Genomic DNA, 56,760 nt, shown 5'->3' with positions numbered 1-56,760 from the left:
CCCGGCTCCAGCACCATGACCCATGCGCCTAACTCCTGCCCTTGGACAACTGGCTGGAGTCCTCCTCCCGGAGGAGGGCTGGGAGGTGCTGTCGAACTGACTGGAGCCCCTTCTCGGAGGGGGCTCGGGGAGCCCAACATTCCCCGAAGGGCAACTTGCGCCTAGCGCAAGTTGCCGGTGTGGCCGAGGGAGTAGCGGCCCGGCAGCGGCCAGACGGTCAGGCCGTGCGGCTCGGCACCCACCTTGACCTGGGCGACTTCCCCGTTGGTGGTGTCGAAGCGGTAGACGACGTCGTCGTAGCGCCCGGCCAGCCACAGCCAGCGGCCGTCGGCGCTGACGTTGCCCATGTCGGGGCTGCCGCCGCCGGGCACCGCCCAGCGGGCGACCACCTGGTCGGTGGCGAAGTCGATCACCGTCACGCCGCCATCGCCGCGCTTGGGGCCGTGGATCTTGTGCGAACCGCGGTTCGCGACGTACAGGCGCTTGCCGTCACGGCTCGGGTACAGGCCGTGTGCGCCGAGGCTGGTCGGGATGAAGCCGGTCTGCTTGAAGGCGTCGCCGTCGATGATGTGGACACCGTCGGCGTGCATGTCGGCGATGTAGAAGCGCTTGCCGTCGGGCGAGATCCGGATGTCCTGCGGCATGCCCTTGCTCGCGGTACACAGCTCTGTGGGGCCGGGCTCCCAGACCTTGCCCGGCGCCGTTCGCGGCGCGGTGGGCGTCTCCTTGAAGCGGGTGGTCGGCATCTGCAGCTTCAGGTAGCCCATCACCTCGCGTTTGGCGAGGTCGATCTTCACCAGGGTGCCGCTGAACTCGCAGGTGAAGATGGCGTAGCGACCATCGATGGAGAAGTCGGCGTGGTTGACGCCGGGACAGCCGGGCACATCGATCGAGTATTGCATCGCCATGGTCTGCGGATCACGGAAGTCGAGCCGCTTGCGCGCCTCGGCCACCACGATCGCCGACTTGCCGTCGGGCGTGGCGTACATGTTGTACGGATCATCGACGGGCACCGCCTTGCCGGGCTTGCCGGTGCGCGCGTCGATCGGGGTCAGGCTGCCGTCGGTGCGGCCCTCGGCGTTGTTGGTCACCCAGAGCGTGCGCAAATCCCACGACGGCACGATGTGCTGCGGGCTGACGCCAACCTTGAACTTCTCGACCACCTTCATCTCGCGCGGGTCGATCACGTAGACATCGTCCGAGCGCAGGTTGGGCACGTAGATGCGCTCGGGGTCCCCCGCGACCTCGGGCTTCATCTTGCCGGCCGCCGTCTCGCTGTAGAGATTGCGTACATCCGGCACCGGCGGCATGCCGGGCACGGTCTGCACCGCGGTGGCGGGCGCCGAGGCCGCCGTCTGGGCCGCCGCGCCGCCCGCATGGTGGGCCAGCAGGCCACCTAACCCCAACAACGCCGCCGCGGCGGGCAGCAGCGCGCGCGTGAACCTGCGCTTGATCGTCATCGAACCGTCCAACAAGGAAAAGGAGTCAGGAATGGGCAGAAGAAGCGTGCCTGGGGCAATTGGCTGACGCGGCGGCTATCGCGCCTGTTCGACCCGGTGGCGAATCGCCTGGACCGTAGTGTCCACGATGAGCGCGAGGCCGGCTTGCCCCATCGCAAGCGTGGCCCGCCTGGGATCGCCTTGCACGCCCGCGCGTTCGGCCGGCGTGAGGGCACGGCCGAGCAGATCCTGCCGAACCAGCGCGGGCGCGGTGGCCAGCGTCAAGGCGGTGTCGGCCAGGCCGGCGTGGGTGCCGATCTCGTCCTTGGCGTAACCCTTGGACTCGAGAAACTGCACAAACGCGGTCTGCGTGACGCGGTAGTACTCGGTCAGCGCGTACGTGCGGCAGGCGGGCCAGGGCGAGCGCTTGCGCTCACGCTCGAGCTTCGCCGCCACGCGCTCCAGGCTCGCCTGGTAACCGCCGTGGTCGCCCAGCAGCACCACATCGCGGAATCCGTGGTGGCACAGGCTCTGCGCGGCCGAGACGAGAAGCGCCTCGAACACCGACTCCGGAATGGAGATCGTCCCGCTGTAGCGCATGTGCGCCGCCGGCGGCTCGATGCTGCCTTCGGGCACATAGGCCAGAACCGGCGCAACCACCGCCTGGCCGAGTCGCTCGGCGATCTGCGTGGCCAGCACCTGCGCGCGCTGGTTGTGCTTGCCCAATGCCAGGTGCGGGCCGCTCTGCTCGGTGGCGCCGATGGGCAGCAGCACGGTCGTGGCGCCACCGGCGATGCGTGCACGCAGTTCCGGCGAAGTCAGCTCGTCCAGCGCGACGGTCGCCGCCGATGCGGCGGGAGCCGCGGCCGCCGCGGCCAGCAGCAGCCCGCATGACCACCGGCGAAGACGGATCTCAGTCGTCGTCGCCACCCAGCACCGTACCCAGCAAGCCGCCGGCAGCGAAGCCGCCGAGCACCGAACCCTCTTCGCGAGAGCCGCCCGTCTGCGGCGCGGCCGCGAACACGCGGCTGGCCAGGCGCGAGAACGGCAGGCTCTGCAGCCAGATCGTGCCCGGGCCGGTCATCTTGGCGAAGAACAGGCCCTCGCCGCCGAACAGCGCCGTCTTGATCTTGCCGACGTACTGGATCTCGAAGTTCACGTTGGGCGTGTAGGCCACGACGCAGCCGGTGTCCACCATCAGCGTCTGGCCAGGGGCCAGCTCACGGCGCACCACGGTGCCGCCGGCGTGGACGAAGGCCAGGCCGTCGCCCTCGAGCTTCTGCATGATGAAGCCCTCGCCGCCGAAGAAGCCCACCGACAGCTTTTGCTGGAAGTGCAGGCCGATCGACACGCCGCGCGCGGCGCACAGGAAGGCATCCTTCTGGCAGATCAGCGTGCCGCCGAGCTGGCGCAGCTCCATCGGGATGATCTTGCCCGGATACGGCGCGGCGAAGGCCACGCGCTGCTTGCCCGAGCCCTGGTTGGTGTAGACCGTCGTGAAGAGCGACTCGCCGGTGATCAGCCGCTTGCCCGCGCCCAGCAGCTTGCCGAAGAAGCCGCCGCCCTGGGAAGAACCGTCGCCGAAGATGGTGTCCATGCCGATGGCGCTGTCCATGAAGAACAGGCTGCCGGCCTCGCCCACCGCCGCTTCGCCGGGGTCGAGCTCGACCTCCACGAACTGCATCTCCGAGCCCTTGATCTCATAGTCGACCACATCCATAGACATTTGGTACCCCCACGCCCCCTTCCGGGGGCTGCCCCCCGAGGGGGCTCGCGCAGCGGACCGGCAAAGCCGGATCCGCGCACGCCCATGAATTGGAGCGGCGCTAGGCGCGCTCCGCCGGAAACCTCACTTCAAGGCTTTGAAGCGCATGCGGTGCGGGCGGGCGCCCTCTTCACCCAGGCGCCGCTTCTTGTCCTGCTCGTACTCCTGGTAATTGCCTTCGAAGAAGTACCACTGGGACTCGTCTTCGACGGCCAGGATATGGGTGCAGATGCGGTCGAGGAACCAGCGGTCATGGCTGATGACCATGGCACTGCCGGCGAACTCGAGCAGGGCTTCTTCCAGCGCGCGCAGGGTTTCGACGTCGAGGTCGTTCGACGGTTCGTCGAGCATCAGCACGTTGCCGCCCTGGGCCAGGGTCTTGGCCAGGTGCAGGCGGCCGCGCTCGCCGCCGGACAGCGAGCCCACGAGCTTCTGCTGGTCGTTGCCCTTGAAGTTGAAGCGGCCGATGTAGGCGCGGCTGGGCATCACGAACTTGCCGACGATGATGTTGTCCAGGCCGCCCGAGACGTCCTGCCAGACCGTCTTGTCATTGGCCAGGCTGGCGCGGCTCTGGTCGACGAAGGCCAGCTTGGCGGTCTTGCCGACCTTGACCTCGCCCGAATCCGGCTTCTCGGTGCCCTGGATCATGCGGAACAGCGTCGACTTGCCCGCGCCGTTGGGGCCGATGATGCCCACGATGGCGCCGGCCGGCACCTTGAAGCTCAGGTTGTCGATCAGCACCCGGTCGCCGAAGCTCTTGGTGACGTTGACGAACTCGAGCACCTCGTTGCCCAGGCGCTCGGCCACCGGGATGAAGATCTCGTTGGTCTCGTTGCGCTTCTGGTAGTCGACGTCGGACAGCTCCTCGAAGCGGGCCAGGCGGGCCTTGCTCTTGGCCTGGCGCCCCTTGGCGTTCTTGCGCACCCACTCCAGCTCCTGCTTCATGGCCTTGGTGCGGGCGTCCTCGGTCTTCTGCTCCAGCTCCAGGCGCTTTTCCTTCGCGTCCAGCCAGTCGGTGTAGTTGCCCTTGCAGGGGTAGCCCAGGCCGCGGTCGAGCTCGAGGATCCACTCGGCCGCGTTGTCGAGGAAGTAGCGATCGTGGGTGATGGCCACCACGGTGCCGGGAAAGCGCTTGAGGAACTGCTCCAGCCACTCGACGGACTCGGCGTCCAGGTGGTTGGTGGGCTCGTCCAGCAGCAGCATGTCGGGCTTGGACAGCAGCAGGCGGCACAGCGCGACACGGCGCTTCTCGCCACCGGAGAGCTGGCCGATCACCGCATCCCACGGCGGCAGGCGCAGCGCATCGGCGGCGATGTCGAGCTGGTGCTCGGTGTTCTCGCTGCCGGCGGCGGCGATGACGGCCTCGAGCTCGGCCTGCTCGGCGGCCAGCTTGTCGAAATCGGCGTCAGGCTCGGCGTATTCGGCATAGACCTCGTCCAGCCGCTTCTTGGCCGCCAGCACGCCGCCTATGCCCTCCTCGACCGCCTCTCGCACGGTCTGGTCCGGATTCATCTGCGGCTCCTGCGGCAGATAACCGATCTTGATGCCCGGCATCGGCGTGGCTTCGCCTTCGATCTCCTTGTCGATGCCGGCCATGATCTTCAGCAAGGTCGACTTGCCCGAGCCGTTCAGGCCCAGCACACCGATCTTGGCGCCGGGGAAGAAGGACAGGGAGATGTCCTTCAGGATCTGCCGCTTCGGCGGCACGATCTTGCCGACGCGGTTCATGGTGAAGACGTACTGGGCCATGCTGGATGCTTCTCAAGGGGAGACGGAGCGGGCCGGTTCGCAGGCCGCTCCAGTGCCGCCCGGGCGGGCGATGCCGCCGGGGGAAACCTTGATTATCGCGCGAGGCCGCGGCCCTGCTTTTCGTCACGAAGTTCTCGCCCTGCCCGGCCATCGGGCTTCATAAGGACTTCGCTTGTGCCGAAACAGGGCACGAGCGGCAGTGCCCGGCGCTGCCCGACAGGGAGAACAACACATGTCAGATACCGAGGTCCTCGCGGCACCTGCGGCCGCCCCGGCGCCGGCGCGCGCGCCGTCGGCGACGGTGCTGCTGGTCGACGACGAGCCTTCGATCCTGAGCGCCCTGCGCCGCCTGTTCCGGCCTCAGGGCTGGCGCACCCTCACCGCCGAGGGAGGCGAAGCCGGGCTGGAACTGGCCCGCCAGGAATCCGTCGACCTGGTCATCTCGGACATGCGCATGCCCGGCATCGACGGCGCGCAATTCCTGCAGAGGATGCGTGAGCTGCAACCCGACGCGGTGCGCATCCTCCTGACCGGCTACGCCGACATCTCGTCCACCATCGCGGCCATCAACGGCGGCCAGATCCACCGCTACATCGCCAAGCCCTGGGACGACAACGACATCATCCTGGTCGTGCGCGAGGCGCTGGCCCGGCGCGGCCTGGAGCTGCGCAACCGCGAGCTCGTCGAGCTGACGGCCCGCCAGAACGAGGAGCTGCGCGACCTGAACGCGAAGCTCGAGGAGCGGGTGCGCCAGCGCACCGCCGAGATCGCCCAGATCAACGACATGCTGGAGCTCGCCTACAGCGAGCTGAAATCCAACTTCATGCTGTCGATGCGGATCTTTGCCGGCCTGATGGACCTGCGGCATCCCAGCCTTTCCGGCCAGTCGCGCCGTGTCTCCGACTGGGCCCAGCGGGTGTGCGAGCAGCTCGGGCTGGACGAGCGCCAGCGGCATGACGTCTACGTCGCCGGGCTGCTGCACGGCATCGGCAAGCTGGGCCTGCCCGACGGCATGCTGGGCAAGCCGATCTCGATCATGAGCAGCGAGGAGTCGGCCCGCTATCGCAAGCACACGCTGAACGCGGAAGCGGCGCTGATGCCGCTGGCGCAACTGCTGCCGGTTGCCAAGCTGATCCGCTCCCAGCACGAGCGGCTCGATGGCAATGGCTTCCCGGACGGCCTGGAGGGCGAAGAGATTCCCTTCGGCGCCCGTGTGCTGGCCCCGATCGTCGACTACGACAGCCTGGTGGCCGGCTTCCTGGCCGAACGCCGCTTCAGCCCTGAAGACGCCGCCGCCAGCATCCGGCGCGGGGCCGGCAGCCGCTACGACGAGCGCGTCGTGGCCGCCTTCCTCGAGGTGCTCAAGACGCCGCTGCCCGACCACGCCCAGGACCGAGAGATCCCGGCCCTGGACCTCGTGCCCGGCATGGTCCTGTCGCGCGACCTGGTCAGCGCCCAGGGCACCCTGCTGCTGGCTGCCGGTTACGCCTTCGACGCCCGCGTGGTGCGCCAGGTGCGCGAGTACGCCCAGCGCGAGGGCGTGAAGCTGTCGCTGTACGTGAAGAAAGACCCTCAGCCCGCGCGCTGAGGACCGAAAAGGGAGCCCCTGACATGCATCGAATCCTCTTGATCGACGACGAGCCCGGCGTGCTGGCCGCGCTCACCCGGCTGTTGCGTCACACGCCTCTGGTCGTCTCCGGCCAGGAATCCTTCGTCAAGGTCGAGGCCTTCGTCTCGGCGCGCGACGCCCTGGCCCATGCCTCGGAGCACGTCTTCGACCTGGTCGTCTGCGACTACCGCATGCCCGAGATGAACGGCGTGGAGGTGCTCAAGCGCCTGCGCGAGATCCAGCCGGATGGCGCGCGGGTGATCCTGTCCGGCTACACCGACCTGAACGGCCTGATCGGCGCCATCAACGAGGCCCGCATCGACCGCTTCGTCGCCAAGCCCTGGAACGACTTCGAGCTCGTCAGTGCGCTGGGTCAGATCCTGGAGATCCGCGCCCTGCGGCTGGAGAACGAATCGCTCGCCGACGAGGCCCGGTGCGAGCGCGGCCAGCTCAGTGCCGCCGATCTCGAGCTGCAGCGCCTGGAGCGGCTGGAGCCCGGCATCACCCGCGTCGAGTGGGGCCCGGATGGCTCGATCGTGATGGACGACGCCGGCCTTTGGCCCGGCACGCTGGCCTGAAGGCTCGACCGCCGTGAAACGCGACCTTCCTATGGATGCTCCTGGAGGGCCCAGCGCCGCGATGGCGATGTGCCAGGCGATGCTGAGCGCGATGCCGTTGCCGGCCTTCCTGCACCAGGGCGGCCGCATCGTCGGCGCCAACGAGGCGCTGGCGCGCCTGGTGGGCCATGACGATGCGACGCTGCTGACGATGCTGCCGGGGGAACTGGCGAGCGACGACCTGTCCGACCAGATGACGATGTACGGCCAGGCCTGCCTGCTGCTGGACCCGCAGCCCGCGGCCAGCGAGATGGTGCTGCGCACCGCATCGGGGGACCAGCGCTTCGTGGAGCTCACCGCGCGCCGCATCGAGATCGACGGCAAGCCGACCGTGCTGTCCACCTGCCAGGACCTGAGCGACATCCGCCACGTGCAGACCAGCCTGCTCAACACGAGCCAGGTCCTCAACCAGATTCTCGACAGCGACCCGGTGGCCACCTTCGTGATCGACCAGGAACACCGCATCACCCACTGGAACCGGGCCTGCGAGCAGATGACCGGCCGCGACTTCTGGGACATGCAGGGCGTGGCCCAGAAGGGCACCCTGTTCTACCCGACCGAGCGGCCGCTGCTGTGCGACCTGATCGTCGACGGCACCGACCTGCAGGCGCTCGAGCGCCTGTATCCCGGCAAGGTCCGGCCGTCGCGGCTGGTCGAGGGCGCCTTCGAGACCGAGGATTACTACCCCAGCTTCGGCGGCGGGCGCTGGCTGTTCTGCACCGCCGCGCCGTTGCGCAACGCCCGGGGCGAGGTGGTGGGGGCGATAGAGACGCTGCAGGACGTGAGCCGGCGCCGCGCGACCGAGGAAGAGCTGATGCACCACCGCAACCAGCTCGAACTGCTGATCAGCGACCGCACCGCCGAGCTGAACTCCACCCATCGCGACCTGGCGGCGTTCATGGAGAACGCCTCGGTGGGCATCCTGTACTCGGCTTCCCAGAAGGTGGTGCGGCACAACAAGCAGTTCGCGGCGATGTTCCTGACCGGCGGGGACAGCGCCGTCGGCCGCTGCACCATCGACTTCTTCTGCTCCTCCCAGGACCACGACGAGCTGGGGCGCCTGGCCTATCCCCTGCTCGCCAAGGGCCGGGCCTTCCAGCACGAGATGATGCTGCGGCGAGAAGACGGCCAGCAGCTGTGGGTGCAGATGATCGCCTACGTGGCCAACCCCCACGACCCCACTTCGGGCGCCTGGTGGATCCTGCAGGACCGCAGCGAGGTGCGCCGCGCGCAGGAGGCGCTCGAATCCAACTACGAGCGCATGAAGGAAACCAACCGCATGCTGGAAGAGGCGCAGAACCAGTTGCTGCAAGCCGAGAAGATGGCCTCCATCGGCCAGTTGGCGGCCGGCGTCGCGCACGAGATCAACAACCCCGTCGGCTTCGTCAACTCCAACCTCAATTCGCTCAAGCACTACGTCGAGGACCTGCTCAGCCTGATCGCCTTCTACGAAGCCGAGGAGCCCGGACTGGCCGAAGGGGTGCGTGCGGAGCTGACTCGCCTGAAGCAGGAACGCGACCTGGAGTACCTGCGCGAGGACGTGCCGGTGCTGCTGCGCGAGAGCGCCGACGGCCTGACCCGCGTCAAGCGCATCGTGCAGGACCTGAAGGATTTCTCCCGCGTGGACAACGCCGACTGGCAGGAGGCGGACCTCAACGCCGGCCTGGAGTCGACGCTCAACGTCGTCTACAACGAAGTGAAGTACAAGGCCGACGTGCGCAAGAACTACGGGCGTCTGCCGCCGGTGCGCTGCCTGGCCGCGCAGCTGAACCAGGTGTTCATGAACCTCATCGTCAACGCCGCGCATGCGATCGAAGGCCATGGCGTCATAGCGCTGTCCACCGGCCACTGCGGCCACTGGGTGTGGGTGGAGGTGTCCGACAGCGGCTGCGGCATGTCGGCCGAAGTGCAGCGCCGCATCTTCGAGCCGTTCTACACGACGAAGCCCGTGGGCAAAGGCACGGGCCTGGGGCTTTCACTGTCCTTTTCGATCGTGCAGAAGCACCAGGGCATGATCAAGGTGCGGTCGGAGCCCGGGCAAGGCAGCACCTTCCGCGTCTGGATTCCGCTGGTGGGCGAGGACACCGATCCACCCCCGCATCCGGAGGACTTGGCCTTGCCTCTTGGGCAGACCGCGGCGAAGGCATAGACTCGAAGCGAGACCCGACGCCCGAGACCGGCCTGCAGAGCCGCCGGCGCCGCCTCATCACACAACACAGTCAGGGAAGGCCGTGTCAGAGCAAGTCGAGCACACCGTGGGTGCGGGCCCCGGGCTTCATGTCGCCGATCGCGACCGCCGGCAGGCCATGGCGCAGGCCCTGGCAGGCGCGGTCCGCCGGGGCGAGCTGAGCCTGCACTACCAACCCCAGGTCGACCTGCGCAACGGCACCATGTACGGCGTGGAGGCGCTGCTGCGCTGGCATTCGCCCGAGTTCGGAGCCGTGTGGCCCGCCGAGTTCATCCCCGTGGCCGAGCAGCATGAGCTGATCGTCGAGATCGGTGACTGGGTCCTGCGGCGCGCCTGCGAGCAGGCGGCGGCCTGGCGACGCGCGGGCGTGGGTCACCTGCGGGTGAGCGTCAACGTCTCGGCCCACCAGCTGGCCCAGGGCGACCTGGCACGGCGGGTGCAGGAGGCGCTGCTGGACGCCGGCACGCCGCCGCAACTGCTGGGCATCGAGGTGACGGAGACGATGCTGGTGCTCGACGCCGCCCGCGCCGCGCGCGAGCTGCATGCGCTGCGGGCGATCGGCGTGCAGATTTCGCTCGACGACTTCGGCACCGGCTATTCCAACCTCAGCTTGCTGCGCGCGCTGCCGATCGATGTGATCAAGATCGACCGCTCCTACGTCGACGACGTGACGGCGGCTCCCAACCAGGTCTCGATCACCCGCGCCGTGATCCGCATGGCGCACAGCCTGCAGATGAAGGTGCTGGCCGAAGGCGTCGAGACCGAAGGCCAGCTCGCGTTGCTCGTGTCGGGCGGCTGCGATGCGATGCAGGGCCATTGCTTCAGCCCTGCGCTCGAGGCCGAGGCCATCGCCGAGCTCTGGCATGCGCGGCCGGTTTTCGATGCGCCCTGCCTGCAGCGCGGCGGTCCCCGGCAGCGCACGGTGCTGCTCGTCGATGACGAGGAGAGCATCCTCGCGTCGCTGCGCCGGCTGTTGCGGCGCGACGGCTACCGCATACTCACCGCGACCAGCGCGGCCGAGGGGCTGCTGCAGCTCGCCGGGAACGAAGTCGACGTGATCGTGTCGGACCAGCGCATGCCGCACATGACGGGCGTCGAGTTCCTGCGCCGTGCCAAGCAGTTGTACCCCGACACCGTGCGCATCGTGCTGTCGGGCTACACCGAGCTCGAATCCATCACCGCGGCGATCAATGAAGGCGCCATCTACAAGTTCCTCACCAAGCCCTGGGAGGACCAGCTGCTGCGGGCCAACATCGACGAGGCCTTCCGCCAGAAGGCCATGGCCGACGAGAACCGCCGCCTGTCCCGGCAGCTGCACGACGCCAACGAGGAACTGGCCGGTCTGAACGAACGCCTGACGGAAGCCCTGGCGACCGAACACGAGCGGACCCAGCTGGTCGAGACCGGCCTCGGCGGGGCCGTCGACATGCTGATCAAACTTCCCGGGGCATTGCTGGGAGTCGACGAGTTCGGTTGCGTCTCCTTCGTCAACCGGGAGGCCGAGGCGCTGTGGCCAGCGCGCCCCCCATTGCTCGGCCAGGACGCCTCGTCGGCCCTGCCGCCGGCCCTTGCCCCGCTGCTGGCCGAGCCCGAAGACTGCGGGCGCACCTTCGAGAACGACGGCGTCTCGTACCACTGCCGGATCCGGGTCCTGCGCGACGGTCCGTCGTGTGGGCGGCTTCTGCTGATCACGCCGCTGGCATCCCTCCAGGAGCCGGGTTCATGAACGACAAGACCCAGCGCACCGCCGAGGCGGGCTTGCGCGTCGAAACGCCTCGGCCTCCCGGCCCTGGCGAGCCGGGTCGCATCGAATGGCTGTTTCGAGATGCCGCACGGGAGCGCCGCATCCACCCCCTGATGCGCCTCGTCCAGGACTATCGGCGCAGCGCGGCCGGGAAGCCACCGTGCTGAGTGCACTGGCCCGCCAGGTGCGCAACCTGCCGGCGCTGCCGCAGGCCGTGCTCGAAGCGCGCCAGTTGCTGGACAGCGAAGACGTGGCCTTCGAACCCCTGGCCGATGCGATCTCTCACGACAGCGCCCTCGCGGCGGACCTGCTGAGGCTGGCCAACAGCTCGCTCTACGGCCTGGCCGGCCGCGTGCGCACGGTTCGCGACGCCGTCAGCGTGCTGGGCCTGCGCAACCTTGACATGCTCCTGACCGCCGCGGCGCTGCGCGGCGCGCTGCAGCCGGCGGGCGGCTGCCCCTTCGACGCGCTCTCCCATTGGCGCCATGGCGTGGCCACCGGCCTTTGCGCCTTCCACCTGGCCGCCGAGCGCAAGCAACAACGCGATGCCGCCTTCACCGCCGGCCTGCTGCACGATCTGGGACGACTGGCCATGGCCTGCGTGGCGCCCGGAAAGATGCAGGAACTGCTGTCCCGGCAAGCAGCCGAGGATGCGCCGGCTCTCGGCCTGGAACAACACCTGTGGGGCACGGATCACGCCGGCTTCGGCGCCATCGTGGCGCAGCACTGGCACTTCGGCGCGGACATCGTCGAGGCCATCCGCCATCACCATGCCCCCCCCGAGCGACCGGTCACGCCGCTGGTCGATATCGTCCACGTGGCCGACGCGATGGTCCACGCGCTGGACATCAATGCGCTGCCCGCCGAGCGCGTTCCCGCGATCCATCCCCTCGCCTGGAACCGCCTGGCGCTTTCTGACGAAGCCTGCCTGCGCGTCTTCGGGCAGACGGAAGCCGGCCTCGAAGAGCTGTGCCAGGCGCTCGGCCTGTAGACCCGTCCCGCATCGATCGATCTCGGGGCATTCGCCAGGCGAATCACGCTTGCGAAGTCGCAGCGCGAAGAGATATGAGTGACCACCCGCCTGGGTTGCCCCTTCCCTAGGAAGAAGGGTCGACAGCACCCGGGCGGTACAACAGCATGCGATTCCTTTCGGGCCTGCCGCCGCCCCGGCCCCTCGCCTCCGCTGCCCTCACGGCACCGGACCTCTGCCTTCTTCTTGCAGATCGAGGAATCCTCATGCCCCGCTTCACTCCCCGTTTCTCGCACACGCTGATCGCTTCGGCCCTGGTCGTCCTGTCGGGCGCCAGCTGGGCCGGCGGCCGGCCGGACCTGGTGCTGGCTCAACTGCAAGACGCGCAGCACGAGCGCCTGGCGGATCAGCTGCTGGTCCAGTTCAAGCCCGGTGTCGCCGCCATGCTGCGCCAGACCGCACTCGATCGCGTCGGTGGCAAGCTCGCCCAGCACCTGCACGGAGACCTTCATCGCGTCACCTTGCCCGCCGGCACGGATCTCGCCGCCGCCATCCGCGCGCTGCATGGCCATGCCGCCGTCGACTTCGCCGAGCCGAACTGGGTCGTGCGCCACACCAAAGTCTCCGATGACACCTACTACACCAGCGGCCAGTTGTGGGGCATGTATGGCGACACCTCACCGCTTCAGCAGAACCAGTACGGCAGCCAGGCCGGCGAAGCGTGGGACAAGGGCCACTTCAGCTGCAAGGGCGTGCTGGTCGGCATCATCGACGAGGGGGTGCAATACACCCACCCGGACCTGAAGGCCAACCACTGGACCAATCCCAGCGAGATCGACGGCAACGGTGTCGACGACGATGGCAACGGCTATGTCGACGACACCCACGGCTGGGACTTCGCCAACGACGACAAGTCTGTCTACGACGGCACCTTCGATTCCCACGGCACCCACGTGTCGGGGACGGTCGGTGGCAAGGGGGGCAACGGCGCGGGCGTGGCCGGCGTCTGCTGGAAGGTCAAGATGGTCCATGCCAAGTTCCTGGACCACGGGACGGGCAGCACGGCCGATGCCATCCTGGCGGTCAAGTACATCACCGACCTGAAGACCCGGCACAACCTGAACCTGGTGGCGACGAACAACTCCTGGGGCGGTGGCGGCTATTCGCAAGGCTTGAAAGACGCCATCGATGATTCGGGCAACAAGAACATCCTCTTCGTCGCCGCCGCGGGCAACGGCTCCAGCAACATCGACATCACCCCGCACTATCCGGCCAGCTACACCAGCGCCAACATCGTTGCCGTGGCCGCGCTGAACAGCAACGGCACGCTGGCCAGCTACTCGAACTGGGGACCGACGTCGGTCGACCTCTGCGCGCCGGGATCGGGGATCTACTCCACCTATCCGACGAATTCCTACGCGGCACTCAACGGCACGTCGATGGCAGCACCCCACGTGACGGGCGGCATCGCCCTGTACGCCAAGAATCATCCGGGCCTGACGGCTGCTCAGTTGAAGACCGCCATCCTCGGCACGACCACCGCCACGACCTCGTGCAATGGCAAGACCGTGTCCAACGGACGTCTGAACGTCAGCACGTTCTGATCTCGCGCTGAACGCTCTCTGGAACGAAGGGCCGGGCGACCGGCCCTTTGTCAATTTTCATCACGTCGGGGCCAGAGCGCTTTGCCGTTCCTCGGGCGTCCCCTCGTGGTGGCCCGATGCGCAGCATCGCAGGGGCGCGTAACTACTCCCCTAGGCCAAAGGGTCGACAGCTTTCATCCCCATCCCGAGCATCGAGGCTCCCCCAGTACGGCAGCTGTTTGCCGCACGAATCCAACAGGAGCCTGTCCATGCCTCGTTCTTCCCGTCGTTTCCCGCGCGTGCTGGCGGCGCTGGCCCTCGGCGTGCTTTGCGGCACCGCCGTGGCCGGTGGCCGCCCGGACCTCGTCCTGACCGAACTGCAGCAACCGCACCGCCACTACGTCAAGGGTGAGTTGCTGGTGCAGTTCGAGCCGGGCGTGGCCGAAGCTGCTCACGCGCAGGCGCTGGCGCAGGTCGGCGGGCGCTTCGTCGAGCGCGTCAGCGGCGACCTGCAGCGCATCAAGCTGCCGGATGGCGCCAACCTGACCGAGGCGATCCGCACGCTTCACGCCGCCGCCGGCGTCGACTTCGCCGAGCCCAACTGGCTCTACTACGCCGACGAAGTGTCGGACGATCCGTACTACACCAGCGGCCAGCTCTGGGGCATGTACGGCGACAGCTCGCCGGTGAAGCAGAACCAGTACGGCAGCCAGGCCGCCGAGGCCTGGGACAAGGGCCACACCGATTGCGGCAAGACGATGGTCGCGGTCATCGACGAGGGCGCGCAATACAAGCACCCCGACCTGCGCCGCAACTTCTGGGTCAACCCGGCCGAGATCCCCGACAACGGCATCGACGACGACGGCAACGGCTTCGTCGACGACACCCGCGGCTGGGACTTCGCCCGCGACGACAAGACCACCTACGACGGCCCGGGCGACGACCATGGCACTCACGTGTCGGGCACCATCGGCGCGCGTGGTGGCAACACCAAGGGCGTGGCCGGCATGTGCTGGAAGCTCAACATCATCAACGTCAAGTTCCTGGGCAACCGCTCCGGCTCGACGGCCAATGCGATCAAGTCGATCGACTACGTCACCGACCTGAAGACCCGGCACAACCTCGACCTGGTCGCCATCAACGCGTCCTGGGGCGGCGGCGGGTATTCGCAAGGCCTGAAGAAGTCGATCGAGCTGGCCGGCAAGGCGGGCATCGTGTTCGTGGCGGCGGCCGGCAACAACGGCGGCAACAACGACACCAACCCGCACTACCCGTCGAGCTACGACAGCCCGTCCATCATCTCGGTGGCGGCCATCGGCTCGGGCGGGGCACTGGCCAGCTTCTCCAACTATGGCGTCGAGTCGGTCGACCTGGGCGCGCCCGGGGTGGCTGTCTACTCCACCGTTCCCAACGAGACGGGCACCGGCTACGCCGCCTACAGCGGCACGTCGATGGCCACGCCGCACGTGGCCGGCGCCATCGCGCTGTACGCCTCGTCGCACCCTGGTGTGCGCAAGGCGTCGGAGCTCAAGGATGCGATCCTGTCGACGGTCGTCCCGACCGCGTCCCTGAACGGCAAGACGGTCACCGGCGGGCGCCTGGACGCCAGCAGCTTCTGAGCCGTCGCCTAAGGGCATGACGAAGGGGCCGGCTCGCCGGCCCCTTTTCTATTGCCCGCGACCTGCAGGGCTGTTCCGGCGATCGCCGCCCGCGGCGCCGGTTACAATGCGCCCATCCCCGCCGAGGTCCAGCCTCGGCGGCGGCTTGTCAGTCCTGACAGGGTGCCCGTCCCGCCATGCGGATGGCCGCCTTCCTACCCGGCCGGGCCCCTGGCTGGTGCCCCGACAGCGATCGCGGGCGGCGGGCCTGCCTACGCTCCCATGAGCCTCGATGACCTTCGAATCCCTCGGCTTGGCCGAACCTATCGTTCGCGCCGTGCGTGAACAAGGCTATACGCACCCCACCCCCATCCAGTCGCAAGCCATCCCGGCCGTGCTCAACGGCGGCGACCTGATGGCCGGCGCCCAGACCGGCACCGGCAAGACCGCCGGCTTCACCCTGCCCCTGCTGCACCGCCTGGCGGCGCAAGGCGTCAAGCGCGATGCCAAGGGCCGCATCGCCATCCGCGCCCTCATCCTCACCCCGACGCGTGAACTCGCCGCCCAGGTCGAGGAAAGCGTGCGCACCTACGGCAAGTTCCTGCCGCTGCAATCGATGGTGATGTTCGGCGGCGTCGGCATGCAGCCGCAGATCGACCGCCTGCGCAAGGGCGTCGACATCCTCGTCGCCACGCCGGGCCGCCTGCTGGATCATCACCAGCAAGGCACGCTCGACCTTTCGCACGTGCAGATCTTCGTCCTCGACGAAGCCGATCGCATGCTCGACATGGGCTTCGTCCATGACATCAAGAAGGTGCTCGCCATCCTGCCGCAGCAGAAGCAGAGCCTGCTCTTCTCCGCCACCTTCAGCGACGAGATCAAGGCCCTGGCCGATCGCCTGCTGAACCAGCCGGCGCTGATCGAGGTGGCGCGCCGCAACGCCACGGCGGACACCATCGCGCAGAAGGTGCACCCCGTCGGCCGCGACGGCAAGAAGGACCTGCTCGCCCACCTGATCCGCCAGGGCAATTGGCACCAGGTGCTGGTCTTCACGCGGATGAAGCACGGCGCCAACCGCCTGGCCGAGTTCCTGAACAAGTCCGAGATCAGTGCGATGGCCATCCACGGCAACAAGAGCCAGGGCGCACGTACCAAGGCGCTGGCCGAGTTCAAGAGCGGCGACCTGCAGGTGCTCGTGGCCACCGACATCGCGGCCCGCGGCATCGACATCGACCAGTTGCCGCACGTCGTCAACTACGAGCTGCCCAACGTGCCGGAGGACTACGTCCACCGCATCGGCCGCACCGGCCGCGCCGGCGCGCAGGGCGAGGCGATCTCGCTGGTCTGCCCTGACGAGGACCTGTTCCTGCGCGACATCGAGAAGCTGATCAAGCGCCAGATCCCGCGTGAGGCGGTGGCCGGCTTCGATGTCCCGGCGGGCGAGCGCGCCGAGCCCATCGTGCTGGGCCGCATGACGATAGGCGTGGGCGGCACGCGACGCGGCGGTGGTGGTGGCGGCGGCGGCGGCGGTCATCGCGGCGGCCGCGGTGACCGGCCGGCGGCCCACGAAGGCCGTGGCGGCGAGCCGCGCCGCGACGGTCGGCACGCAGGTGCCGCGCCGAGCAAGTCGAGCGCCCCGCAGGGCCGCGCAGGCGGCACTGTGCATGGTGGCCACAAGCCGGGCAACCAGGCCAGCCACACGGCGGGGCACAAGCCAGGCCATGCGCCCAGCCATTCGTCCGGCCAGGCCCAGCGTTCGGCCGGCTCGGGGGGCAGCAACAGCAGCGGGAAGTCTCCAGCCTCTCCTGCTCGCCTGTTCCGCGGCAAGGACTGACTGCGGCCGCTGCGCCGCCTGAGGGCGGCGGTCCGCCATGTCACCGGTCGCCTGGAGGCGGCCGGCAGCGCCTGACCCCTGCGGGACTCCGGCCAAGCTTGCCGGCCACGGGGCGGAATGGGACACTGACTCATGAACCGCCCCACCGTCATCGATCCCCAGTCCCTCACCTGGCTCGAGCTGGGTGAGGCCCAGCGATTGCTCATCGACCAGTTCCCCCGGCTGGCCCTCGGCCTGGACCTCGATGGCCGCATCCAGTGGGTCAACCCCGCCGGCGCCGAGGCCCTCGGGTACGAGCGCGCTGAACTGCGCGGTCAGGCCCTCATCGGCAGCCTGCTGGCGCGCGAGGAGGTCGAAGCCCGCGCCGCCATGCTCGGCAACGAGCTGCGCACTCGCATCCCGGCCGATGCCCGTGTCTTCAGCGCTCGCCTGCAGCGAGGCCTCGCCGACGAATACGGCTGGCTGCTGCGAACCAAGGGTGGCGAGGCCCGCAGCGTCACGCTGTCACTCGGCACGCTGCGCGACGCCAACGGCGTCGTGACCGGCCTGATTGCCGTCGAGCAATCGGGCCCGGCCCGTGCCGATGCGCCTGTCCCGATGACGCACCACGACAGCCTGACCGGCCTGCCCAGCCGCGCCGTGCTGCAGGACCGTGCCGAGATGGCCATCCAGCGCGCCGCGCGGGCCGGCACCCAACTGGGCGTGCTGCTGATCGAGCTCGACAACTTCGCCGCCCTGTGCGAAAGCCAGGGCCAGACCGTCGGCGACGACCTGCTGCGGGCGACGGCCGGTCGCCTGCACTTCGAACTGCGCAAGACCGACAGCGCAGTACGACTGGACAACGGCCAGTTCGCTGCCCTGCTGATCGACCTGCACCACGAGGGTGAAGCGGAGATGGTGGCACGCAAGATCGCCGCTGCCCTGGCCGGGCCCGTCAACACCGGCATCGAGGTGCTGCGCCCGCGCTGCCGCGTCGGCGTGGCCGTCTACCCGCAGCACGGTGACCAGCTGCTGACGCTGCTGCAGGCCGCCGAGCAGGCGCTGACCACGGCTCGGCAAGCCGAGGCCGAGGTCGTGATGGCGGCCACTTCCGCGCCGACGTCGACCTGACTTGAACCGCGGAGCCTTCACAGGCCCCGCGGCTCAAGACGCCTTCGGATGGGCGTCGGTCTAGAAGTGGATGCCGCGCATCATCTGCTGCATCGCGATCGCCTCGGGTGACAGCTGCTGCTTGCCGCCCTTGCCGCCCTGCGCGGCGTCCGAGTCCGGGAACATGCGGAAGCTGGTGTTCATCGCGATCTGCGCCACGCGTGGCAGCAGCGCATGCAGCACCTGGCCCGTGATGCCCAGCCGCGTGGCCACGCGCACCGGCTTGTAGACGCAGGCCTGGGCGATCATGTCGGCCGCCTCCTCGGGCGACAGCGTCGGCACGTTGTTGTAGATCTTGGTCGGCGCGATCATCGGCGTGCGCACCAGCGGCATGTTGATGGTGGTGAAGGTCACGCCCTGGTCCGCGTATTCGCTGGCGGCGCAACGCGTCCAGGCATCCAGCGCGGCCTTGCTGGCCACGTAGGCCGAGAAGCGCGGCGCATTGGTCAGCACGCCGATCGAGCTGATGTTCACCACGTGCCCGTGGCGCTTCTTCACCATGCCGGGCAACAGGCCCATCGTCACCCGCAGGCAGCCGAAGTAGTTCAGCTGCATCGTCCGCTCGTAGTCGTGGAAACGGTCGTAGCTGTTCTCGATGGCGCGGCGGATGGAGCGGCCCGCGTTGTTGATGAGGAAGTCGACGCCACCGAAGGTCTCCTGGATCCAGGCCACCATCTCGCCGCAGCTCTGCTCGTTGGCGATGTCGGCCGAGTAGGTGTGGACCTGCGCCGCCTTGCCCGCCTTGGCGCGGATCTCGGCCTCGGCCTCCTTGAGCTTGACCTCGTCGCGAGCGCAGATGAGCGTGATGGCGCCGGCCTCGGCGAACTTGATGGCTGCCGCCAGGCCGATGCCCGAGGACCCGCCGGTGACCAGCACCACCTTGCCGCCCACCGTCCCACGCAATGAGCGGTCGATCAGCAGGTCGGGATCCAGGTGGCGCTCCCAGTAGTCCCACAGCCGCCAGGCGTAGTCGTCGAGCTTGGGGCACTCGATGCCCGAGCCCTTGAGTGCCGCCAGCGTTTCGCGGCAATCGAAGCGCGTGGGGTAGTTGACGAAGGTGAGCATGTCCTCGGGCAGGCCGAGGTCCTTCATGATCGCGTTGCGCACCCGGCGAACTGGCGCCACCGCCATCAGCCCCTTCTTCACGCTCTTGGGGATGAAGCCCAGCAGCGCCGCATTGACGAACAGATTCATCTTCGGCGCGTGGGCGGCCTTGGAGAAGATGTCCAGCACGTCGCCCACGCGGTAGCCCACCGGATCCACCAGGTGGAAGCACCGGCCCTTGAGCTCGGCCTTCGAGTGACTGATGTGGTCCAGCGCATCGACGATGAAATCCACCGGCACGATGTTGACGCGGCCGCCCTCCAGGCCCACGGCCGGCATCCACGGCGGCAGCAGCTGCCGCATGCGCTGGATCAGCTTGAAGAAGTAGTAGGGGCCGTCGATCTTGTCCATCTCGCCGGTGCGCGAGTCGCCGACCACCATCGCGGGCCGGTACACCGTCCAGGGAACCTTGCTCTCCTTGCGCACGATCTTCTCGGACTCGTGCTTGGTCATGAAGTACGGGTGGTCGAGCCCTTCGGCCTCTTCGAACATGTCCTCGCGGAACACGCCTTCGTACAGGCCCGCGGCGGCGATCGAACTCACGTGGTGCAGGTGCCCTGCATCGATCGCCTTGGCGAACTCGACCACGTTGCGCGTGCCTTCGACGTTCACGCGGACCTGGCTTTCCTCGTCGGCCGAGAGGTCGTACACCGCGGCCAGGTGGTAGACGGCGTCGATCTGGCCCTTGAGCTGCTTGATGTTGTCGGACGAGACTCCGAGCTTCTTCTCGGTCAGGTCGCCGCTCACTGCAATCGCGCGGTTCTTGCCGACACCCCAGTGCTCGAGCAGGCCAGCGATCTTTTCTTCGCTGCCCGGGCGGACCAGGAAGTACACGGTCGAGCCACGGCGCGCGAGCAGCTTCTTGACGAGCCGCTTGCCGATGAAACCGGTGGCGCCGGTGACGAAGTACTGCATGGGAGCCTCCTCGTGAATGTTGAACAGGGGATGTACGGGCTGGCGGCGATTGTGGCGCCCGCCGGCGAGCCGGCCCTTCGGCGCTAACCCGAGATAGGCACGTCCATCTAGCGCTTTAGGATGCCGCCTCGAAAACCGCTGCCTACACTGACTTCATCGTCGCCAACCCTGAACGAGGAAAGAGGTTCCACATGGTCAAGAAGCTGAAGAAGATGGCTGAACAGAAGTCCAGCTCCGCCGCGGGCCTGCTCGACAGCCAGCTGGCCGGCGCCGTCAAGGCCTCCGCCCAGCAGATCTGGCTGGCCGGCATGGGCGCCTTCGCCAAGGCCCAGGAGGAAGGCACCAAGGTCTTCGAGTCGCTGGTCAAGGAAGGCGTCAGCCTGCAGCGCAAGACCCAGGCCGTGGCCGAAGAGCGCATCGGCGAAGTGACCGGCAAGATGAGCGCCATGGCCGGCGAAGTGACCAACAAGGCGGGCGCCTCCTGGGACAAGCTGGAATCGATCTTCGAGGCCCGCACCGCCAAGGCGATGAGCAGGCTCGGCGTGCCTACCGCCAAGGACGTGGCCGCGCTGACGGCCCGCGTCGACGCGCTGGCCAGCGCCGTCGCCAAACTGGGCGGCAAGGTCGAAGCACCGGCCAAGGCGCCCCGTGCGGCCAAGGCGAGCACCAATGGCGCCGCCAAGCCCGCGGCCAAGAAGGCCGCTCCCGCGAAGAAGGCCGCCGCGCCGCGCAAGGCCGCGGCTCGCAAGGCCGGGGCCAAGTCGGCCGAAGCCAGCGCCGGCTGATCGCTCCCCCGGCCTGACCGACCGCAGCCTTGGCGTCGCGCTCACCGCCTGCCGCTGCGCGATCCGCCCCGCGGATCGCGCTGGCGCTTGCTGGCGGCGGGCCGCTCGGCGCAGTGCACGAGATAGGCGCGCTGTGCGCGCTGGAAGAGGCGCTGCCGGGTCTGGATTTCACCGCCCTGAACGCCTACGTCGGCGTCTCGGCCGGCGCCTTCGTCGCGGCGGGCCTCGCCAACGGAATGACGCCGCGACAGATGTGCGCGGCCTTCATCGATGGCGGCGGGACAGACGACCTGATCGATCCGAGCCTGTTCACGCAGCCTGCGTGGCGCGAGTACCGGCGGCGCCTGCGCCGCGTCCCCTCGCTGCTGGGACGCCTCGGTTGGCAGCTGCTGGGTGGCGAGCTGCCGCTCGTCAACGCACTGGCCGAACTCGGGGGCGCCCTGCCCACCGGCCTGTTCGACAACCAGGCGATGCAGGCGCACCTGCAGCAGGTGTTCTCCGCGCCGGGCCGCCACGACGACTTCCGCCGGCTGCGTCGCCCACTGGTGGTGGTGGCCACGGACCTGGACACCGGCGAGGCTGCGCCTTTCGGCCTGCCAGGCTGGGACGACACGCCGATCTCCCGCGCCGTCATCGCCAGTGCGGCGCTGCCGGGGCTGTACCCGCCGGTGACCATCGGCGGGCGCCACTACGTCGACGGCGCGCTGAAGAAGACGATGCACGCTTCGGTGCTGCTCGACCAAGGGCAGGACCTGCTCATCTGCCTGAACCCGCTGGTGCCCTTCGATGCTTCGATGCGGCTGGCCGAGCCGGCCGAGGGGGATCGACGCGGACCCAGGCCCACGTCACACGAGGGCCGCATCCCGCACCTGGCCGCGGCCGGCCTGCCCGCGGTGATGAGCCAGACCTTCCGCACCCTCATCCATTCGCGGCTGGAGCTGGGCATGCGGGGCTATGCGGCGACGCATCCCGAGTGCGACATCTTGCTGCTCGAGCCCGACCATCACGACCCCGCGCTGTACCGCGCGGGCACCTTCAGTTATTCCAGACGGCGCGAGCTCGCGGAGCACGCCTACCAGCAGACGCGTCGCCTGCTGCGTGCGCGGTGTGCCGAACTGGCGCCGATCTTCGCGGAACACGCCGTGCCGCTGGACCTCGACCTGCTGTTCCGCGAGCGGCGTCTGCTGCCCAAGCTGGCCTTGCGCCGCTCGGGCAACGACCTGGCGGAACGAACCCACCAGGTGCTGGATCAGCTCGAGGCCCGCATTCGCGCGCTCGATCCCGCGCTGGTCGATCGGCGGGCCTACCCGAGATAGCGGCGTTCCAGGTGCGCCCGGAAGTGCGCCGGGTTCAACGCCTCACCGCTGGCGCGAATCGCCAGCTCGTCAGTGGTCCAGCGGCTGCCCTGTCGCCAGATGTGCTGGTCGAGCCAGGAGAACACCCCGGCCAGGTCGCCCTCGCCCAGGCGCTGGTCCAGATCCGGCATGGTTCGCCGCATGGCCGCGAACCACTGGGCCGCGTACATCGCCCCCAGCGTGTAGCAAGGGAAGTAGCCGATGAGGCCCTCCGCCCAATGCACATCCTGCATCGGGCCGTCGGTGTAGTTGCCTCGCGTGTCCACGCCCAGCAGGTCCATCATCGCGGCATCCCACAGGGCCGGGATGTCCTCGGCCTCGATCTCGCCTTCCATCAGCGCCCGCTCGATGTCGAAGCGCAACAGCACGTGGGCGGGATAGGTCACCTCGTCCGCATCGACGCGGATGAAGCCGGGCTTCACGCGCGTCAGCAGGTGGTTGAGGTTGGTGGGCATGAAGGCGGCCTGGTCGCCGAAGGCCTCCACCAGCAGTGGCGACATCAGCGCGGCGAAGCCGGGATGCCCGCCGAGCTGCATCTCGAAGGACAGGCTCTGGCTTTCGTGGATGGCCATGGAGCGGGCCTCTGCCACCGGCTGGCCGAGCAGCGGGCGCGGCAGGTTCTGCTCGTAGCGGCCGTGGCCGGTTTCGTGCACCGTGCCCATGAGACTCTGCAGGAAGTCGTCCTCGCGAAAGCGGGTCGTCAGGCGGACGTCCTCCGGCACGCCGCCCGAGAAAGGGTGCGCGCTGACATCCAGTCGCCCGGCCGTGAAATCGAACTGCAGCAGCTGCATCACCTTCTCGCACAGGCGCCGCTGGGCCGCCAGGTCGAAGGGGCCGTGCGGCTGCAGGACCACCTCGCGCGACTGCTTGTCCACCACGCGGCGGATGAGGCCGGGCAACCACTCGCGCAGCGGATCGAAGACCGCGCGCACCTTGGCCGTCGTCATGCCCGGCTCGTACTGGTCCATCAAGGCGTCATACGGGGACAGCCCCGAGCGATCGGCCAGGCGCAGCGCGCACTCCCGCGTGGCGGCCACCACCTCCTTCAAGTTGGGCAGGAAGCCGGTCCAGTCGTTGGCCGGGCGCTGGCTGCGCCAGGCGTGTTCGCAGCGCGAGGCCGCCAGCGTGCGGCGCTCGACCAGGGCTTCGGGCAATGCGGTGTTGGCCAGCCAGACCCGGCGCATCTCGCGAAGGTTGGCCACCTGCGAATCATCGAGCGGTTCGCCCAGCGCGGCTTCGAGCTCGCCGCCCAGCGCGGGATCCGTGCGCAGACGGTGCAGCAGGGCCGCCATCTCGGCCAGCGCCTGCGAGCGCGCCTCGTTGCCCCGCGGCGGCATGTTGGCCGCCTGATCCCAATGGGCCATCTGTTGCAGGTGCCCGAACCGGTGGATGCGGAGAAAGCGCCGGGTCAGCGCGTCGTATTGCGGGGCGGAGGCTGGCATGGGTACTGCTGCGCGCCACCCGGGCAGGCGGCGGTTGGAATGGGTCGTGCCCGATTGTGGAGGCGTTCCGGGCCGATACCGGGGCGGGCATCCTCCCTCTCATGGGGGATGTACGCCGCAGGGGCTACGCGTTCAAGTGCGCGGGGAACCACCACATGAGTGCCGCCGTCATGGTGAGGTAGCGGGCGAACTTGCCCACCGCCATGTAACCCACGCAGGGCCAGAAGGGCAGCTTCAGCCAGCCGGCCACCGCGCACAGCGGGTCTCCGACCACCGGCAGCCAGCTCAGCAGGCAGCCCCTGGCGCCGAAGCGCTCCAGCCACTGCAGCGCCCTGGCCTCGTGCGGCCGGCGGTGGCGGATGCGCTCGTAGGCCCGCTCGGCGCCGAAGCCCATCCACCAGGTGATGGCGCCGCCGAGGGTGTTGCCGACGGTCGCCACCAGGACCGCCGGCCAGAACAGATCGGCATCGAGCGACACCAGGGCGATCACCGCGAACTCCGATCCGAGCGGCAACAGGGTGGCCGACACGACCGCGATGATGAAGACTGCCGGGAGCCCGACCTGAGGCAGCGCGAGGGCGGCCATCAGTGCGTTGATCCATGACACCATCGCTTCTTCCATCGCGGCGCATTATGAAAGCCCCGGTGGTTGTTTCGAACCCACGGCGGGCACATCGGCCCGACGCATCCTGATGGAGTCGCCATGCCGCATGCCCCCGCGCTGAACCTTCGGCCCGCCCGCCTGCCCTGGCCGCTCGCCATCGCGGTGTCGCTGGCGCTGGGCCTGGCCGGGGCGCGCGCGGCTGCGCAGGGCTGCGCACAGCTCGTCGCCTCGGGGAACCCCGAGTACCCGCCCTACCTGTGGCGAGATCCCGACAACGAGGGCCGGCTGATCGGCGCCAATGCGGAGCTGATGCAATGGCTGTCGAAGGAGATCGGCGTGCCCATCGACGTGCAGTACAGCGGGCCCTGGGGCCGGGTGCAGGAAGAGACCCGCCTGGGCCACCTGGACCTGATCGCCGGCGCCTTCTTCACGCTGCCGCGCACCGAGTACATGGACTACTTCCATCCCGCGTTCCACGAGACCCGTTCCGTGATCTGGACGCGCGGCAACAACAACGCGCTGAAGTTCCGTCGCTGGTCCGACCTGGTCGGCCTGCAGGGCGTGACGGTGATCAACAACAGCTTCGGCGAGGAGTTCGACCGCTACGCGAAGGACAAGCTGCACATCAACCAGGTCGCCAGCCTGGAGCAGGCGATCCAGATCGTCCAGAACAGCCGGGCCGACTACCTCGTCTACGAGGACAGTCCCGGCCAGGCGTTCCTCGCGCGGCGGAACATCGCCGACGTGAAGATGCTGGGCGACCCGGTCGCGCGCGAGAACCTGTACCTCACGATCTCGCACCGATCTGCGTGCAACACGCCCGAGATGCGCGGGCGCATCGCCCGGGCGCTGTACAAGCTCAGCCGCGACAAAGCCATGATGACCGGCTTCGTGGAGCGGGCGCTGCAGCTGTGGCGCAAGCAGACGGCCAAATCCTGAGCGCCGCGCAGCGGCCTGCACGTATTCGTGGGGCAGTGGAGAGGGCGTCCGGCCCGGTAGAATCCTGCCTCCTTTTTGAGCAGCCCATGTCGTCCCCGCCCCTGCTTCGCCCGCTGCGCATCGGCCCCCACGAGCTGTCGAACAACCTCGTCGTCGCGCCTATGGCCGGGGTCACCGATCGCCCGTTCCGCCAGCTGTGCAAACGGCTGGGCGCCGGCTACGCGGTCAGCGAGATGGTGACCTCGCGCAAGGACCTGTGGCAGTCGCTGAAGACCTCGCGCCGTGCCAATCACGCGGGGGAGCCGGGCCCGATCGCCGTGCAGATCGCCGGCACCGACGCGGCGATGATGGCCGAGGCCGCGGCCTACAACATCGATCGCGGCGCGCAGATCATCGACATCAACATGGGTTGCCCGGCCAAGAAGGTGTGCAACAAGTGGGCCGGCTCGGCGCTGATGCGCGACGAAGCCGGCGCGCTGGCCATCATCGAGGCGGTCGTGGAGGCCTGCCTGCCCCACGGCGTCCCGGTGACGCTGAAGATGCGCACCGGCTGGTGCGCCGCCGAGCGCAACGCCCTGTCGCTGGCGCGGGCGGCCGAGGACGCCGGCATCGCGCTGGTGACCGTGCACGGCCGCACGCGCGAGCAAGGCTACGGCGGCCAGGCCGAGCACGAGACCGTGGCCGCGATCAAGCGTGCGCTGAGGATCCCGGTCATCGCCAATGGCGACGTCGATTCGCCCGAGCGTGCCGAAGAGGTGCTGCGCGCCACGGGCGCCGACGCGGTGATGATCGGCCGCGCCGCCCAGGGCCGGCCCTGGATCTTCGACGACATCGCCCACTACCTGCAGCACGGCGTCCACCGCGAGCTGCCGGCCACGCGCGAAGTGCAAGGCTGGCTCACCGATCACCTGGCCGACCACTACACGCTGTACGGCGAGGAAAGCGGCGTGCGCAGCGCCCGCAAGCACATCGGCTGGGCCGTGCGTGCCCTGCCCGGCGGCGAGGCCTTCCGCGCCGTCATGAACACCCTGGACGACGCCGCGGCGCAACTGCGCGCGGTGACGACCTTCTTCGACCACCTGGCCGATCACCACGAGCGCCTGCCCGTGGACCGGCCGGTGGCGGCCAACCAGGACCGCATTGCCCTGCTCGCCTGATGCGGCGCCTTCGACACCACAGGCCCGCCGCCGGCGGGCTTTTCATTCACAAATGAGCAAGAAGAACATCGAGGACTGCGTCAGGGACACCCTGAACCAGTACTTCAAGGACCTGGACGGCGAAGAGCCGCATTCGCTGCACGACATGGTCATGCTGACCGTGGAAAAGCCGCTGCTCGACGTCGTCCTGCGGCAGGCCGACGGCAACCAGAGCAAGGCCGCCGAGTGGCTCGGCATCAACCGCAACACGCTGCGCCGCAAGCTCGTCGAACACAAACTGATTTAGTCCCCACGCGTGGATTGGGCCCCCACGCCCCCTTCCGGGGGCTGCCCCCCCCGTGGGGCTCGCGCAGCGGACCGGCAAGCCGGATCCGCGCACGCCCTGACAAGGGGCCTACGCTACGCGCGGCCCGCCGAACATTGCCACTTCAACACACGTCACCATGTCTGAACTCACCGCCCTGCTCTCGGTCTCCGACAAGACCGGCATCGTCGACTTCGCCCGCGCGCTGCACGCGCAAGGGATCAAGCTGCTGTCGACGGGCGGCACCGCGAAGCTGCTCGCCGAAAGCGCCCTGCCGGTGACCGAGGTGTCCGAGATCACCGGCTTCCCGGAGATGCTCGACGGCCGCGTGAAGACGCTGCACCCGCGCGTGCACGGCGGCCTGCTGGCGCGGCGTGACGTGCCGGCACACATGGCAGCGCTGAAGGAGCACGGCATAGGCACCATCGACCTGCTCATCATCAACCTCTATCCCTTCGCGCAGGCCACTGCCAAGGCCGACTGCACGCTGGAAGACGCGATCGAGAACATCGACATCGGCGGGCCGGCCATGCTGCGCGCGGCGGCCAAGAACTGGCAGGACGTGGGCGTGGTGATCGACCCCGCGGACTACCCGCAGGTGCTGTCCGAGCTGCAATCAGGCGGCCTCGAGAAGGCCACCAAGTTCATGCTGGCCAAGAAGGTGTTCGCCCACACCGCCGCCTACGACGGCATGATCACCAACTACCTCACGGCGCTCGAGCCGGGTGCACAGGACAAGACCGCCGAGGTGCCGGCCAGGGCCGAATATCCGCAGGTCTTCAACCTGCAGCTGCACAAGGTGCAGGGCATGCGCTACGGCGAGAACCCGCACCAGTCCGCCGCGTTCTACCGCGAGGCCCGGCCCGCCGAAGGCACGCTGGCGCAGTGGACGCAGATCCAGGGCAAGGAGCTCAGCTTCAACAACATCGCTGACGCCGACGCCGCCTGGGAGTGCGTGAAGGCTTTCGACCAGCCGGCCTGCGTGATCGTCAAGCACGCCAACCCCTGCGGCGTCGCCGTCGGTGCGACGCTGCTCGAGGCCTACGAGAAGGCTTTCAAGACCGACCCCACCTCGGCCTTCGGCGGCATCATCGCCTTCAACCGCCCGTTGGAGGCCGACGTCGTCGAGGCCATCAACAGCCGCAAGCATTTCGTCGAGGTGGCGATCGCACCAGTCGTCACGCCGGCCGCCCGCGCGGCCTACGCCAGCAAGACCAACGTTCGGGTGCTCGAGGTACCGATCTCCAAGACCTCGAACCCGCTCGATTTCAAGCGCGTGGGCGGCGGCATGCTGCTGCAATCGGCGGACAACATCGACATCGTCGGTGAACTCAAGGTCGTCACGCAACGCCAGCCCACGCCGCAGCAGCTGGCCGACCTGCGCTTCGCCTGGACGGTGGCCCGCTTCGTCAAGAGCAACGCGATCGTCTTCTGCAAGGACGGCATGACCATGGGCGTGGGCGCCGGCCAGATGAGCCGCCTCGACTCGGCCCGCATCGCCAGCATCAAGGCCGGCCACGCGGGCCTGAGCCTGCAGGACACCGCCGTGGCCAGCGACGCCTTCTTCCCCTTCCGCGACGGCCTGGACGTGGTGGTGGATGCGGGCGCGAGCTGCGTCATCCACCCGGGCGGCTCGATGCGGGACGAAGAGGTCATCGCCGCCGCCGACGAGCGCGGCATCGCCATGGTGCTCACCGGCACGCGTCACTTCAGGCATTGAATCTTCCACGGCCCTGCCGGGGCCCTGCCCCGCGAGGGGCTCAATGCAAGGCTGCGAGGAACTGCTTCAGTTCGGGCGTCTGCGGCGCACCGAAAAGCTGCTCCGGTGCCCCCATCTCGTGGATGCGACCGGCGTGCATGAAGACGACGCGGTCGCTGACCTTGCGGGCGAAGTTCATCTCGTGCGTGACCATCAGCAGCGTCATGCCCTCGTCGGCGAGCGACTCGATGACCTTGAGCACCTCGCCGACCAGCTCCGGGTCCAGCGCCGAGGTGATCTCGTCGCACAGCATCACGCTGGGCTCCATCGCCAGGGCGCGGGCGATCGCCACCCGCTGCTGCTGCCCGCCTGAAAGCTGGTCGGGCCAGGCCTCGAACTTGTCGGCCAGGCTGACGCGCTCGAGCAGACGCCGCGCATCAGCCTCGGCCGCCAACCCATCGCGCTTCTTGACCAGCTGAGGCGCCAGCATCACGTTGCGGCCCACGCTCAGGTGCGGAAAGAGGTTGAAGCTCTGGAAGATCATGCCCACGTGCTGGCGCAGCGCGCGCATGGCCTTGGCATCGCCGTGGCGCAGGGGCTGGCCGTCGACCTGCAGGCTGCCCTCCTGGAAATCCTCCAGGCCGTTGATGCAGCGCAGGAGCGTGCTCTTGCCCGAGCCGCTCTTGCCGATGACGCAGATCACCTCGCCGCGCCTGACCTTCAGGTCTATGCCCTTGAGCACCTCGTTCGTGCCGTAGCGCTTGCGCAGGCCGGTGATGTCGACGATGGGGTCAGTGTTGTTGTCCACGGCGGAGCTTTCTTTCCAGGCGCCGGCTCCAGGCCGAGATCGGCCAGCACAGCGCGAAATACGTCAGGGCCACGCAGGCATAGGTGCTGAAGGGTTGGAAGGTGGCGTTGGTGATCATGGTGCCGGCCTTGGTCAACTCGATGAAGCCGATCACCGAGGCCAGGGCCGTGCCCTTGATCACCTGGACCAGGAAGCCCACCGTCGGCGGGATGGCGATGCGCACGGCCTGCGGCCCGATGACGTGGCGCAGCTTCTCGCCGAAGCTCAGCGCCAGGCTGTCGGCCGCCTCCCACTGGCCGCGGGGGATCGCGCTGACGCAGCCGTGCCAGATCTCGCTCAGGTAGGCGCTCGTGTAGAGCGTGAGCGCGACGGCGGCGGCCAGCCAGGCCGGAACGTCGATGCCCAGCAGGCCCAGCCCGAAGTAGGCCAGGAAGAGTTGCATCAGCAAGGGTGTGCCTTGCAGCAACTGCGCGTACCCGCGTGTGAGCACTTCTGCGCCGCGCCAGCGCGCCAGGCGGGCCAGCAGCAGGCCGAGTCCGACCAGGCCGCCGCCGGCGAAGGCGACCAGCGACAGCAGCACCGTCCAGCGGGCGGCCAGCAGCAGGTTGCGGAAGATGTCCCAGAGCGTGAAGTCGACCATGTCAATGCCCGCCACGCGGCATGCGGCCGAAGAGCCAGCGCGGCCCGGCCCAGTACAGCAGGTGACGCACTCCCAGCGACAGCGCGAGGTACATCGCCGTGGCGACGATGAAGGCCTCGAACGCGCGGAAGTTGCGGCTCTGGATCAGGTTGGCCTGGTAGCTCAGCTCCTGCGCCGCGATCTGGCCGCACACCGCCGAGCCCAGCATCACGATGACGATCTGGCTCACCATCGCCGGCCACACGCGCGCCAGCGAAGGCGGCAGCACCACGCGCAAGAAGACCTGCAACTCGGTCAGCGCGAGGCTGCGTGCCGCCTCCAGCTGGCCGCGCGGCGTGCTCTCGATGCCCGCGCGAACGATCTCGGCGGCGTAGGCGCCCAGGTTCACGACCATCGCGAGGATCGAAGCCACCTCAGGCGACAGGCGCACGCCCAGGCTCGGCAGCCCGAAGAAGATGAAGAACAGCTGCACGATGAAGGGCGTGTTGCGGATCATCTCCACGTACGCCCCGACGAGCCAGCGCAAGGCGGCCGGGCCCCACGCGCGAGCCCAGGCGCAAGCCACGCCGACGGCCAGGCCCAGCAGCGTGGCCACCGCGGTCAGCCCGAGCGTGAAGGCCGCGCCGCGCAGCAGCAGCGGCCAGTCCTGCAGGACGGCGGAGAAGTCGAGCGCGATCATCGAGATCGGCGGTCAGTTCGGCAGGTCGCCCGACGGACGGCCCAGCCACTTCTGCGACAGCTTCTCGAGCTCGCCGGCCGCCTTGGCCGCGGCGATGACCTCGTTGACCCTGGCGCGCAGCTTGTCCTGGCCCTTGGCCACGCCGATGAAGTTGGGCGAGTCCTTCAGCACGAACTTCAGCTCGGTCCCCAGCTGGGGCTGACGCTGCATCAAGGTGGCCGCGACCGAGGCGCCGGTCGCCACCACCTGCACCTGGCCCGAGGCGAAGGCCGAGATGGTGGCGTTGTTGTCCTCGAAGCGCTTGATGTCGGCGCTCGGCGGCGCGATCTTGCCGAGCTCGATGTCCTCGATGGCGCCGCGCGTGACGCCCACCGTCTTGCCGGCCAGGTCAGCCGCCGTCTTCACCGCCACGCCCTTGGCGGCGAACACCGCCTGGTAGAAGGGCGAGTAGGCGGCGCTGAAGTCGATCACCTTCTCGCGCTCGGGGTTCTTGCCCAGGGTCGAGATCACCAGGTCGGCCTTGCGCGTCTGCAGGTAGGCGATGCGATTGGCGCTGGTCACCGGCACCAGCTCGGCCTTCACGCCGAGCTTGGCGGCGATGAGGTTGGCCATGTCGATGTCCAGCCCCTGCGGCTTCAAGTCGACGCCGACGAAGCCGTAGGGCGGGAAGTCGGTCGGGATGGCGATGGTGATCTGCTTCTTCGCCATCACCGCGTCGAGCGCGTCCTGGGCAAAGGCCTGCGGGCCGATGGCGACAGAAGCGAGGGCGACGGCGAAGCTGCGTGCGAGGAAGAAGCGGCGGATCGGCATGGTCATTTCTCCAAGGAGCGCCGGCGGGGGGCGCGGGTCGAGGCCTGGGGGCGGGCAGCGGCGGGAGCCACCAGTTCGGTGAAGAGACGGCGCGGCCGGCTCGCCGGCTCGCTGGGCGCGGCCGGGCGCGGCGACGCCAACGCCGAGCGCAGCTGCGCCAGCGCGTCGTGGGCCGGGCTGGGCGAGCCCAGGTGCTGCACGACCACGGCGATGTGCTCGCGCACCAGTCGCGTGGCCAGCGGGATGTCGCCGGCCTCCAGCGCCTGGACGATGCGGGCGTGGTCGTCGCAGGAGCGCGAGGCGTCGTGGGTCGACTGGAACAGCGTGGCGATGAGCGTGGTGCGCGCCGTCAGGTCACGCAGGATCTCCGCCAGCAGCGCATTGCCGGCGCACTCGGCGAGGCAGACGTGGAAGTCGCCGAGCAGGTAGCTGCGCTGGCCCGCGTCGCCGGCGCGGATGGCTTCGCGCTCGGCCTTCACGTGGCGCTTGAGCCGGGTGATGCTGGCACGCGACGGCGGACCCACCAGGTTCTGCACCAGGCCGGTCTCGATGGCGATGCGTGCCTCGAAGGCCTCCCTCGCCTCTTCCGCCGAAGGTTGGACCACGAACCATCCGCGGCGCGAATTGACCTCCACCATGCCGCGCGCCGACAGCCGCGCGAGAGCCTCGCGCACCAGCGTGCGGCTGACGCCGAACAGATCGGCCAGTGACTGCTCGCCCAGGCGTTGGCCCGGCAGCAGGCGGCCGGCCAGGATCGCATCGACGATGCGGGCCGCGATCTCGTCCGGACTGTGGCGGATGCCCTCGGGCTGTGCCATGGATGGTGCCGTTGTGCTTGCTGGAGGTGCGATCCGCCCCATTGGCGTGCAGGCTCTCCATACCAAACTTGTATGCAAGCCAGGAACGCAAGCGTTGTGCCAGCCCGGCGCCCGGCGCGAGCCCGGGTCCGTCCGCCAGCGCCGTCAGCGGCTGTGGGAGGTCAGGCGGGACAGGGGCGAGGCCGTGCTCGCGCCAGCCGTTGAAGTCCGCGCGGGATCGGCCTGCGCCTCCTCGACTTCACCTTCTCCCGAACCTTCGGGCAAGGGCTGTTCGTCGACCTGCCGCCGCATGGCCACGCCCACCGCGAGGATGTCGATCACCAGCAGGTGAAGGATGCGGCTGACCATCGGCAGGTGCGTGGTCACGTCCTCGGGGTAGTCGACGATCAGGGCCACGTCGGCGCGACGCGAAAGCGGGCTCTGGCTGGCCGTGATGGCGATCACCGCGGCGCCGCGACCCTTGGCGCGATCCACCACCTCCAGCAGCTCGGGCAGGCGGCCACTGGCGCTGATGACCACCACGACGTCGCTCGCCTTGAGCACGCCCGCCGCCAGCATCTGCAGCCGGGGGTCGGTGTAGGCCATGCTGGGCACGCCGAAGCGCAAGAACTTGAACTGCGCGTCCTGCGCCACCACGCCATAGTGGCCGAGGGCGTAGAAGTCGATGCGCTGGGCCTGCAGCAGCAGTTCGATGGCGCGGTTGATCATCTCGCGGTTGAGCTGGCTGCGCACCTGCAGGATGGCCGAAGCCGTGTTGCCCAGCACCTTGCTGCCGAGCTCCAGCATCGAGTCGTCGGTCGTCACCTGGGTGTGGGTGATGGGCACGGTGCCGGTCAGGCTGGAGGCCAGGCGCAGCTTGAAATCCGACAGGCCCTCGCAGCCCAGCGAGCGGCAGAAGCGGATCACCGTGGGCTGGCTCACCTGCGCCGCCTTGGCGATCTCGGCGATCGGGTCGTTCAGCACCGAGCGCGGATGGGCCAGCACGTGGTCGGCCACGCGCAACTCGGCGGGCGTGAGCTCGCCCCTCGCGCGGCGGATCTGCGCGAGCATGGCCGAGGCCGGCGCGTCGCTCATCGTGCGCAGCTGCGCTTCGAGGATGGCCGAGGCGCCGGCGAAGGTGGCCTGCTCGGCCGTGATGACGAAGGTCGGGATGTCCGCCAGGTAGCGCGAGAAGCGCCCCTTGTCCTCGAAGCGGGCGCGGAACGGCGAACGCTCGAAGTACTCGCCCAGCCGCGGCACGATCGCGCCGCCGATGTAAATCCCGCCCAGGGCGCCCAGCGTGACGGCCAGGTTCGCGGCCGCGGTGCCCAGCATCGCGCAGAACACCTCCAGGGTGTCCATGCAGACAGGGTCGCTGCCCTCCAGCCCGCGCTGCGTGATCTCCGGCGCCGCCAGGGGCTCGGCCTTCATGCCGGCGTGCTCGGCCAGCGCGCGGTGCATCAGCTCCAGTCCGGGACCCGAGAGCAGACGTTCGAAAGAGACGTGGTCGTACTGCTTCCACGCATGGCGCAAGATGGCGATCTCGCGCTCGTCGCGCGGGGAGAAGCTGGTGTGGCCGCCTTCGGAGCCCAGCGAGATCCAGCCGTCGCCGGCCGGGATCACGCCCGACACCCCGAGGCCGCTGCCCGAGCCCAGCAGGCCCATCACGTTCTGCTTGCGCGCGGTGCCGCCACCCACCTGGTGCAGCTCATGCGGCTCCAGGCGTGGCAGCGCCATCGCGAGCGCGGTGAAGTCGTTCAGCACCACCAGGGTCTCGAGCCCGAGCCGCTGGCGCATCTGCTCGATGGAGAACTGCCAGTGGTAGTTGGTCATGCGCACCTGGTCGCCCTCGACCGGGTTGGCGATGGCAACCGCAGCGTGCTGGAGCGTGGTGCCGGCCGGCAAGGTGGCCAGGTAGGCCGCGACGGTGGCGTGGAAATCCGGGTGGTCGGCGCAGCGCAGCGAGGCGACCTGCGTGAATTCGCCCGACGCCACCTCCAGCGCGAAGCGGGCGTGGTTGCCGCCGATGTCGGCAATCAGCCGGGGGCTGTCGAACGAGGCCATGGGCGGTCGGGCAGAGGCGGAGCGAGCATTATCGAACCGCCTGCACGACGACCACGGCGGGGCGCGTGCTCAGTGCGGCCGCGCTCGTCGCCGCACTTCGGGACAGCCGAACTCGCGGCCTATCGCCGTGCGGGCGTACAGGTAGTTCAGCCTCGCGCGGGCCGACAGCGCGTCCAGGTCGACGTGGCCGGCGGCGTCGCACTCGAAGCAGTAGGCCCGGCCGGTGTCGAACAGCGACTGGAAGCGCAGCTCGTAGTGGCGGCGGTCGGGGACGAAGATCGCGAATGCTTGCGGGTTCATGTTCGAGCCTCCTTCAGGGGCACGGGCCATGCGGTCCATGGGCTCGATCAGACGCCTTGCGCCTTCGTGCGTGCATCCCCTGTGCGGGGGAGGAGACCTCCCCAGCTGCGGGAAGAATTCACATCCAGGGGCCCCAAGGACACACGCTAGACTCGCGCCCGGGTGCGGCAGCCTGCGAAGGCGCTGCAGGTACGCGTGAAGGTCGGGCCGCCTCGCGGGCCTAGTCACGCGTAGCCGATGCTCCAACACCCCACCGTCGACCTCCTCGCCGCCGCGCTCTTCGCCGTCGCTCTCCTGCACACCTTCGCGGCGCGCCAGTTCGAGCGACTGTCCCACCGCTACCCGCGGCACGCGGGCCTGTTCCACCTGCTCGGCGAAGTCGAGGTGGTGTTCGGCTTCTGGGCCATGGTGCTGGTGTTCGGGCTGGCCCTGGTGGCGGGCGGCGACGAAGCGCTGGCCTATGCCGAATCGCGCAACTACACCGAGCCGCTGTTCGTCTTCGTCGTCATGGTGGTCGCCGGCTCGCGACCGGTCCTGATGGCCGTGAGGGACGCCCTCGACGCCCTGGCGCGACGGCTGCCGCTGCCTCGCCCGCTGGCCACGGCCTGGCTGGGCCTCGCGGCCGTCCCCCTGTGCGGCTCGCTCGTCACCGAACCGGCGGCCATGACCATCGCCGCCCTGATGCTCGCCCCCGTCGTGTTCCGCCCGGGCCTGCCGGAGGGGGTGAAGTACTTCGCCCTCGGCGTGCTCTTCGTCAACGTGTCCATCGGAGGCACCCTGACCTCCTATGCGGCCCCGCCGGTGCTGATGGTGGCCTCGGCCTGGCAATGGGACAGCGGCTTCATGCTCGCGACCTTCGGCTGGAAGGCGGCACTCGCCGTGCTCGTCAACGCCACGGCCGCGACGTGGGCGCTGCGCCGCCATCTGGGCGAAGCGGATGAAGCCGTGGCGGAGGACGCCGGCGCCGGGCGCGTCCCGTGGCCCATCGTGGCCACGCACCTGGTGCTGCTGGCCGGCGTCGTGCTGCTGGCCCACCACCCCGTTGCCTTCCTGGCGCTGTTCCTGCTCTTCCTCGGCTTCGCGCAGGCCTACGAGCGCCACCAGGATCCGCTGCTGGTCAAGGAGGCGCTGCTGGTGGGCTTCTTCCTCGCCGGCCTGGTCGTCCTGGGCGGCCTGCAGCGCTGGTGGCTGCAGCCCCTGGTCGAAGGCCTGCAGCCCCTGGCGCTGTTCTTCGGCGCGCTCGGCCTGACCGCCGTCGCCGACAACGCGGCGCTGACCTACCTGGGCTCGCAGATCGCCGGAATCAGCGACCCGAGCAAGTACCTGCTGGTGGCCGGCGCCGTCGCGGGCGGTGGGCTGACGGTCATTGCCAATGCACCCAACCCTGCTGGCGTGGCCTTGCTGCGGCGTGGCTTCGCCGACCACTCGATAGGTGCCATGGGTTTGATGCTCGGCGCGCTGGGGCCGACGGCCGTCGCGGCAGCGGCGTTCCTGTTGCCGTAAGGCGGCACGCCGCGCGGCGCCCGCGTGAAAGATGGCCGATTGCGGCCGAAGCGGCCAGTGCCCTGCCGCCGGCCGCTGCCGGCCGGGCGATGATGCCGGTCGTGACGCCAGCAGTACCTCCCCGACCACGCCTGTTTTCCATTGCCTGGCCGCTCTTCGTCGAGCTGCTGCTCGGCATAGGTGTCGGCCTCGTCGGCACCGCCCTCGCCGCCCGCGTGTCCGATGCCGCCGGCGCCGCGTTTTCGCTGAGCAACCAGCTGGCGGCGACGCTGTTCATCGTCTTTCGCATCATCGGCGCGGGGATAGGCGTGGTGGTCACGCAGCGCCTGGGGGGTGGGCAGCGCGAAGCGGCCGACCGTGTCGCGCGTGCAGCTCTCGGGGCGAGCACTTGGATCGGAGGCGGCACCGCGCTGGTCGCCCTTCTGGGCGCGGTACCCCTGATGCGGCTGATGAACGCGCCGGCAGAGGTCGAGCCCCTGGCCGTGCCCTTTCTGATGACGCTCGCACCGGCCATGCTGGGCGACGCCTGGAACGCGGCCATGGCTAGCGTGATGCGCGCCCACCTGCGCACCCGCGACACCCTGGCCGTGATCATCGCGATGCACGCGACGCACCTCGTGCTCGCCCTGCTGCTGATGCCGGCCCTTGGCCTACCCGGATTCGCGCTGGCGCTGCTGGCCAGCCGCGCACTCGGCGTGGGCCTGCACCTGTGGCTGTGGAACCTGCGACTGGGGCTGGTGCCCCGGTGGCGCGATTGGTGGCATTCGCCGCGCGCGGAGCTGGCGGCCGTGCTGCACATCGGCCTGCCCGGCGCGGGCGAGAACATCGCCTGGCGGCTGTCGTTCATGGTCAGCGTGGCGGTGGCCTCGGGCCTGGGGGCGCAGGCCCTGGCCACGCAGGCCTACACCTCGCAGCTGATGTCGGTCGTGCTGCTGTTCGGCCTGGCCACGGGGCTGGCAGCCGAAATCCTCGTCGGCCACCTGATCGGCGCCGGCGCGCTGCACGACGCGCACCGCCTGGTCAAGCGGGCGCTGGCGCGCGGACTCGTCATCAGCGTGGTGGTAGCCGCGACGGTCGCGGCCGCCTCTCCATGGCTGCTGGGCGCCTTCACCCACGACCCGGAGATCATCGCGGCCGGCACGACCTTGTTGTGGATCACCGTGCTGCTGGAGCCCGGCCGCACCTTCAACCTGGTGCTCGTCAACGCCTTGCGCGCCGCCGGCGATGCGCGCTATCCGGTGATGGCCGGCACCGCGTCGATGGTCGTCGTCCTGGCCGGCGGCAGCTGGCTGCTGGGCGCCAAGCTGGGCTGGGGCCTGCCGGGCCTGTGGCTGGCCTACACGGCGGACGAGTGGATCCGCGGGCTGCTGATGTGGCGCCGCTGGGCCATGCTGGGCTGGGTTCCGCATGCGCGCGCGGCGCGCGCGAGTCATCGCCCGGCGGCCTGAGCCCAGCGTGCGGAAAAGCACCCGGGCGCACCCGGGCCCTTCGCCCCTCCCCGGTGCTGTTAGTTGTCTTGCGGCCGCCTGCCGCCGGTCTCCATCAGCGCGGGCGCGTCACAGGCGTACTTCACGAACGTGACCAGCTGGTTCTGCAGCACGTTCTGGTACGACAGGTCGTCGGTCCACTCGGTCCACGGACCGCGGTTGTTGCCGAAGACGACGATCGAGTCGTTGCCGGCACCGCTCCAGAAGTTGCCGAAGATGTAGGTCTTCGCGCCCTTCACGACATAGTGGCCGCCCCAGGCCGAATAGGTCGTGCTGTACCAGGTGCCATCGCCGACGAGGCAGATCTGCTGCAGGCCACCGACGTCGTACTGGCCCGCCGCCAGGCCCGCGTGGGCGAACACCGGGGCGGCGATGGCGGCCGCGGCCGTGAGGGTTCGGATGAGTTTCATGTTCAGCTCCCTGTGAAGTGGATCGGGCCTGCGCCCGGCACGGGAATGGCCCCGCGCCCTCGTACAGACGCCGTCGACAGTCAATACCTGACACGCTCGCCGAGGCGGCGGGCCCTAACCCCCTAACTGTGGGGGCTAACCGCTCAGGTTGGGGCGTGCCGAAAGACCAGCCGGGCTTCAGCCGACCTGCTGGTCGATTGCGGCGGCGGAGCCGGTCAGGGCGACCAGCGTGTCGGTGATCAAGGCCGTCGGAATGGCCTCCAGATAGCCGCGCAGACGCCCCTTGGCTTCGAAGCGTTCGCGGAAGCGGGAGGCGAAGAAGTGCTCTTCCATGCGGGGCACGATGCCGCCACCGATGTACACGCCACCGCGCGCGCCGAAGATCAGCGCCACGCTGCCGGCAAAGCTGCCCAGCAGCGAACAGAAGGTGTCCAGGCAGCGTCGGCTGGCTTCGTCCTGTCCGGCCAGGCCTTGCTCCAGGATGCGCTCGGCGGTCCAGGGCTTTTCCACCGCGCTTCCCAGCACCTGGACGACGGCCCGGTGAAGGACGGGCAGTCCGATGCCGGACAGCAACCGCTCGGCCGATACGTGACCGTACTCGGCACGCACCACCTGAAGCAGCTCGGATTCGAAGTCGTCGCCTGGAGCGAGCGTGCTGTGGCCACCCTCGCCGGGCAGCGCCACCCAGCCATGCGCTGTCTGCACCACCCCGGCGACGCCCAAGCCCGTCCCCGGACCGATCACCGCCATGGCACCCTGCGGGACCGGCGTCGCGCCGTGCGCCCTCAGTTGCCCGGGCGCCAGGCGGGGCAGGGACAGCGCCAGCGCCTCGAAGTCGTTGAGCACCTGAAGGCCCTGCAGCGAGAGCGCCTCCCGCAGCGCCTGGCGCGAGAAGCTCCAATGACTGTTGGTGAAGGCCACCTGGTCTCCGACGACGGCCGTCGCGACGGCGATCGCGGCGTAACGCGGGGGACAGTAGCCGCTGCCAAGTGCCTCTCTCAAGCCTTCCAGGTAGGTTTGCGCCGCATCGGCCGGGGTGGGGTAGTCGGGCACGGCCAGCTTGCGCACATGCGCGGGCGAGGCACCCGGGCCGTCGATCCAGCCGAAACGGGCATTGCTGCCACCGATGTCGGCCACCAGGCGGGGATAGGTCGAAGTCACGGAGTCACGGTCATCAGAAGACTGCAAGGCGATTTCCAACCGCCCCGGAACATCGTAAGGTAGCAAAACTACAGCCATTCGGCAAGAAATCGGCGCCAGCCTACCTCGTACGCCACCCATGGACGTAGTGCAAGTACAGCGGCCGCTGGGGCGGCTGGTGCCGAGGCAAAGCAGCTAACATGCCCGGCCATGACGCGAGCCGATCTCGTGGGTCGCCTGCTGGCCTTCATCGCGCGCCTGATCACCGGTGCCCAAGGCCACTGGAAGGGCTGCCCGCCGGAAGCCCTGCAGCGGATCTACTTCGCCAACCACCAAAGCCACCTCGATTGGGTGCTGATCTGGGCCGCCCTGCCCGGCGAGCTTCGGGCCCACACCCGGCCGATCGCCGCGCGGGACTATTGGACCGCCTCCCCCTTCAAGCACTGGCTGACGCGCGAAGTCTTCAACGCGGTCTACGTGAACCGGCAACGCACGGATGAGAACGACGACCCGCTGGAGCCCCTGGTGCAGGCCCTGGCGGCCGGTGACTCGCTGGTGATCTTTCCCGAAGGCACGCGCAGCCACGGTGGCGAGCCGCAAGCATTCAAAAGCGGCCTATTCCACCTCGCCCGCCAGTTCCCGCAGGTGCAGCTGGTGCCGGCCTGGATAGACAACGTGCAGCGGGTGATGCCCAAGGGCGAGGTCGTGCCGGTGCCCATCCTGTGCACCGTGACCTTCGGTGCGCCGCTCTCGCTCGGGCCGGAAGAGGACAAGCGCAGCTTCCTGGAACGGGCGCGCGCCGCGGTGGTCGCACTGCGGCCATTGGTGCTGTGAACATGGGCGCGCCATGCTGAACACCTTGCGCCACCTCGATGCGGAGCAGCAGGTCGCGCTGCTTTTCGTGATCGTCTTCGGCGTGCTGCTGGCCGTCAGCGTGGGCGACCTGCTGCTGAACCTGCAGGATCGCCCGCCCGAATGGGTGCGTCGCCACGATCGCTTCCAGCGAGACCTGCGCGCCATGTGGGTAGGAGCGGTCCTGTTCTGGCTGGCCTGGGTCTCGGGGCCGGTGGGTGCGACGCTGCTGTTCGGCATCGTCTCCTTCCTGGCCCTGCGCGAGTTCATCACGCTCAGCCCGACCCGGCGGGCGGACCACCGCAGCCTCATCGCCGCCTTCTTCATCGTGCTGCCCCTGCAGTACGTGCTCGTGGGCAACCGGAACTTCGACCTCTTCAGCGTCTTCATCCCCGTCTACGTCTTCTTCGCCATCCCCGTGCTGGGCGCGCTGGCCGGCGACCCGGAGCGTTTCCTGGAGCGCAACGCCAGCATCCAGTGGGGGATCATGGTCTGCGTCTACGGTCTGTCCCACGCGCCGGCGCTGCTGCTGCTGAGCTTTCCCGGCGAGCCGAGCGGGCGCGGCGCCTTCCTCGTGTTCTTCCTCGTCATCGTCGCGGTCGTCGCACAGGTCGTGCAGGAGACGGCGAGCCGCTGGCTGCGGCACCGTCCGCTGGCGCGCCAGATCAGCCGCTCGTTCTCGGCTCGGGCCTGGGCCCTGAGCGCGACCGCCGCCGGCGTCGCTGGCGCCCTGCTCTTCTGGATCACGCCTTTCAAGATCGCGCAGGCCCTGGCCATGGGCCTGCTGGCCGGCGGCGCAGGCACGCTGGGCGAGTTCGTGATGAAGGCGCTGAAGAAGGACGTGGGCGTGGCCTACTGGGGCAACCAGGCCGCCGTGACGGGCGCGGTCGGCCTGCTGGACCGCGTCGCGCCTCTGGCCTTCGCAGCCCCGGTGTTCTTCCATTCGGTGCGGTGGTACTTCAAGCTATGACTCGGGTCCTCGGCATCGACCCGGGGCTTCAATGCACCGGCTTCGGCGTCATCGAGCGCGAAGGCAGCCGGCTGCACTACGTGGCCAGCGGCACCATCCGCACCACCGGCGCGGGCGTCGTCCAGGGCGACCTGCCATCGCGCTTGAAGATCATCTTCGATGGCGTGCGCGAGGTGGCCGAGCGCTACCAGCCCAGCGACGCCTCGGTCGAGATCGTGTTCGTCAACGTCAACCCGCAGAGCACGCTGCTGCTGGGCCAGGCGCGCGGCGCGGCGCTCACGGCGCTGGTCACCGCCGGCCTGCCGGTGGCCGAATACACCGCCCTGCAGATGAAGAAGTCGGTCGTCGGCCACGGGCATGCCGCCAAGTCCCAGATCCAGGAGATGGTGATGCGCCTGCTCAACCTGCCCGGCCTGCCCGGCAAGGACGCGGCCGATGCGCTGGGGCTGGCGATCACCCACGCGCACGCGGGCGGATCGTTCGCGGCGATGGCGCAGGTCACCTCGCTGAACCGCCGCACCCATGCGCAGTTCCGCAAGGGCCGGACGTACTGACCGGCCCGCGGCCGGGCTTTTCGGGAAGGGACAGCACCATGTCGCACTCGCCAGTGACCTCGCAGTGGATAGACGTCGACGGCCCCGACGGGCGCTTCGATGCCTACCTGGCCCGGCCGCCTGCCGGACGAGGCCCGGGCCTGCTGCTGCTGCAGGAGATCTTCGGCATCAACGAGCACATCCGGGGCGTGGCGGATCAGTACGCGCTCGACGGTTTCGTCGTGCTCGCGCCAGACCTGTTCTGGCGCCAGGGCCACCGCATCGCACTCGGCTACGAAGGGGCCGACCGCGAGCGGGCCAATGCCTTGAAAAACGCGCTGGCGCCGGAGCAGACCTGGCGCGATCTGAAGGCCTCGCTGTCCACGCTGCGGGCCCGCCCGGAACACAGCGGCCGCACGGGCGCACTGGGCTACTGCCTGGGCGGGCGGCTGGCGTTCAATGCGGCGGCGTCGCTCGGCATCGACGCGGCAGTGGCCTACTACGGCGGCGGCATCCAGGATCAGCTGGCCCTGGCCGAGCAGATTCGCTGCCCGGTCCAGTTCCACTACGGCGAGCTGGACGCGCACATCCCGCCCACGGCCGTCGAAGCGGTGCGACAGGCGATGGCCGACACGGACGCCGAGGTCCACGTCTACCCCGGCGCGGGCCACGGATTCAACTGCTGGGCGCGAGCCGGCTATCACCCCGCCAGCGCCGCCCTGGCGCACGGGCGCACCCTGGCGTTTCTCGCCACGCTGTTCTGAGCTTGGCTGCTCAGCGCACCCGGGTGGCCGCCGGCGGGCGCTCGGCCTGCGCCATGTCCGGCGATTGCGGCGCCAGTTCGGCCTCCCACAACTCGAGGTGAAGGCGCCGGCCGGGCGTCTGCTCGACGTCGGCCACCGCCACGCGCCGCGGCGGGCGCGCCAGCGCGGCCAGCAGCGAGGCCTCCGGCCGACCGGCACCGACGATCAGGATGGGCTGCGGTTGCGCAGAGGGCCGCAGCGGCACGCTGAGCTGGAAGTGGTCGTGCGGCAGCTCGCCGGGGGCGCGCCAGGCCGTCCACTGTGGCGCCAGCTCGCGCCAGGCATAGGCACCGTTGGCCAGCACCGCGCGGTCTTCGCCGAGGACCAGCGGCGCCGCCAGGTCAGCACCGTTCACGCCGGTCTTGGCCCAGTGCTCGCGCACCGCCGGCTTCAGCAGGTCGAAGGCCTGGTCCCAGCCGCGCATGCGGGCCCAGACATCCAGCTGCCGCGGCAGAGGGTGGTGCAGCCAGTGGGCGAGGTCGCCGGCCAGGGTCAAGGCGCCGATCAAGACCGCCTGGGCTGCCAGCGCGGCATACCAGCCGCCCAGGTGGCGTGCCCGGCGCTCGGGCCGCAGCCACAGCACCAGGCCGAGGATCGTGCCGATCAGCACCGGCGCCGCCCAGTTCAGCTCGGCCTGGGCATGCAGCGCCTGCGCGGCTCCGATGGCGGCCAGCGGACCGGCCAGCCAGGCGGCCATCCACGCGGCTTCTCGCCGGGTGGGCTGGCCATCGTCTTCGTGGGAGTTCGCCGTCAAGGGGGCGTCGCCGCGTGCGCGCCAGGCCCACAGCAGCATCCAGGGCACGACGACCGGACCGACCAGCAGCAGCAGCCCACCGAGATAGCCGCCCACGGTCTGCAGCAAGGGCTCCGATTGGGCCCCGACGGTGATCTCGGCCGTGTGGCGCAGCGTGGGCCAGCCGTGGGCCGCGTTCCACGCCAGGTTGGGCAGGATGCAGAGGAAGGCCACCAGCGCCGACAGCGCCAGGCCGCGCGGCAGGCCGAGGCCGCCGGAGCGCCTGCGAGGCACGGTCAACAGCACGCCAAGCGCCGAGATGGCGAAGGCCGCCATCGTGTACTTGGACATCAGGCCCAGCCCACCCCACAGCCCCAGCATCAGCCAGTCGATCCGGCGGCCGTCGCGCCAGGCCCGCCAAAGCGAACGCGCGGCCAGGGACCACATCAGCAGCAGCGGCGCGTCGGTCGTCGCCGCCAGGCCCAGCAGGCCCGCCACGGGCGAGGCGATGAACAGCAGCGCGGCCAGCCACCCGGCGCGCTCCGCGCGGGCGTCCGGCTCGGCGGCCACGTCGGCGGCCACCTCGCCCACCCAGCGGTACAGGACCCAGGCCGTCAGCGGATAGCACAGCATGGCCAGCGCCTTCACGCCCAGCAGGCCGTCCCCCAGCAGGGCGGTCGACAGGGCGATGATCCCGGCGATCATCGGCGGCTTGGAGTAGTAGCCCCAATCGAGCGCCTGCGACCAGGCCCAGTACTGCGCCTCGTCCACGTGCAGGCCGGCACCGACATGCACCACCGTCCAGGCGCGCCAGACCGTGAGCCCGAGCAGCAGCAGGGCCAGAGCACGACCGGCGCTCGAGGCCTCCCAGCCGAGGCTCGGCCGGGCCGACCGCTCAGGCCGGTCGGGCCTCCAACTGCGGGACGTTTCGCAACGCGTGCCGGGTTTCATGCATGTCTTCCTTCTTTTTCGCGCCGGTCACCGTCTCACGGCAGGGCGCGTTCCTCCCCGCCGAGCGCCTTGTACAGGGCCAGGCGGTTGAGCAGTTCGCCCAGCCGCGCCAGGACCAGGGCCTGGTCGGCAGCGGCCAGCGAACGCTCGCTGTCCAGCAACTCGATGAGATTGGCGGCGCCCGACTCGTAGCGCAAGCGCGTCAGGCGCAAACGCTCGCGTTCGCCGGCCTGCAGTTGCTGCTGCGCCACGGCCTGGTCCCGCCAGGTGGCCTGGGCAACCAGCGCGTCGGCCGCCTCGCGGAACGCGGTCTGGATCGCCTTCTCGTACTGGGCGACCGCGATGTCGCGACCGAGCTTCGCGCTTTCGAGATTCGCCTGGTTGCGGCCGGCGTCGAAGATGGCCATCGCCGCGTTGGCGCCAAGCGTCCAGGCGAAGGTGCCGGAGTTGACCAGGCCTGACAAGGTGTCGCTCACCACGCCCGCGCTGCCGCTGAGCAGAATGCGCGGGAAGAACGCCGCCCGGGCCGCGCCGATGTTGGCGTTGGCCCCGATCAGCGCCTGCTCGGCCTGGATCACGTCCGGGCGCCGCAGCAACAGGTCGGACGACGCCCCGGCCGGCACCCCGGCCAGCGCCTCGGGATCGAGAGAGCCGGCCGGATGGAAGCGCTGCCCCTGCGCCGCAGCGCCCTGGCCTTGCGGCTCGCCCACCAGCAGCGCCAAGGCATTGGCATCCTGGGCCGACTGGCGCTCGAACTGGGCCACGCTGGCGCGCGACTGCGCCAGCAGGCCGCGGGTGCCGTGGAGCTCGATGTCGGACGCCGCGCCGACCTGCACCCGCAGCTCCGTGAGCTTCAGCGTCTGCTCGCGGCTGGCCAGCGTCTGTTTCGCCAGGGCCAGCTGTTCCTGGTCGGCCGCCAAGGTGAACCAGGTCGCAGCCACCTGCGTGACCAGCGCCAGGCGGGCGGCCCGCGCGGCGGCCTCGGTGGCCAGGACGTTGGCCGACGCCGCATCGCTCAGGCTGCGCACGCGGCCGAACAGGTCGACCTCGTAGCTGCTGACCTGCAGGCCGGCCTGCAGGGTGGTGGTCTCTTCGCCGCTCACGACGCTGGGCGCGCGGTTGGCCGCGAAGGCCGCCTGCACGGTGGGCCAGCGGTCCGCATCGGTCAGGCGCAAGGCCGCGCGGGCACGCTCCACGTTGAGCAGCGCGACGCGCAGGTCGCGGTTGTTCTGCAGGGCCTGGGTGACGAGCGTTCGCAGGCGCTCGTCGCGCAGCAGCTCGTTGACGCCCGGCAAGGCAGCGTCACTGGCCGCCGCACCGGCCGGCAGCTGGGCCGGCACCGGCAGCGCCGGGCGCTGGTAGTCGGGGGCCAGGTTCATGCAGCCGGCCAGCAGCGCCACGGACAGCAGCGGGCCCGCCGCCAGGGCACGGGTGTTCAAGGCAAGGCGGCTCATCAGTGGCCCTCCAGCTTCTTCTTCAGCTCTTCCTCGTCGGCCGACAGCGCGCCCGAGGAGATGGCCGTCGCATGGTGTGTCTCGTGGCCACCCGGGAACAGGCGCCGGATGACGACGAAGAACACCGGCACCAGCAGCACCGCCAGGGCCGTGGCGGTCAGCATGCCGCCCATCACCCCGGTGCCGATGGCCCGCTGGCTGGCCGAGCCCGCGCCGGTCGCGGTGGCCAGCGGCAGCACGCCCAGGATGAAGGCGAACGAGGTCATCAGGATCGGCCGGAAGCGCAGGTGGCAGGCCTCCAGCGTCGCCAGCAGCAGGCTCTTGCCCTCGGCCTGCAGGTCCTTGGCGAACTCGATGATCAGGATCGCGTTCTTCGCCGACAGGCCGATGATGGTGATCAGCCCGACCTTGAAGTAGACGTCGTTCGGCATGTCACGCAGCCACACGCCGGCCAGCGAGCCGACCACGCCCAGCGGCACGACCATCAGCACCGCCACCGGGATGCTCCAGCTCTCGTAAAGCGCCGACAGGCACAGGAACACCGCGAGCATCGAGAAAGCCAGCAGGATGGTGGCCTGGGCGCCCGAGATCTTTTCCTCTCTCGACTGGCCGGTCCACTCGTAGCCGAAGCCGGGCGGCAGCTGGGACGCGAGCTTCTCCATCTCGGCCATGGCCTCGCCGGTGGAGATGCCGGGCGCCGCGTCGCCGGCGAGCTTCATCGCCGGATAGCCGTTGTAGCGCACGGTCTGCAGCGGCCCCTCGACCCATCGCGTGGTGGCGAAGGCCGAGAACGGCACCTGCTGGCCCTTGCCGTTGGGCACGTACAGCTTGAGGATGTCCTCCGGCTGCATGCGCGCCGCGGCCTCGGCCTGCACGATCACCCGCTGCAGGCGGCCGGCGTTCGGGAAGTCGTTGACGTAGGTCGAGCCGAGCGAAGTGGCCAGCACCGAGCCGATGGCATCGAAGCCCACGCCCAGCGCTGCCGCCCGTTCACGGTCGACGTCGAGCTGCAGCTGGGGTGCGTCCTCCAGCCCGTCGGGTCGAACGCCCTGCAGCAGCTTGCTCTGCGAAGCCATGCCCAGCAGCTGGTTGCGCGCGGCCACCAGCGCCGCGTGGCCATTGCCTCCGCGATCCTGCAGGCGGAAGTTGAAGCCGGTCGCGGTGCCGAGCTCGGGGATGGGCGGCGGCGAGAGCGGGAAGATGAAGGCATCGCGGATGCCCATCAGCGCGCCGAAGGCCTTGCCCGCCAGCGTCTGCGCGCTGTGCTCCTTGCCCTTGCGCTCGTCCCAGGGCTTGAGCGGCACGAAGGCCAGGCCGGCGTTCTGGCCGGAGCCGCTGAACGAGAAGCCGAGCACGCCAACGACCTTGTCGACTTCGGGCTGCTTGAGGAAGAAGCTCTCGACCTGCTGCATCACCGCCTCGGTGCGGGTCTGCGAGGCGCCCGGCGGCAGCTGCACGTTGACGATCAGGTAGCCCTGGTCCTCGTTGGGCAGGAAGGAGGTCGGCAGGCGGTTGTACATCAGCACGACCGCGCCGATGATCGCCGCGTAAAGCGCGAGGAACCACGCGGCCCGCGGCAGGATGCGCGCGACCACCGATTCGTAGCCCTTGGCTGTGCGCTTGAAGCCGCGGTTGAACCAGCCGAAGAAGCCCTTCTTTTCGTGGTGATCCGCCGGCACGGGCTTGAGCAGCGTGGCGCACAGCGCGGGCGTGAGCGAAAGCGCCATGAAGGCCGAGAACAGCATCGAGGACGCCATCGACAGCGAGAACTGGCGGTAGATGTTGCCCACCGAGCCGCTGAAGAACGCCATCGGCACGAACACCGACACCAGCACCACCGTGATGCCGACGATGGCACCCGTGATCTGGCCCATCGCCTTCTTGGTGGCCTCGCGGGGCGACAGGCCCTCCTCGGACATGATCCGCTCGACGTTCTCGACGACCACGATCGCGTCGTCGACCAGGATGCCGATGGCCAGCACCATGCCGAACAACGTCAGCACGTTGATCGAGAAGCCGAGCGCGAGCATGACCGCGAAGGTGCCGGTCAGCGCCACCGGCACCACGATGGTCGGGATCAGCGTGTAGCGGATGTTCTGCAGGAACACCAGCATCACCACGAACACCAGCGCGATCGCCTCGACCAGCGTCTTGACGACCTCCTCGATCGAGATGCGGACGAACTTGGAGCTGTCGTAGGGGACGTCGTAGCCCACGCCCTCGGGCATGTACTGCTGCAGCTCGCCCATGCGCTTCTTGATCGCATCGGCCGTGGCCAGCGCGTTGCCGGCGGGCGCGAGCTGCACGCCGATGCCGTTGGCGGTCACGCCATTCAGGCGCGCCGAGCTGACATACGCCTGGCCCCCGAGCTCGAGCCGCGCAACGTCCTTCAGGCGCACCGAAGAACCATCGGTGTTGGTGCGCAGCAGGATGTTGCCGAACTGCTCCACCGTGCCCAGCTGGCCGTTCACGTTGATGGTGGCGTACATCGTCTGGCCCTGCGCCGCCGGCAGGCCGCCGATGGTGCCGGCCGAGACCTGCAGGTTCTGCGCGCGGATGGCGCTGTTGACGTCGGCCGTCGACAGGCCGTAGCCCACCAGCTTGGCCGGGTCCACCCATACCCGCATGGCGCGCTCGGTACCGAACAGCACGGCCTGGCCGACGCCCGGCACGCGCAGCAGCTCGGGCACGATGTTGCGTGCCGCGTAGTCGCCCAGCGCCACCGGGTCGTAGGCCGGGTTCTTGGACGACAGCATCACGAACAGGAGGAAGTTCGAGCGCGCCTTGTCGATGCGCACGCCCTGCTGCGTGACGACCGCCGGCAGCCTCGGCGCGGCGCGCGAGAGGCGGTTCTGCACCTCGATCTGGGCGATCGAGACATCCGTGCCCGGCTCGAAGGTGACGGTGATCGTGCCGGCGCCGGTGGCATCGGCGCTGGATTCCATGTAGATCAGGCCCGGCGCGCCGTTGAGCTCCTGCTCGATGACGGAGAGCACCGAGTCCTCGAGCACCTTGGCCGAAGCGCCCGGGTAGGCGGTGGTGATGACGATGGCCGGTGGCGCGACGCTGGGGTACTGCGCCACCGGCAGGCGCGTGATCGCCGCCGCCCCGATGACGACGATGAACAGCGCGATGACCCACGCGAAGATGGGCCGGTCGATGAAGAAGCGGGAGTTCATGGCGTGGCGACTCCCGGCTTCAGCGGCTGGCCGCCGAGGCTGGCCGCCGCGCCCGACGCCGCCGGTGCGGCGCCAGCCGGCACGCTGGCGGCTGCGCTGGCCGGTGGTGTCCACGGCACCGGCTGCACCGGCGCCTTCGGGCGGATCTTCTGGAAGCCGTCGACCACCACCTGTTCGCCGGCCTTCAGACCGTTCAGCACGACCCACTGGCTGCCCTGCGTGCCGCCCAGCTGCACCGGCCGCGGCGCCACCTGGTTGTCGGCTCCGACCACCATCACCGTGTCGCCGCTGGCGCCGCGGGTGACGGCCTGCTGCGGCAGCAGGATCGCGCCGCTCGTCTGGGCCTGGTCGACCTTGACCTTCACGTACAGCCCGGGCAGCAGATCGCCCTTGGGGTTGGGCACCTCGGCACGGACCGTCACCTGCCCGCTCGTCGGGTCGACGCTCAGGTCGGAGAAGAGCAGCCTGGCAGGCTGCGCGTATTCGGTGCCGTCCTCCATCACGAGGCGGGCCCGGGCGCCGGTGGCGGACTGCAGCTTGCCGGTCTCGAAGGCGCGCTTCAGGCGCAGGGCCTCGGTCGCCGACTGGGTGATGTTGACGTAGAGCTTGTCGGTCTGCTGGACGGTGGCCAGCAGCGTCGCCTCGGCCTGGCTGACCAGGGCGCCCTCGGTGACCTGCGCGCGGCCGATCCGGCCGGCAATGGGTGCCTCGACCTTGGCGTACTCCACGTTCAGCCGGGCCTGCGCGACGGCCGCTTTGGCGGCGGCCACGTCGGCCACCGCCTGCTTCTGTGCCGCCTGGGTCGCGACCCAATCCTGCTGGCTGATCGCGCGCGCCTCGGCCAGCGGCCGGTTGCGCTCCAGCAGGGCCTGGGCCTGGGCCAGCCCCGCCTCGGCCTTGGCCTGGGTGGCGACGGCGCTGTCCAGCGCGGCGCGGTAGGCTGAATCATCGACCTGGAACAGGCTTTGGCCGGCCTTGACGAGGCTGCCCTCTTCGAACAGGCGCTTCTTCACCACGCCAGTCACGCGGGCCCGCACCTGCGCGATGCGCCAGGCCTCCAGCCGGCCCGGCAGTTCGGTAGCGATCGTCACGGTCGACGGTTGCACGGTCACCACGCCCACCTGCGCAGGCGGCATGCCGCCGCCAGGACCGCCTGGCGCGTTGGCGCCGCCTCGGCCGCAAGCCACGAGCGCGGCCGCCGACAGGAGGGACAGGGCCGCCAGGCCCAGCGAGCGCCGCAGCGCAGAAAGAGGAACAGGCATGGCGACAGGGTTCATGGAGATCCTGGGGCGACGAACAAGGACGGCGACCTTCGACAACAAGGTCGGGCGGCGCTGGGGGCCTGGTGACAGGGGAAGGCCGCGCTCAGTCGGGCCTGATGCAAAGCCCGCGGAGCTGTGAAGGCGGCGAAGTATACATACAATCGCGTATGTATGTTGCCACACCCCTGCTGCCAACGTCGTGTCAGCAGGGCGGCATTCGAGTAGTCGCCGCGGTGGTCGATCGACCCAGCGGCGGGAAATTTGCCGTGGATCAGTGCACCGCTGCCCGCTTGGGGTTTTTATAAGTCCCGGCGGCCCTACCATCCGGATCACTTCTCACCCAATGACTGCGCCTGCCTGACATGGTCCGCCGTACCAAAGCCGAAGCGGAGGCCACCCGCCACCAGATCCTCGACGCCGCGGAACGCGAGTTCCTGGCCCGGGGCGTGGCCCACACGCGCCTGCAGGACGTGGCCACCGCGGCCGGCGTGACACGCGGCGCCATCTACTGGCACTTCGCCGACAAGGCGGCCTTGTTCAACGCGATGATGGAGCGGGCCTGCCTGCCCTGCGAGGCAGCCGATGGCTGTGACGAGGCCGGCTGCGGCGATCCCCTGGCCCAGCTTGCGGCCAAGGCCATGCGGCCGCTACGGGCCCTGGCGGAGAACGAACAGGTGCAACGCGCCTTCCGAATCGCCATGCACCAGACCGAATACACCGACGAGCTCGCCGCGGTGCAGGCGCGATACATCGAGGGCATCACCGAGTTCCAGCAGGAGCTGTCCGAAGTGCTCTCCCGCGCCGAGAGCGCCGGCTTGTTGCGCGATGGCCTGTCGCTCGGCACCGCCGCGCTGGGCCTGTACGCGCTCGTGGACGGCCTGATGCACCACTGGACGCTGCAGCCCGGCGGCTTCGATCTGGTCGGGTGCGGCGAGGCCGCCGTGAAGGCCTACCTCGACGGCCTGCGCACTACAGTAGCAGCGCGAGCCGTTCCAGCACCAGCACCGCCAGCGCACCGATCCCCGCCAGTACGGTCCATTTGACGATCACCAGCCCGCGCCGGCGCCAGACCGGATTGCGGGTGGCGACGTAGGTGGCCAGACACATCAGGCCGGCCAGCAGCAGCAGGCCGAAAAGCAGGCGGAAGATCATCATCTGGTCAGGTTTGCGATCGAGCCGACGGCGTGAGGGATCGCCGCAGGGCCGCCCCAAGGCGATCGCTCCCCCTCGGGGGGATCGGCGCCGCAGGCGACGCAGGGGGCTGGATCACCACGCCGGCGCCAGCTCGGCGAAGCCCGCCGGCGCGGTCGCCTCGTCCTCGAAGCTCACGTACTCGTAGGCGCTGCCGTCGGCCAGCAACTGGCGCAGCAGCTTGTTGTTCAGCGCGTGGCCGCCGCGATAAGAGGTGTAGGCGGCGAGCAATGGGGCGCCCGCGATGTAGAGGTCGCCGATCGCATCGAGGATCTTGTGCTTGGCGATCTCGTCGTCGTAGCGCAGGCCGTCGCTGTTGAGCACGCGGTAGTCGTCGATCACGATCGCGTTGTCCATGCTGCCGCCCAGCGTCAGGCCGCGTGATCGCATGGCCTCGACGTCGCGGGTGAAGCCGAAGGTGCGGGCGCGGGCGATCTCCTGCTTGTAGCGGCCAGAACCCATGTCGAAGGTGACCTCCTGCCCGGTGGCATCGACCGCCGGGTGGTTGAAGTCGATCTGGAAGGTCAGCTTGAAGCCGTGGTAGGGCTCCAGCCGCGCCCACAGCAGCCTTTCACCCTCGCCCTCGCGCACCTCCACCGTCTTCTTGACCTTGAGGAAGCGCTTGGGTGCGTTCTGCAGTTCGATGCCGGCGCTTTGCAGCAGGAAGACGAAGCTGGCCGACGAGCCGTCGAGGATGGGCACTTCATCGGCCGTGATGTCGACGTACAGGTTGTCCAGCCCCAGGCCCGCGCAGGCCGACATCAAATGCTCGATGGTCTGCACCTTGGGGCCGCCGGGCTGGCCGCCGGGCGAGATGGTGGAGGCCATGCGGGTTTCGCTCACCGAATCGAAGCGCACCGGGATGTCGACCGGCGCGGGCAAGTCGACGCGGCGGAAGACGATGCCGGTGTTCGGCGCCGCCGGGCGCAGGGTGAGCTCGACCTTCTGGCCGCTGTGCAACCCGACGCCGACGGCGCGGGTGATGGATTTGAGGGTGCGTTGCTTCAGCATGGGGCAACGCGCATTGTCCCTCAGGGCCTTTCGCCGCGTTGTAAAGGCAGGTCAAGCCGGACGCACGTGCCCCGTCCCGGCGAGCTGTCGATCGTCAGCCGCCCGCCCAGCCGGGCAGCGCGTTGCACGAGGTGACGCAGCCCGCGTCCGCTCTCGGCCGCAGCGGCCTGGAAGCCCCGCCCGTCGTCCTCGATCAGCACCTGCACCTGCTCGGCGTCGTGGCCGGTGGCGATGCGCACCGTGCGGGCGCCGGCGTGCTTGAGCACGTTCGTCAGCACCTCCTGGAAGATGCGCAGGATCTGCAACGCATCGGGCGGGTTCAGCCAGGGCAACGGCGGCAGATCGTCGACCTCCCAGCGCATGGCGAGCCCGGCGGCCTCGAGCCGGCGCCCGAGGCGGTGTCGCAACGAGGCCAGCAACGTGACCAGGTCGTGCTCGATGGGCTCCAGCGAATCGATCACCAGCCTGAGGTCGTCGACGCACTCGCGCAGCAGGGCGGCCAGGGCATCCTGCTGCAGCATGCCCTGCTCGGCCAGCACCAGCGATGACATCAGCGTCGAGCCGAGGCCGTCGTGCATGTCGCGCATCAGGCGCTGTCGCTCGATCAGCAGGGCCTGGTCCCGCTCCACCTCGCGCAGGCGCTCGTGCTTGACGCGCAACTCCGCCTCGCGCGCGGCGAGTCGCTCCTCCAGCCCGGCGTTGACCCTCTCGACCTGCTCCATCGCCGCCGCGTAGCGTTGCTGCACGGCAAAGAGAAAAGACAGCAGCACCAGCACGATGGCGAACGGCAGCACGTAGACGGATTCGACCGACACCAATCCCGCGATCAACAGCAGGTCGTGCGCCCCCAGCAGCTCGGACAACCAAAGCACGGCCACGATGACGCGGAACTCGATCGCGCCGCCGCGCCAGGCCACCACCGTCAGCCAACCGGTGACGACCAGGGCCACGATCGCGTTGACCAAGTGCTGCTGCACCAGCGAAGACAGCAACGAACCCGGCACCGGCATGGTCAGCAGCGACATCGCCACCACGAACACGACCAGCGCCCGCTCGACCCGCGGGTAGCTGCGCGCGTCGAAGCGGAAGGCGAACAGGTAGATCAGCATCATCACCCACGACAGCGAGGCGTTGGTGGCCCACCAGAACCAGCGGTAGGCCACCGGATCCGCCGGCATGTCGATGACGTAGTGCAGGCTGCGCAGGGTCCACACCACCGAGCTGAAGAAGAACAGCAGGTAGGCCTGCTCGTGCCTTCGTCGCAGCCAGTACAGCAGCGCGAACAGGCCCAGCGCGAGGAAGGTGAGCGAACCCACCTCGGGCACGGTCAGCTGCAACGCGCGGCGCCAGCTGTCCCTGCTCGCGAGGATCTCGCGCGGGCCGACAGCGATGCGCGAGACGCGGTGCTGGCCCGTGTCGTAACGCACCAGGCCCACGGCGAGGCGCAAGGTGGCGCCCGCAGGCGGCGCCGCCCCCAGGTCGACGAACACGGGCCGGTTCCACTGCTCGCGCCAGCGTTCGGAGCCGTCCCATTTCAGCTTCCACTGCGAGCCGTCGTGCTCTATCACCTGCACCGCTCCGCCGGTGATGCGGGGCACGTACAGCGCCAGCGCGCCTTCGACGCCGGGCGGCACGACGTAGTCGACTCGGTACCACCACACCTTCAGCGGCAGCGGCGCGGCCATGGCGGGCAGATCCGGCCGCGGAGCCTCGTGCAGTGGCAGGGCGACGCCATGCCAGGCCGCGGCATCGTCGGGCTCCGGCGCGTCGACCTGTGGCCGGGGCCGGCCGTCCTCTTGCAGCAGGCTGGGGTTGAAGGGCCGCGAATGCAGCAGCGCCTTGTCGTAGTAGTGCGCTGCACTGGCCTGGCGATCCAGGGACAGGCTGGACCGGGCCAGCAGGCCCAGGGCGGCGGCCAGGACGGCCAGCACGACCAGGGCCCAGCCCGCCCTCGCCCGCAGTTGCCTGGCCCGCTCGGCCCGCCCGCCGGGGGATCCCGCAGGCCGGCCATCGACGCCCAGGTCAGTCACGCACCAACCCGAGCTTTCGGGCCTCGTAGATGGCCTCGGTCTTCGAGTGCACCTGCAGCTTGCGGTAGCTGCGTTTCACGTAGGTCATCACGGTGTGGCGAGAAACACCCAGCATGCGGGCGATCTCCTCGAAGCTGAAACCCTTGGCGGAATAGGTCAGCACCTGCCGCTCCTGCGGCGACAGCAGCGCGTCAGCGTCCGGCGAAGGCGCCGGCTCGGGGGCCAGTCGCAGCAGCAGCTGGCGGGCGATCACCGGGCTGATGGGGCTGCCGCCGGCGTGCAAGGTCCGGATCTGCTCGGCCAGGTCCGCCGGATGGGTGTCCTTCAGCAGGTAGCCGGTGGCGCCCGCCTCCAGCGAGGCCATCACGTGCGGCTCGTCGCCGAAGACGCTGACCACCATCACGTCGGTGGCCGGCTGGTGGACGTGGGCGTAGCGGATCAGCTCTATGCCGCTGCCGCTGGGCAGGCCCAGGTCGACCAGCACCACGTCGGGCTTGAGCTCGCGCAGCAGCAGCAGCCCCTGTGGAAGGTCGGCCGCGGTGCCGACCAGGCGCAAGTCGGGCGCCGCGCCTATCACGGCGGCAAAGGCGGCGCGGAAGCGCTCGTCGTCCTCCACGATCAGCACGGAGACGGTTTCCATGGTGTCGCGGCCTCCCCGACCGGATCTTTCAGGCGTCCCAGGGCAGCATGAGCGCGAGGTACAGCAACTGCTCGAACTCGGGCTGGAAGCGCCGGACGATGTCGTCCGGGTCGGGGCACAGCAGGCTGTCGGTGATGAGGCCGAACTGCACCCCGCCGGCGTAGCTCAGGATGCTCACGCCCACGCCGATGTCGCCGCTTTGCGGCACCCAGAACATCACCTGCTTGACGGTGCGCCCGCAGAACTTCAACGGCTCGGGCGGACCGGGCACGTTCGTCATCACGGCCGTGGCCTTCTTGGCGAACAGGTTCAGCAGGGCCGACTGCATGGGCTTGATCAGCAGGCCGGCCACCGCCAGCATCGCGAAAGCCATCACCGGCTGGTAGCCGCCCTTCAGTTCATTCATGCGCGCGCGCACCGCGCCCAGGCGCTCGATCGGGTTGGCGATGCCTACCGGCAGCACCAGCGGCACGAGGCCGAAGCGGTTGCCGAGCTTCCAGGCCTGGTCCAGCGGGCGCAGGTTCACCGGCACCATGGCGCGGATCTCCTTGCCTTCGGGATCGTCCCCGTGGGCGCGGAGGTAATCGCCGATGGCACCGGCCACGCACGTCAGCAGGACGTCGTTGATGGACGCGCCGAAGGCCTGGGCCACCACCTTGACCTCGGCCAGCGGCAGCGGCTCGCCCCACGCGACGCGCTTGCCGGGCGTCGCGCGGCCCTTGAGACGCGTGGGCGAATCGTCGGCCATCAGCGCCATGGCCGCGGCATCGCTGAGCACCTGGTAGCCGACGCGAGCCACGTCCATGCCACCGGCCAGGGGCTGCACCGGGTTGGCCATCAGCTCAACCGACTTCGCCATGCCCTCGCCCGTCAGGCCGATGGCCTTGATGGTCAGGTCCGTGACAGGCTTGAGCAGCGACTCGGTGAACCAGTCGGTCTCCGTGTCTTCGCCATTGGAGCGGGGCTTGCGCGCCGGCGGCGGCTTGCCTCCGTCGGTGATCGACAGCATCACCGAGATCAGCGCGATGCCATCGCCGATGCAGTGGTGGACCCGGGTGATGATGGCGCTGCGACCCGCCTCCATGGTCTCGACCAGGCGCAGCTCCCACAGCGGACGGCCGGCATCGAGCGGGGTGGCGGCCAGCTCGCCAACGCGGGCCTTCAGCGCCTCCAGCGGAGCCTGGCCCGGCGGCACGTCGAGCTCCTCGGCGACGACGTGGTCCGTGATGTCGAAACTGCCGTCCTCCACCCAGTTGGCACCCATGGCGTCCTCGACCACCTTCTGGCGGAAGCGGTCGTACAGCAGCAGGCTGCCTTCGACCCGGCGGCGCAGGTCATCGAGTGTCATCGACGGCTCGACCAGCCACACCCCGATGATCATCATCAGGTTGGCATCGGTGTCCATCCGCAGCCAGGCGGTGTCGACCCTCGACATGCGCTCGGACGTGACGGAAGCGAGGTCGGGCATGTGGGTGGCTCCCTCTAGATTCAGGCTTTGTCGGGCGTTGACGATGCTGGGTAACATGCCGCCCGTCAATCAGACTTTACCCAGCGGAGTGTGCGCCATGGCAGACCTCAAGGCCCGATTCGAGACCGCCGTCGCTGACAGCAAACAGTTGCCGGAAAAGCCCGACAACATGACGCTGCTCAAGATCTACGCCCTGTACAAGCAGGCCACGGCCGGCGACGTGGAAGGCAAGCGCCCCGGCTTCACCGACATGGTCGGACGCGCCAAGTGGGACGCCTGGAACGAGATCAAGGGCCAGTCGGCCGATGAAGCCATGCAGGGCTACATCGATCTCATCGAATCATTGAAATAGGGCCCCCACGGCCCCTTGCCAGGGGCCTGCCCCCCGAGATGCTATGGGGGAGGACCGCCTGCATCGGTATGCCCGTTGGTCTAAAACGGGCGTTCCGTGGTCTTCCATCTAGCGTGAAGGAGGTCGGCAATGAACGCGACGCAA

49 protein-coding genes are annotated in these 56,760 nt (G+C 69.3%); 24 read left to right on the top strand and 25 right to left on the bottom strand.

Annotation, left to right across the window (positions count from 1 at the left end; translation table 11 throughout):
• Window positions 1–161 precede the first annotated feature (161 nt).
• From ACS5PM_RS27025 to ettA, 4 genes are all read right to left on the bottom strand, one after another.
• Complete coding sequence (locus tag ACS5PM_RS27025; protein ID WP_439390976.1) at window positions 162–1,460, bottom strand: YncE family protein; 1,299 nt, start codon at window positions 1,458–1,460, stop codon at window positions 162–164.
• A gap of 75 nt (window positions 1,461–1,535) precedes the next feature.
• Window positions 1,536–2,369: a creatininase family protein gene (locus ACS5PM_RS27020; RefSeq protein ID WP_439390975.1), complete on the bottom strand. Its 834-nt coding sequence runs from the start codon at window positions 2,367–2,369 to the stop codon at window positions 1,536–1,538.
• Entirely contained in the window at window positions 2,353–3,165 is an 813-nt protein-coding gene (locus tag ACS5PM_RS27015; RefSeq protein WP_439390974.1) for a TIGR00266 family protein, read from the bottom strand. The genes ACS5PM_RS27020 and ACS5PM_RS27015 overlap by 17 nt, the downstream gene beginning before the upstream one ends.
• A 123-nt stretch (window positions 3,166–3,288) precedes the next feature.
• Window positions 3,289–4,953 (bottom strand): energy-dependent translational throttle protein EttA, encoded by a 1,665-nt coding sequence (gene ettA, locus ACS5PM_RS27010; protein WP_439390973.1) that lies wholly within the window; start codon window positions 4,951–4,953, stop codon window positions 3,289–3,291.
• 232 nt (window positions 4,954–5,185) lie between these two features.
• Here ettA and nosR point away from each other — a divergent pair, with 232 nt between their 5' ends.
• The 10 genes from nosR (at window position 5,186) to ACS5PM_RS26960 (ending at window position 18,206) form a co-directional block, all read left to right on the top strand.
• A complete protein-coding gene (gene nosR, locus ACS5PM_RS27005; RefSeq protein WP_439390972.1) occupies window positions 5,186–6,541 on the top strand; it encodes a response regulator c-di-GMP phosphodiesterase, NosR family in 1,356 nt (451 codons plus the stop codon).
• 23 nt (window positions 6,542–6,564) lie between these two features.
• The gene (locus tag ACS5PM_RS27000; RefSeq protein WP_439390971.1) at window positions 6,565–7,140 is read left to right on the top strand and encodes a response regulator; all 576 of its coding nucleotides are present in this window, start codon (window positions 6,565–6,567) and stop codon (window positions 7,138–7,140) included.
• Between the two features lie 31 nt (window positions 7,141–7,171).
• A complete protein-coding gene (locus ACS5PM_RS26995; RefSeq protein ID WP_439390970.1) occupies window positions 7,172–9,328 on the top strand; it encodes a PAS domain S-box protein in 2,157 nt (718 codons plus the stop codon).
• An 82-nt stretch (window positions 9,329–9,410) separates the two neighbouring features.
• Window positions 9,411–11,093: an EAL domain-containing protein gene (locus ACS5PM_RS26990; protein WP_439390969.1), complete on the top strand. Its 1,683-nt coding sequence runs from the start codon at window positions 9,411–9,413 to the stop codon at window positions 11,091–11,093.
• Entirely contained in the window at window positions 11,090–11,278 is a 189-nt protein-coding gene (locus ACS5PM_RS26985; RefSeq protein WP_439390968.1) for a hypothetical protein, read from the top strand. The genes ACS5PM_RS26990 and ACS5PM_RS26985 overlap by 4 nt, the downstream gene beginning before the upstream one ends.
• Window positions 11,272–12,102, top strand: a complete 831-nt coding sequence (locus ACS5PM_RS26980; RefSeq protein ID WP_439390967.1) for an HDOD domain-containing protein — start codon at window positions 11,272–11,274, stop codon at window positions 12,100–12,102. Before ACS5PM_RS26985 ends, ACS5PM_RS26980 begins: the two co-directional genes overlap by 7 nt.
• A gap of 245 nt (window positions 12,103–12,347) precedes the next feature.
• The gene (locus tag ACS5PM_RS26975; protein WP_439390965.1) at window positions 12,348–13,685 is read left to right on the top strand and encodes a S8 family peptidase; all 1,338 of its coding nucleotides are present in this window, start codon (window positions 12,348–12,350) and stop codon (window positions 13,683–13,685) included.
• A gap of 248 nt (window positions 13,686–13,933) precedes the next feature.
• Window positions 13,934–15,283, top strand: a complete 1,350-nt coding sequence (locus tag ACS5PM_RS26970) for a S8 family peptidase (protein ID WP_439390964.1) — start codon at window positions 13,934–13,936, stop codon at window positions 15,281–15,283.
• Between the two features lie 271 nt (window positions 15,284–15,554).
• Window positions 15,555–17,096: a DEAD/DEAH box helicase gene (locus ACS5PM_RS26965; RefSeq protein WP_439390963.1), complete on the top strand. Its 1,542-nt coding sequence runs from the start codon at window positions 15,555–15,557 to the stop codon at window positions 17,094–17,096.
• 132 nt (window positions 17,097–17,228) lie between these two features.
• Complete coding sequence (locus ACS5PM_RS26960) at window positions 17,229–18,206, top strand: diguanylate cyclase domain-containing protein (RefSeq protein WP_439390962.1); 978 nt, start codon at window positions 17,229–17,231, stop codon at window positions 18,204–18,206.
• Between the two features lie 60 nt (window positions 18,207–18,266).
• On the opposite strand, the gene ACS5PM_RS26955 is transcribed toward ACS5PM_RS26960, so the two are convergent.
• On the bottom strand, window positions 18,267–20,264 hold the full coding sequence (locus ACS5PM_RS26955; RefSeq protein ID WP_439390961.1) for an SDR family oxidoreductase: 1,998 nt from the start codon (window positions 20,262–20,264) through the stop codon (window positions 18,267–18,269).
• A gap of 191 nt (window positions 20,265–20,455) precedes the next feature.
• Between ACS5PM_RS26955 and ACS5PM_RS26950 the strand changes: the two genes are divergently transcribed.
• Window positions 20,456–21,049 carry a phasin family protein gene (locus tag ACS5PM_RS26950; RefSeq protein WP_439390960.1) on the top strand — a complete coding sequence of 198 codons (594 nt, stop codon included), beginning with the start codon at window positions 20,456–20,458 and terminating at the stop codon, window positions 21,047–21,049.
• A gap of 29 nt (window positions 21,050–21,078) precedes the next feature.
• Window positions 21,079–22,365, top strand: coding sequence for a patatin-like phospholipase family protein (locus ACS5PM_RS26945; RefSeq protein WP_439390959.1), 1,287 nt, complete (start codon window positions 21,079–21,081; stop codon window positions 22,363–22,365).
• Here ACS5PM_RS26945 and ACS5PM_RS26940 read toward each other — a convergent pair.
• Window positions 22,353–23,846: a carboxypeptidase M32 gene (locus tag ACS5PM_RS26940; RefSeq protein ID WP_439390958.1), complete on the bottom strand. Its 1,494-nt coding sequence runs from the start codon at window positions 23,844–23,846 to the stop codon at window positions 22,353–22,355. The two genes, ACS5PM_RS26945 and ACS5PM_RS26940, sit on opposite strands and share 13 nt — an antisense overlap.
• Before the next feature lie 124 nt (window positions 23,847–23,970).
• On the bottom strand, window positions 23,971–24,456 hold the full coding sequence (locus tag ACS5PM_RS26935; RefSeq protein ID WP_439391169.1) for a YqaA family protein: 486 nt from the start codon (window positions 24,454–24,456) through the stop codon (window positions 23,971–23,973).
• Between the two features lie 93 nt (window positions 24,457–24,549).
• On the opposite strand from ACS5PM_RS26935, the gene ACS5PM_RS26930 reads away from it, so the two are divergent.
• The 4 genes from ACS5PM_RS26930 to purH all read left to right on the top strand — a co-directional run bounded on the left by ACS5PM_RS26930 (window position 24,550) and on the right by purH (window position 28,570).
• On the top strand, window positions 24,550–25,389 hold the full coding sequence (locus ACS5PM_RS26930) for a substrate-binding periplasmic protein (protein WP_439390957.1): 840 nt from the start codon (window positions 24,550–24,552) through the stop codon (window positions 25,387–25,389).
• Window positions 25,390–25,502: 113 nt separating this feature from the next.
• On the top strand, window positions 25,503–26,546 hold the full coding sequence (dusB, locus tag ACS5PM_RS26925) for a tRNA dihydrouridine synthase DusB (RefSeq protein WP_439391168.1): 1,044 nt from the start codon (window positions 25,503–25,505) through the stop codon (window positions 26,544–26,546).
• A 52-nt stretch (window positions 26,547–26,598) separates the two neighbouring features.
• Window positions 26,599–26,832 (top strand): Fis family transcriptional regulator, encoded by a 234-nt coding sequence (locus ACS5PM_RS26920; RefSeq protein ID WP_439390956.1) that lies wholly within the window; start codon window positions 26,599–26,601, stop codon window positions 26,830–26,832.
• A gap of 157 nt (window positions 26,833–26,989) precedes the next feature.
• Complete coding sequence (purH, locus tag ACS5PM_RS26915; RefSeq protein WP_439390955.1) at window positions 26,990–28,570, top strand: bifunctional phosphoribosylaminoimidazolecarboxamide formyltransferase/IMP cyclohydrolase; 1,581 nt, start codon at window positions 26,990–26,992, stop codon at window positions 28,568–28,570.
• Between the two features lie 40 nt (window positions 28,571–28,610).
• Here the strand turns inward: purH and ACS5PM_RS26910 are convergent, their stop codons facing one another.
• From ACS5PM_RS26910 to ACS5PM_RS26880, 7 genes are all read right to left on the bottom strand, one after another.
• On the bottom strand, window positions 28,611–29,357 hold the full coding sequence (locus ACS5PM_RS26910) for an amino acid ABC transporter ATP-binding protein (RefSeq protein WP_439390954.1): 747 nt from the start codon (window positions 29,355–29,357) through the stop codon (window positions 28,611–28,613).
• The gene (locus ACS5PM_RS26905; RefSeq protein WP_439391167.1) at window positions 29,341–29,997 is read right to left on the bottom strand and encodes an amino acid ABC transporter permease; all 657 of its coding nucleotides are present in this window, start codon (window positions 29,995–29,997) and stop codon (window positions 29,341–29,343) included. Before ACS5PM_RS26905 ends, ACS5PM_RS26910 begins: the two co-directional genes overlap by 17 nt.
• A 1-nt stretch (window position 29,998) precedes the next feature.
• Window positions 29,999–30,676, bottom strand: a complete 678-nt coding sequence (locus ACS5PM_RS26900; protein WP_439390953.1) for an amino acid ABC transporter permease — start codon at window positions 30,674–30,676, stop codon at window positions 29,999–30,001.
• A 12-nt stretch (window positions 30,677–30,688) separates the two neighbouring features.
• On the bottom strand, window positions 30,689–31,492 hold the full coding sequence (locus ACS5PM_RS26895) for a transporter substrate-binding domain-containing protein (RefSeq protein ID WP_439390952.1): 804 nt from the start codon (window positions 31,490–31,492) through the stop codon (window positions 30,689–30,691).
• Window positions 31,489–32,304, bottom strand: a complete 816-nt coding sequence (locus ACS5PM_RS26890; protein ID WP_439390951.1) for a GntR family transcriptional regulator — start codon at window positions 32,302–32,304, stop codon at window positions 31,489–31,491. Before ACS5PM_RS26890 ends, ACS5PM_RS26895 begins: the two co-directional genes overlap by 4 nt.
• Before the next feature lie 144 nt (window positions 32,305–32,448).
• Complete coding sequence (locus tag ACS5PM_RS26885; protein ID WP_439390950.1) at window positions 32,449–34,347, bottom strand: glucokinase; 1,899 nt, start codon at window positions 34,345–34,347, stop codon at window positions 32,449–32,451.
• A 69-nt stretch (window positions 34,348–34,416) separates the two neighbouring features.
• Entirely contained in the window at window positions 34,417–34,647 is a 231-nt protein-coding gene (locus tag ACS5PM_RS26880) for a hypothetical protein (protein WP_439390949.1), read from the bottom strand.
• Window positions 34,648–34,884: 237 nt separating this feature from the next.
• On the opposite strand from ACS5PM_RS26880, the gene ACS5PM_RS26875 reads away from it, so the two are divergent.
• Together ACS5PM_RS26875 and ACS5PM_RS26870 are read left to right on the top strand one after the other, a co-directional pair.
• Window positions 34,885–36,150 (top strand): putative Na+/H+ antiporter, encoded by a 1,266-nt coding sequence (locus ACS5PM_RS26875; RefSeq protein ID WP_439390948.1) that lies wholly within the window; start codon window positions 34,885–34,887, stop codon window positions 36,148–36,150.
• Window positions 36,151–36,251: 101 nt separating this feature from the next.
• Window positions 36,252–37,598, top strand: a complete 1,347-nt coding sequence (locus ACS5PM_RS26870; protein ID WP_439390946.1) for an MATE family efflux transporter — start codon at window positions 36,252–36,254, stop codon at window positions 37,596–37,598.
• A gap of 59 nt (window positions 37,599–37,657) precedes the next feature.
• Here ACS5PM_RS26870 and ACS5PM_RS26865 read toward each other — a convergent pair whose 3' ends face one another.
• The gene (locus tag ACS5PM_RS26865; protein WP_439390945.1) at window positions 37,658–38,047 is read right to left on the bottom strand and encodes a hypothetical protein; all 390 of its coding nucleotides are present in this window, start codon (window positions 38,045–38,047) and stop codon (window positions 37,658–37,660) included.
• A gap of 177 nt (window positions 38,048–38,224) precedes the next feature.
• A complete protein-coding gene (glk, locus tag ACS5PM_RS26860; protein WP_439390944.1) occupies window positions 38,225–39,208 on the bottom strand; it encodes a glucokinase in 984 nt (327 codons plus the stop codon).
• A 189-nt stretch (window positions 39,209–39,397) separates the two neighbouring features.
• On the opposite strand from glk, the gene ACS5PM_RS26855 reads away from it, so the two are divergent.
• The 4 genes from ACS5PM_RS26855 to ACS5PM_RS26840 are packed head-to-tail and all read left to right on the top strand — an operon-like array spanning window position 39,398 to window position 42,306.
• Window positions 39,398–40,021, top strand: a complete 624-nt coding sequence (locus ACS5PM_RS26855; protein ID WP_439390943.1) for a lysophospholipid acyltransferase family protein — start codon at window positions 39,398–39,400, stop codon at window positions 40,019–40,021.
• A gap of 13 nt (window positions 40,022–40,034) precedes the next feature.
• Window positions 40,035–41,009, top strand: coding sequence for a phosphatidate cytidylyltransferase (locus ACS5PM_RS26850; RefSeq protein ID WP_439390942.1), 975 nt, complete (start codon window positions 40,035–40,037; stop codon window positions 41,007–41,009).
• Window positions 41,006–41,563, top strand: a complete 558-nt coding sequence (gene ruvC, locus ACS5PM_RS26845; protein WP_439390941.1) for a crossover junction endodeoxyribonuclease RuvC — start codon at window positions 41,006–41,008, stop codon at window positions 41,561–41,563. The genes ACS5PM_RS26850 and ruvC overlap by 4 nt, the downstream gene beginning before the upstream one ends.
• Window positions 41,564–41,601: 38 nt before the next feature.
• Window positions 41,602–42,306 carry a dienelactone hydrolase family protein gene (locus ACS5PM_RS26840; protein ID WP_439390939.1) on the top strand — a complete coding sequence of 235 codons (705 nt, stop codon included), beginning with the start codon at window positions 41,602–41,604 and terminating at the stop codon, window positions 42,304–42,306.
• 10 nt (window positions 42,307–42,316) lie between these two features.
• Here the strand turns inward: ACS5PM_RS26840 and ACS5PM_RS26835 are convergent, their stop codons facing one another.
• The 4 genes from ACS5PM_RS26835 to ACS5PM_RS26820 are packed head-to-tail and all read right to left on the bottom strand — an operon-like array spanning window position 42,317 to window position 49,939.
• Window positions 42,317–44,029: a glycosyltransferase family 39 protein gene (locus ACS5PM_RS26835; protein ID WP_439390937.1), complete on the bottom strand. Its 1,713-nt coding sequence runs from the start codon at window positions 44,027–44,029 to the stop codon at window positions 42,317–42,319.
• A gap of 35 nt (window positions 44,030–44,064) precedes the next feature.
• Entirely contained in the window at window positions 44,065–45,483 is a 1,419-nt protein-coding gene (locus ACS5PM_RS26830; RefSeq protein WP_439390935.1) for an efflux transporter outer membrane subunit, read from the bottom strand.
• On the bottom strand, window positions 45,483–48,662 hold the full coding sequence (locus tag ACS5PM_RS26825) for an efflux RND transporter permease subunit (protein WP_439390933.1): 3,180 nt from the start codon (window positions 48,660–48,662) through the stop codon (window positions 45,483–45,485). Before ACS5PM_RS26825 ends, ACS5PM_RS26830 begins: the two co-directional genes overlap by 1 nt.
• Window positions 48,659–49,939: an efflux RND transporter periplasmic adaptor subunit gene (locus tag ACS5PM_RS26820; RefSeq protein WP_439390932.1), complete on the bottom strand. Its 1,281-nt coding sequence runs from the start codon at window positions 49,937–49,939 to the stop codon at window positions 48,659–48,661. The genes ACS5PM_RS26825 and ACS5PM_RS26820 overlap by 4 nt, the downstream gene beginning before the upstream one ends.
• 347 nt (window positions 49,940–50,286) lie before the next feature.
• On the opposite strand from ACS5PM_RS26820, the gene ACS5PM_RS26815 reads away from it, so the two are divergent.
• The gene (locus tag ACS5PM_RS26815; protein ID WP_439390930.1) at window positions 50,287–50,967 is read left to right on the top strand and encodes a TetR family transcriptional regulator; all 681 of its coding nucleotides are present in this window, start codon (window positions 50,287–50,289) and stop codon (window positions 50,965–50,967) included.
• Here ACS5PM_RS26815 and ACS5PM_RS26810 read toward each other — a convergent pair.
• The 5 genes from ACS5PM_RS26810 to ACS5PM_RS26790 all read right to left on the bottom strand — a co-directional run bounded on the left by ACS5PM_RS26810 (window position 50,894) and on the right by ACS5PM_RS26790 (window position 56,264).
• Entirely contained in the window at window positions 50,894–51,079 is a 186-nt protein-coding gene (locus ACS5PM_RS26810) for a hypothetical protein (RefSeq protein WP_439390929.1), read from the bottom strand. The two genes, ACS5PM_RS26815 and ACS5PM_RS26810, sit on opposite strands and share 74 nt — an antisense overlap.
• A gap of 111 nt (window positions 51,080–51,190) precedes the next feature.
• Window positions 51,191–52,126, bottom strand: coding sequence for a UDP-3-O-acyl-N-acetylglucosamine deacetylase (lpxC, locus tag ACS5PM_RS26805; protein WP_439390928.1), 936 nt, complete (start codon window positions 52,124–52,126; stop codon window positions 51,191–51,193).
• A gap of 20 nt (window positions 52,127–52,146) precedes the next feature.
• Complete coding sequence (locus ACS5PM_RS26800; RefSeq protein ID WP_439390927.1) at window positions 52,147–54,156, bottom strand: sensor histidine kinase; 2,010 nt, start codon at window positions 54,154–54,156, stop codon at window positions 52,147–52,149.
• Window positions 54,149–54,796, bottom strand: coding sequence for a response regulator (locus tag ACS5PM_RS26795; protein ID WP_439390925.1), 648 nt, complete (start codon window positions 54,794–54,796; stop codon window positions 54,149–54,151). Before ACS5PM_RS26795 ends, ACS5PM_RS26800 begins: the two co-directional genes overlap by 8 nt.
• Before the next feature lie 28 nt (window positions 54,797–54,824).
• A complete protein-coding gene (locus tag ACS5PM_RS26790; RefSeq protein ID WP_439390924.1) occupies window positions 54,825–56,264 on the bottom strand; it encodes a wax ester/triacylglycerol synthase family O-acyltransferase in 1,440 nt (479 codons plus the stop codon).
• 97 nt (window positions 56,265–56,361) lie between these two features.
• Between ACS5PM_RS26790 and ACS5PM_RS26785 the strand changes: the two genes are divergently transcribed.
• Window positions 56,362–56,616 (top strand): acyl-CoA-binding protein, encoded by a 255-nt coding sequence (locus ACS5PM_RS26785; RefSeq protein WP_439390923.1) that lies wholly within the window; start codon window positions 56,362–56,364, stop codon window positions 56,614–56,616.
• Window positions 56,617–56,760 lie beyond the last annotated feature (144 nt).

The sequence above is a fragment of the Ideonella flava genome (assembly GCF_051857595.1).
Taxonomy (GTDB): Bacteria; Pseudomonadota; Gammaproteobacteria; order Burkholderiales; family Burkholderiaceae_C; genus Ideonella.
Note: the sequence above shows the minus strand (reverse complement) of the source record. Positions and strands in the feature narration are given on the sequence as shown.

Coding starts and splice junctions, on each gene's coding strand:
- ACS5PM_RS27025 (WP_439390976.1), bottom strand. CDS start 1,460: ATGACGATCAAGCGCAGGTTCACGCGCGCGCTGCTGCCCGCCGCGGCG.
- ACS5PM_RS27015 (WP_439390974.1), bottom strand. CDS start 3,165: ATGTCTATGGATGTGGTCGACTATGAGATCAAGGGCTCGGAGATGCAG.
- ettA (WP_439390973.1), bottom strand. CDS start 4,953: ATGGCCCAGTACGTCTTCACCATGAACCGCGTCGGCAAGATCGTGCCG.
- nosR (WP_439390972.1), top strand. CDS start 5,186: ATGTCAGATACCGAGGTCCTCGCGGCACCTGCGGCCGCCCCGGCGCCG.
- ACS5PM_RS27000 (WP_439390971.1), top strand. CDS start 6,565: ATGCATCGAATCCTCTTGATCGACGACGAGCCCGGCGTGCTGGCCGCG.
- ACS5PM_RS26995 (WP_439390970.1), top strand. CDS start 7,172: ATGGATGCTCCTGGAGGGCCCAGCGCCGCGATGGCGATGTGCCAGGCG.
- ACS5PM_RS26985 (WP_439390968.1), top strand. CDS start 11,090: ATGAACGACAAGACCCAGCGCACCGCCGAGGCGGGCTTGCGCGTCGAA.
- ACS5PM_RS26975 (WP_439390965.1), top strand. CDS start 12,348: ATGCCCCGCTTCACTCCCCGTTTCTCGCACACGCTGATCGCTTCGGCC.
- ACS5PM_RS26970 (WP_439390964.1), top strand. CDS start 13,934: ATGCCTCGTTCTTCCCGTCGTTTCCCGCGCGTGCTGGCGGCGCTGGCC.
- ACS5PM_RS26965 (WP_439390963.1), top strand. CDS start 15,555: ATGACCTTCGAATCCCTCGGCTTGGCCGAACCTATCGTTCGCGCCGTG.
- ACS5PM_RS26960 (WP_439390962.1), top strand. CDS start 17,229: ATGAACCGCCCCACCGTCATCGATCCCCAGTCCCTCACCTGGCTCGAG.
- ACS5PM_RS26955 (WP_439390961.1), bottom strand. CDS start 20,264: ATGCAGTACTTCGTCACCGGCGCCACCGGTTTCATCGGCAAGCGGCTC.
- ACS5PM_RS26950 (WP_439390960.1), top strand. CDS start 20,456: ATGGTCAAGAAGCTGAAGAAGATGGCTGAACAGAAGTCCAGCTCCGCC.
- ACS5PM_RS26940 (WP_439390958.1), bottom strand. CDS start 23,846: ATGCCAGCCTCCGCCCCGCAATACGACGCGCTGACCCGGCGCTTTCTC.
- ACS5PM_RS26935 (WP_439391169.1), bottom strand. CDS start 24,456: ATGGTGTCATGGATCAACGCACTGATGGCCGCCCTCGCGCTGCCTCAG.
- ACS5PM_RS26930 (WP_439390957.1), top strand. CDS start 24,550: ATGCCGCATGCCCCCGCGCTGAACCTTCGGCCCGCCCGCCTGCCCTGG.
- ACS5PM_RS26920 (WP_439390956.1), top strand. CDS start 26,599: ATGAGCAAGAAGAACATCGAGGACTGCGTCAGGGACACCCTGAACCAG.
- purH (WP_439390955.1), top strand. CDS start 26,990: ATGTCTGAACTCACCGCCCTGCTCTCGGTCTCCGACAAGACCGGCATC.
- ACS5PM_RS26905 (WP_439391167.1), bottom strand. CDS start 29,997: ATGGTCGACTTCACGCTCTGGGACATCTTCCGCAACCTGCTGCTGGCC.
- ACS5PM_RS26900 (WP_439390953.1), bottom strand. CDS start 30,676: ATGATCGCGCTCGACTTCTCCGCCGTCCTGCAGGACTGGCCGCTGCTG.
- ACS5PM_RS26895 (WP_439390952.1), bottom strand. CDS start 31,492: ATGACCATGCCGATCCGCCGCTTCTTCCTCGCACGCAGCTTCGCCGTC.
- ACS5PM_RS26890 (WP_439390951.1), bottom strand. CDS start 32,304: ATGGCACAGCCCGAGGGCATCCGCCACAGTCCGGACGAGATCGCGGCC.
- ACS5PM_RS26885 (WP_439390950.1), bottom strand. CDS start 34,347: ATGGCCTCGTTCGACAGCCCCCGGCTGATTGCCGACATCGGCGGCAAC.
- ACS5PM_RS26880 (WP_439390949.1), bottom strand. CDS start 34,647: ATGAACCCGCAAGCATTCGCGATCTTCGTCCCCGACCGCCGCCACTAC.
- ACS5PM_RS26875 (WP_439390948.1), top strand. CDS start 34,885: ATGCTCCAACACCCCACCGTCGACCTCCTCGCCGCCGCGCTCTTCGCC.
- ACS5PM_RS26865 (WP_439390945.1), bottom strand. CDS start 38,047: ATGAAACTCATCCGAACCCTCACGGCCGCGGCCGCCATCGCCGCCCCG.
- ACS5PM_RS26855 (WP_439390943.1), top strand. CDS start 39,398: ATGACGCGAGCCGATCTCGTGGGTCGCCTGCTGGCCTTCATCGCGCGC.
- ACS5PM_RS26850 (WP_439390942.1), top strand. CDS start 40,035: ATGCTGAACACCTTGCGCCACCTCGATGCGGAGCAGCAGGTCGCGCTG.
- ruvC (WP_439390941.1), top strand. CDS start 41,006: ATGACTCGGGTCCTCGGCATCGACCCGGGGCTTCAATGCACCGGCTTC.
- ACS5PM_RS26840 (WP_439390939.1), top strand. CDS start 41,602: ATGTCGCACTCGCCAGTGACCTCGCAGTGGATAGACGTCGACGGCCCC.
- ACS5PM_RS26835 (WP_439390937.1), bottom strand. CDS start 44,029: ATGAAACCCGGCACGCGTTGCGAAACGTCCCGCAGTTGGAGGCCCGAC.
- ACS5PM_RS26830 (WP_439390935.1), bottom strand. CDS start 45,483: ATGAGCCGCCTTGCCTTGAACACCCGTGCCCTGGCGGCGGGCCCGCTG.
- ACS5PM_RS26825 (WP_439390933.1), bottom strand. CDS start 48,662: ATGAACTCCCGCTTCTTCATCGACCGGCCCATCTTCGCGTGGGTCATC.
- ACS5PM_RS26820 (WP_439390932.1), bottom strand. CDS start 49,939: ATGAACCCTGTCGCCATGCCTGTTCCTCTTTCTGCGCTGCGGCGCTCG.
- ACS5PM_RS26815 (WP_439390930.1), top strand. CDS start 50,287: ATGGTCCGCCGTACCAAAGCCGAAGCGGAGGCCACCCGCCACCAGATC.
- ACS5PM_RS26810 (WP_439390929.1), bottom strand. CDS start 51,079: ATGATGATCTTCCGCCTGCTTTTCGGCCTGCTGCTGCTGGCCGGCCTG.
- lpxC (WP_439390928.1), bottom strand. CDS start 52,126: ATGCTGAAGCAACGCACCCTCAAATCCATCACCCGCGCCGTCGGCGTC.
- ACS5PM_RS26795 (WP_439390925.1), bottom strand. CDS start 54,796: ATGGAAACCGTCTCCGTGCTGATCGTGGAGGACGACGAGCGCTTCCGC.
- ACS5PM_RS26790 (WP_439390924.1), bottom strand. CDS start 56,264: ATGCCCGACCTCGCTTCCGTCACGTCCGAGCGCATGTCGAGGGTCGAC.
- ACS5PM_RS26785 (WP_439390923.1), top strand. CDS start 56,362: ATGGCAGACCTCAAGGCCCGATTCGAGACCGCCGTCGCTGACAGCAAA.